Raw genomic sequence first — 57,671 nt, 5'->3', positions numbered from 1 at the left:
ACACAATACGATCGACCACACAAAAATATAGAATCTACAATATATATATAGTAGTTCTACTTTTAAAACTATATTTTCAAAAATATAGAAAGGAGATAATATATGTACCAACGCAATTGCTTTAGTTGTGACGGTAGACGCAACAGCGGTTCTATCGGCAGTACTGGACCTACTGGCGCTACTGGACCCACTGGTGCTACTGGACCTACTGGCAATGCCGGGTCCGGTTTGCAAAGTACTACCGCTTTTAGTCTAGCAGCCGCTCCTAACTATAAAACGGGACAAGTTGTCACTTACACGAGTAGCGGCTATGTTGTAAAAAAAGATGCACCTCAAGGATTTCCGAATGTGTCTCAAGATTATATCTTATTGGTAGAAGGTGGTCCTACCGGATCTACTGGCTCTACCGGGGCTACTGGCTCTACCGGACCTACTGGGTCTACCGGACCTACCGGGGCTACTGGCTCTACCGGGGCTACTGGGTCTACCGGACCTACCGGGGCTACTGGAGCTACTGGTCCTACTGGTCCTACTGGTCCTACTGGTTCTACCGGAAACACCGGTTCTACTGGTTCTACCGGAAACACCGGTTCTACTGGTTCTACCGGAGCTACTGGTCCTACTGGTCCTACTGGGTCTACTGGTCCTACTGGTCCTACTGGTCCTACTGGTCCTACTGGTCCTACTGGTCCTACTGGTTCTACCGGAAACACCGGTTCTACTGGTTCTACCGGAAACACCGGTTCTACTGGTTCTACCGGAAACACCGGTTCTACTGGTTCTACCGGAGCTACTGGTCCTACTGGTCCTACTGGTCCTACTGGTCCTACTGGTCCTACTGGGTCTACCGGAAACACCGGGCCTACTGGCAGCATTGGACCCACTGGTATTACTGGACCTACCGGAATCACTGGGCACACCGGTAGCAGTTCAGCAAAAAGCATCCTTTTCCAAGGAACTAACGCTGAGTTTCAACGTATAGCAGGTGCTCCAGCAGTTGATTCCAATATTATTCCTTATGTAATTGCTGGATCTGGAAATATAGCTGGTTTTTCTGCATCTATAAATGTAAATAATTTGCCTATAGAAGTTTATACAATTCAAATCTGCACTAATGTCCCAACAAACCTTTCCGCCCCTACCTCTGATCACGTTATATCTACTATTACTTTTACCACTACGGCTAAAATCACTGGAACAATCACATTTACTATTACTCCTTCAGACGTTGGATCACAGCTAGTTCAAGTGTATGACCCTACCCCTTTACCAGGACCTGCCACTGTTATTTGGACTAGTACAACAACTGGAAATCCAGTTTCAAGAGGAGACGCATTATGCCTTTATATTAGCCCTGGGATTACTGACAGTGCTATATACTCTATTTTTCTAATTACCTCTATTTAAACTGTACTCTATAGAAAAAGCTTTAATCAGTAGGGGGATCCCTTCCCTACTGATTATTGGTTGAACCAATTGGATCTTAACGCAAGATAAATTAAAAAACATCACTTTTGATTAAGTGATGTTTTCTATTTATCTCTTACACTATCATTAAATCGGCAACATAATCTCAACAGTTGTTCCAACTCCAACTTCACTTTCAAAGTTCAATTTACCGTGGTGATCTTTAATAATTTTTTCCGTAACTACTAATCCTAAGCCTGTTCCAGTTTCTTTCGTTGTGTAAAAGGCTTCATTTAGCTTCGGAATTTTATCTTTCGGAATGCCGCATCCCTCATCTATAATTTGAACAATGATCACATCTTCCACTATAACTTTTACAGTAATAGTTCCGCCAACTGACATTGCTTCAATCGCATTTTTTATTAAATTAAAAAATACTTGTTTCAATCGTTTTTCATCACATGTAATTGAAGGTATATCTTTACTATAAATAGCATGCATTTTTATCCCTTGTTCTAAAGCTGGCTTTTCCATAACCCTGATAACATAAGAGATGATTTCTTTAATATTATGCGTTTCAGATTCTACCGATTTAGATTTCTCAAACCCATTTAGTTCTGTAGCAATTGTATGAATTCGCTCTACTTCCTGTCTCATAATTTCACTATAAATTTTATCTTCTGGATATTTTTTCGCTTGCTTATTCACAAGTTTTTTCAATTTTTCTAACGGTCTTCTAATCTTATCGCCAATTACTGTCGCCATTTTCCCAACCATTGCTAATTTTTCTACATTTCGTATTTCTTTATCCATCATTTCAAGTGTACGAACGTAAGATTGGAATCTTAAAAATATAATCCAACATATAATAACAAACACGCTATATAATGCTATTGGGATAAGAACAATAAAGGATTGAACAACGAATCCCATAAGTGCATATTTCCCAACAATAGTTCCGGCAACTAACCAAAAGTACCTCTTATTCACAAATATCGGTGCAAATAAAATAAAGAATCCTTCTACTATATTCCCGCCATCAAATTCCGCATCGCTTCCGTAATAAATAATGAAGTTATTAATAAAATCCAATATATTATAGCCAATTAAAATAATATACTTCACAATATACGGATTTTTCCATTTCATAAAATAAAGTCCTATAAAGAATAATCCAACCATCAAACTATATAGCCATAAACCTAATCCTTCTTCAAAAGCATCTGCTAGTTTTTGATTTTTATCTGATAAAAGGACAATAGCTTTTTCAGCAAAATCATACGCAAAAAATATAACGAAGAATAAGCTTAAAAATATTATTAATGCCTTTATCTCTTCTTTTTCAAATATATTGCCTTTTTCCATATGATAACTCCTTTAACAACACCTCTTAATCTTGTGTCACATTGCGCTCACATTTTTTCGGGAGCAGTATTTCTACTCTCGTTCCTTTCTTTACTTCACTAGAAATGTGTAATTCTCCAAGATGCTCTGTCACAATTCGCTCTACTACCGTAAGACCTAATCCAATTCTATCTTGCTTCGTTGTATAAAAAGCATCCTTAACTCGTCCTAAATTATCCTTTTTTATCCCAAAACCACTATCTACTATACTTACTATTACATAATCTCTTTTTTTATTTTCAACTTGTATTTTTAATGTTCCGCCATGTTCCATTGCCTCTAAAGCATTTTTAATAACATACAAAAATACTCCTTTTAATTTGCGTTCATCACATTCAATTTCACTTCTATTTTGCTCTTCATTAAAGGTGCAATTTATATTTAACTCGTTCATTTTTCCGCGCATGTTTTCTACCGCTTGTACTAAAACATCACTTACAATGTGTTTTTCATAAACAGAAGGTTTACATGTAGCAACCTCCATTAATTCGCTAATCATATTATTCATATTTTCGATTTCAAGAATCATTTGTTCATATGTTGCATCTTTTTCGTGTTTCTCTTTTTGTAATTGCGTAAACCCTTTTAATGAAGCAAGTGGGTTTTTAATTTCATGTCCGACTGTCGCTGCCATTTTTCCGATAACCGCCAATTTTTGTGACTGACTTGCCTCTGCAATACGTCCCTTTACTGCTGAAAGATATTGTAAAAATCGATTTAAAATAATAAATGACACGAAAAGTAACACCATATTTATAACAAGAGACATAAACAGGTTAAGTTCTCCAAATACAAATAGGTATATCATATATTTCCCTATAAGGAATGGCGCTAGGACAAATAAATATCTTTTACTCAAAAAGATCGGTACGAAGAAAATGAAAATATATTCAATTACATTCCCTTCATCAAATGCTATTGTATTATGAAAAGCATACCATCCAATATTAAAAGTCTCTGCGATCATGTATGCAAATAAATATGTATATTTAACTAAATATGCTTTTTCTCTCTCAAATAAGTAAACACTAATACCTAATATAGCCATAATATATGCAAGCTTCCATATCCCTTTATGCCAATTTGCTAAAGGCATTGTATCTTCTAATATAATCGCGTATGCAACCTCGTATACAATTAAAATAACATGTATTACCCATAAGAAAATCTTAGCGTTTTTCTTTTCTTCTTTAGCTGATAGAAAACTCTCTTCCACTTCAACACCCCTTCAAAAGAATACCATTTATTATAATAAATGATTTTCATAGACAAACAAAGATAAATTGAACAAATGAGGAAAATCAATCCATAGATAATATACTTCCCCACACCATATGTAAGCATAAAAACCATGAACAATAATACGTATAATATGGGAGGTGCTTTATATGGACGGTCGTGAAAATAAGAAGATAGAACAGTTACAATCCTTTACGAAAAACAATGAAGGAAAAGAGATGACAACGAATACGGGTGTCAAAATTTCAAATGATGAAAACTCTTTAACCGCCGGCGATCGTGGTCCTACACTTTTAGAAGATTTCCTGATGCGAGAAAAACTCGCTCATTTTGACCGCGAACGAATTCCTGAAAGAGTCGTTCATGCCCGTGGTTACGGAGCACATGGTGTTTTTGAGCTATATGATTCTTTAGAAGACTTAACAATGGCTCATTTTTTACAAGACCCATCTAAAAAGACACCTATTTTTATTCGTTTTTCTGAAGTTGCTGGATCAAAAGGTGCAAATGAAACGAACCGAGATGTACGAGGATTCGCTGTTAAGTTTTATACAGAGGAAGGAAATTTCGATTTAGTGGGTAATAACATTCCGATTTTCTTCATTCAAGATGGTATTAAATTTCCGGATCTTATTCATGCCCTTAAACCAGAGCCACATAATGAGATTCCCCAAGGACAAACAGCACACGATACTTTTTGGGACTTTATCGCCAATAATCAAGAATCAGCTGCGATGATGATGTGGATTATGTCGGATCGCGCAATTCCGAGAAGTTTTCGAATGATGCAAGGGTTCGGCGTTCATACATTTCGTTTAGTTAATAAACACGGAAAGTCACGATTCGTAAAATTCCACTGGAAGCCAAAGCTTGGCGTTCACTCGTTAATTTGGGATGAAGCTCAAAAACTAGGCGGCGCTGATCCAGATTATCATCGCCGTGATTTATGGGAAAATATTAATGCTGGAAACTACCCTGAGTACGAACTTGGCGTTCAAATTTTAGAAGAAGAGGACGAATTTAAATACGATTTCGATATATTAGATGCAACGAAAATTTGGCCGGAAGAAGACTTCCCTGTTAAAATCATCGGAAAAATGACGTTAAATCGGAACGTTGATAACGTATTTGCGGAAACAGAACAAGTCGCACTGCACCCTGGAAGCATCGTCCGCGGTATCGATTTTACAAATGATCCTCTCTTACAAGGCAGACTATTTTCTTATACAGATACACAATTAGCACGCGTCGGTACAAACTATCAAGAGTTACCGATTAATCGTCCAGTATGTCCTTTTCATAACAATCAAAGAGATGGTGCGTCTAAATATATAATTGATAAAGGAAAAGTCGCTTACCATAATAACTCTTTAGCTAATAACTCTCCCTTTACTGTACCTGGTACGAAAGGCGGTTTCGTTACATATCCTTCTACTGTTTCTGGACATAAAACAAGAGAAACAGCCGCTAGTTTTAAAGACCATTTCTCACAAGCCCGTTTATTTTGGAATAGTATGAGCCACGTCGAAAAAATCCATATTATGCAGGCCTTTTCCTTTGAATTAGGAAAAGTAAAAAGTAAATCAGTTCGCCAACAAGTCGTAGGTATGATTAGTCATATAAGTACAGAATTAGCTACTTTAGTAGCTGAAGCAGTCGGGGCAACAGTGCCAAATGTTCAAGAATCAAATGTTACAAAATCCTCGCCAGCACTAAGTATGGAACATACAGCATTCAGCCCAAATACATTACGAGTAGGCGTCATTGTCGCAAACGGATATGACGATCAAAACGCAAAATATATTATAAATCAATTCAAACAAGCCGGTCTTCAGCCCGTTATTATTTCCGAACGATTAGGTTTTGTGCAAGGCTCTCAAAATGGACAGTGGGAAGTGAATGATACTTTCTTAACAGGATCACCGCTTCTTTATGATGGGCTACTTCTTATTGGCGGAAATATTAATGATCATTTTCTTAACAAGGCAAGTTCATTCGTCGTAGAATCGTATAATCACTTTAAGCCAATTGGCGCTTTCCAAAATGGAACTACTATTGTTCAATCTTTAAACATCGAAGGAAAACCTGGCGTTATAACAGAACAAAACCCTACCTTACTTGCAAATGAATTTATTCAGGCAATGACAAAACAGCGATTTTGGGAAAGAGCCTATTAAAATGTATGAGGAGGATACATCATGTTCGTTACAGTTGAAAAAGATGTACACATTTTTGTTGAGGATATTAACCCAGGCCCTGGAAGTAAACCTGTCTTCTTCATTCATGGCTGGCCTTTAAATCATCAAATGTACCAATATCAATTTAATATCTTACCACAACATGGTTTCCGCTGCATCGCCATGGATATACGAGGAAACGGACAGTCTGATAAACCATGGACTGGTTACACTTATGATCGTTTAGCTGATGATATCGCAATTGTATTAGAAGCACTTCAAATAGAAAATGCTACGTTAGTCGGCTTCTCAGTCGGTGGCGCTCTCTCTATTCGGTATATGTCACGATATGATGGGCGTCGTATTTCCAAACTTGCATTAGTGGATGCTGTCTCTCCTTCTTTCGTGAAAAACCAAGAATCCCCTTACGGCGTACCGAAAGAACAAGCAGATGCTCTTATTAATCAAATGTATGTAAATTTACCTAAGTTTCTAAGTGATGTATCTTTATCATTTTTTAATAGAAACTTAGGAGCGGCTACACTAGAATGGTTTTCTTATCTCGGTATGCAGTCCGCTTCTTATGCTCTCATCAAAATTTTGCAAGCAGCCGCGACCGAAGACGTAACGAAAGATTTAAGTAAAATTAACGTTCCAACAAAAATATTCCACGGTGTTCACGACCAACTCATCCCTTATAAAAGTGCTGAGCTAACAAAAGAGCGAATTAAAAATTCTGAACTATATCCTCTTACAAATAGTGGCCACGGCTCTCCAATCGATCAAGCGGATGAGTTAAATAAAGAACTGATAAAATTTTTAAATTCATAGTTCCTTTACGGCAAATTCTTTTTTCTTAACTACCTTTTGCACGAGCAAATTCCACATATGGCTTATTCTTCTCTTCCATTAAAAATAAAACGATAATGCGGAAAAAATGAAGAGTTGGAACAATCGTCATACAAAGAATCGGTAAGACATATGCACTTTCATCATTAAACGCATAAATGGTAACGAAGCGATATCCTGTCTGTTTATAAATCCATACAACAAATAATTGCAAACTAAAAATTAATAACAAATCTGGAACTGATTCTATTAAAATTAAACAAATTGTCCAATTATATACTAGATGAAAAATTCACACACTTCTCACAAATTAATTATTAAAACGACTCTATTTTAATTTATACTAAATGTACAAGTAATACTCCCTAAACCTAGCTTGTCTGGTTATCCCGTTAAATACTATGAAAAAAGAACTTGTATCGTATACAAGTTCTTTTTTGTCGCCTATTTAAATAATATATCCTTACTATATTGCTTTCCGATGAGTAAGTCATATTGAATAAACTCATATTGCTTTAACATTTCTTTTTGTTTTTCTGTTAAACTTTTTATTGCTTCTCCGTCTTTTCCTATCTTCAATTCATCACGAAGTACGGGAATTTCTCCATATAACTTCGATAAAAATTGATAGAACGGTACCTTATTTAATCCAGCATAATCAAAGACAAGATTTGAAAAATAGATTGGACTTACTAAACCTAAATTGTCATTTGGCATATCAAAATTTGCATACATTAATAACGGCGTTTGCGCCATCGCTAATCGTTCACTTGGCGTTTTTTCATTCGTTATATAACCAGTCTCTTTATAAAGAGATTTATTTGTTCCTAGTGATGGGAGATGGTCCCCAAAGAATACTAATAATGTAGGTCTATCTAAATTATCTAGCTCCTCTATTAAATATTGAAGAGCTTCATCTGAACGTCTTAAACCTTCTGTATAAGTCTCTAATTCAGCCTTCGATTCTTCATTCTCTAAACCACTAATCTCTATTTGATTTTCGCCAAATCTTCCTTCTGTAAATGGAAAATGATTTTGCATTGTAACCGCATGAATAAAAGTAGGTTTCTTTTGCTTCTCTAATTCAGCTATTATCTCTTTACTCATAGATAAATCGCTAATATAATCTCCATCAACTTCTACATTTTCCATCGTATCTTGTGCATTAAACTTATCAAACCCTAACACTTTATATACGTCATCCCGTTTAAAGAATGAGCGACCGAACGAATGAATTGCACTTGTATAATACCCTTCTTTTTTCAAAGCTCGAGGAATTGATGGAATTTCTTTCTTATTTGTAACAACTTGCTGATACGGTATAGATCCTGGTTTTAACAAACTCATTGAATAACTCGTTAATACCTCAAATTCAACGTTCGCAGTATTTCCTCCAAATGCAGGAGAAATAGTTTGTCCACCAGGAAAACTTTCTATATAATGATGCAAATTAGGTAAAGGATCTTCACTAAAGGACAGGTTCGTTAACTTCGTTGGATCCCAAAACGATTCACTCATTACAAAAATAATATTCGGTTTCTCTTTTTGCTTCTGCGTCCCTATATTGCTACTATATTGTTTCTTTATATCGTTTGCTATTTGAAGCATACTTTCTTTTGAATACTCTTTCGGCTTTTCAATAACTGTTGTATCTAGATTACTTATAAAGCCTAACACAAAACCGTTCGAAGCATAATTTTCATTTTGATTCCACAAAACGAACTCTATACCTGACTTTTGAAACCATTTATTCATAAACGTATTCGTAAAATTACCATACACATATAAAATAAAAACGGATCCTATTATAAATAGTACTCGTACGCCTGCATGAACTTTTACATTTTGAATATACTTCCTCACATACATACCCGCCAAAATACAGACAACAACACTTACAATAACGAGAAGAATATAACCCCAACTAAAATAATCCATCACCATTGGTATAACAGATTGCATATGTCCAATCTGTGTAAAATCAGAAGGATATAGTGGGTCTCCCCTAAAAACAATTTTGAAGTGATTTACAATAGCCAAAATGATTAGCAAAATGCTTGTCAAAATAGTACTCAAAAAAACTTTCCCAAGCACGTTATACACCAAAACATATATCGCATAAATTACAATTAAACTAAATATAAACTGTGCGTTATAATTGTAAATCCAATTCAGTGTATTTACGAGATTCATATTATTTTGCGTGAAAATAAAAAGCAAAGTAACCACATTCGCTACTAAAAACATTCTAATATAAATCCTAATAATACGTTTAAATTTATTAACAATATCTTTATTCAAATGCGCAACATACAATAGTACAATCCACATCAAAATTGTCATTATACTTAAGACAATTTTTTGATTTAACATATCTTTCATCGTATCTAAACTAAAATATTTTAAAATCAAGAAAAGTGTGGGTATTACATATAGGGTTACTAGGCCACTTAACATCGCTGAAATTAATATACTTCTTCTTGACTGATGAAATGAAAAATTACACCTCAATTCATTCCCTCTTTTCTGTTTATTAATTTCACCCCGCACCGTAATAAAATATTACTTATATAAACATAACATATTATGTACACAACGTCTTCTCATGTACACCCTCCGTATAATGTCATCTGTTACCTCTTGTACATACCGAATAGAAAAGAACCTGTCATGTGACAGGTTCTTCTCGTTATTTATTAGGATACGATGATTAGCATGTTTACTATACAAGAGGAAGCATCCATATTTTCCATATGATACTTACGATTACTATAAGTACAAAATCAAACAAATCTAATCTCGGACCCTTTTTCATAGTCATGTCTAGCCACATATGCATCCATTTCATTTCCTTATATTTATGAATATTTTTCTTTGCGAATCGGTAAGTGAGCACTTGCATGATGTAAATTCCAATTACGCAAATAAGCAATAAGATGAGAAATTCAAACACAAAATTCCTCCCTATTTTTGAAGCGTTCTTTCTACTATATGGTTCTTCAAAATCCATTCCTCAAACTGAGCACTTCCAAACTCCCAGCTCAAATCACGAGCATGTACAGAAAAAACGTAATAACCAGCATATTCGTCCATAAACCGACCTGTCTCTATCTCCTCTTTCTGAAGACCGTATACTCCAAAATTAAAATACACATCCCACACGTCTTCATGCTTCCTCTTATAAGCAATCGATTCCATATCACATTCAGTTCCGAAATAATCAAGATGTAAATGTACGCTATCATCGTATTCGTAATCCATTTTATCACCCCTTATATTTGTACTTCTTTACTACCCAAAAAATTCCTGCTATATATACTCACATATGGGCACTTACCTACATATTATGCTTGTAGATTGACTTCTAGGAGGTGTCATATAGTGAAAAAATTAATAACCGTTTTTTGCATCATGTTACTAGCTGTTTTCACATTCGCTGCTTGTAGTAGTACAAAGGAAAGTACGAAAGAACAAGCTCAAAAAATTCGCGTTGGCGAAGTTACACACTCTCTTTTCTACGCACCATTATATGTTGGAATGGAAAAAGGATTTTTTAAAGATGAAGGCTTAAATATTGACTTACAAACAACAGCTGGCGGAGATAAAACGATGACCACCCTTTTATCTGGCGGAATTGATATTGCTCTCGTTGGTTCAGAAACGTCTATTTATGTTCATCAACAAGGAGCAAAAGATCCTGTCATTAATTTTGCGCAGCTTACACAAACAGATGGCACATTTTTAGTTTCCCGTAAAAAATTAGACTCTTTTAATTGGAACGACGTAAAAGGCGTTACGTTTTTAGGACAGCGTAAAGGCGGCATGCCGCAAATGGTTGGTGAATACGTTTTAAAGAAAAATGGTATTGACCCTCGCAAAGATACGAACTTAATTCAAAATATCGAGTTTGCTAATATTGCAAATGCCTTTGCATCTGGTACGGGAGAATTTGTACAGCTCTTTGAACCGACTGCAAGTATACTTGAAAAAGAAGGAAAAGGTTATATCGTCGCGTCTTTCGGAGCTGAATCTGGTACTGTCCCTTATACAACGTTTATGGCAAAAGAAAGTTTCTTAAAGAAAGATAAAGCTGCTGCAGAAAAATTCACGCGCGCACTATATAAAGCGCAGCAATGGGTTGATACACATAGTCCAGAAGAGATTGCCGATGCCGTTTCACCACTATTTAAAGACACTTCAAAAGACATTTCAGTAAAAGTAATTGAACGCTACAAAAAACAACATTCATATGCGACAAATCCATTATTAGATGAGGCAGAATGGAAACAACTCCAAACGATTATGAAAGAATCTGGTGAATTACAAAAAGAAGTTCCACATGAAGCGCTCGTCAATACAAAAATTGCCGAAAGCGTTATTAAGAAATAGAGGCGAAGTGTATGAGCTTTTTACAAATACGTAACGTTTCTCACTGCTTTTTTGCAAAAGAAAATGCCAAACTTATTCTTGAAGATATGAGTTTGCAAGTAGACGAAGGCGAATTTATTTCAATCCTTGGTCCAAGTGGTTGCGGAAAAACAACGCTCCTCTCCATCATCGCAGGTCTACTCGATCCAATTGAAGGTATCGTATTTTTAGATGGTGAACCGATTACAACTAAGACCCCCTCTATGGGCTATATGCTCCAGCAAGATTACTTGTTTCCGTGGAAAACAATTGAAGAAAATATTATGCTCGGACTTCATATTCGGAAGGTTTATGATGAAAATACGAAAGAACATACATTAAAGCTTTTAAAACAAGTCGGCCTATATGATATAGAACAGCAATACCCTCGTGAACTATCCGGTGGTATGCGCCAACGTGCTGCACTCGTTCGAACATTAGCGACCGACCCAAAAATTTTATTGTTAGATGAACCATTTTCCGCTCTTGATTATCAAACAAAATTAAAACTAGAAGATCTCGTCTTCACATTACTACGTAACTATAAGAAAACATCCCTACTTGTGACACATGATATTGAAGAAGCAATTGCGATGAGTGATCGTATTTATTTGCTGCAGGCGAACCCTGGAAAAATTGCAAAAACATTCATCGTCCCAGAAAGTATCCGTTCCTTATCGCCGTTAGAAGCACGCCACCACCATGACTTCCCATCCCTCTTCCAAGAAATATGGAAGGAGCTGGAACGACTTGGATAATATAAAACAACTACATGAACAGTTTCGAAAAAAAGAAAGACAACATGCATGGTTAGCTCGCTCTTTACAACTTGTACTTCTTGTTCTTTTCTTTGCACTATGGGAAATAGCTAGTAAAAAAGAATGGATTGATCCTTTACTCTTTAGCTCTCCTTCAAGTATTTGGGATCTCTTTTTAACGAAATGGATTGACGGTTCACTTTGGGTCCACATATGGACGACATTACTTGAAACAGGAGTAGGCTTCATTCTCGGAACTATACTCGGAGCTATTATTGCTACTCTCCTTTGGTGGATGCCACTTTTGGCCCGCGTACTTGATCCTTATCTCGTCGTCCTAAATGCAATGCCAAAAGTTGCACTCGGTCCAATCATCATTGTTATTTTCGGTCCAAATATTTCATCCTCTATTGCAATGGGGGTAATCATCTCCATCATCATTACCATTCTCGTTATTTACAGCGCATTTCAAGAAGTCGATTCCAACTATATTAAGGTCATGGACACATTTGGCGCAAATAAATGGCAATGCTATAAGCACGTTATTCTCCCTTCATCTTTCCCTGCAATTATTTCAACGTTAAAAGTGAATGTTGGCTTATCATGGGTCGGTGTTATTTTCGGGGAACTCCTCGTTTCTAAACAAGGGCTTGGCTATTTAATTAGCTACGGATTCCAAGTCTTTAACTTCACACTCGTCTTACTCAGTGTATTGCTCACTTGTGTCCTCGCAACTCTTATGTATGTATTTGTCGAGGCATTTGAAAAACTCCTTATTGGAAAACGAAAAAAAAGCTGACTTAGGGCGATACGCTAGAGTCAGCTTCTTTCTTCTACCTTTTATCACACATTTTCGAATCATCTGTAACATTCCCATTAGCAACCGTAACTGTATGGAAACAATCTTTCACACGCACCGTAACGACATTATCTTTTCGATCAATAATATGATAATCATTAAACTCTTTATTTAATGCACTACGAATTTGCTCCCCTTCAAAAATCGGAAAACCGTGAGACATTACCCAAATGAGACCAGCAACAGCAAGAATCGTTTTCATACGTTTCATTACCTCCTCGAGAGTAAACTTATAGCCCCTATACTATGCGCATTATAATTGTGTCTAATTTGTGACGTTTTTATACTAATTCTATTTTAATGATTCAGTTCCTTCTTCTTTTTTAAAAAAAGACAGAATTTTCAATTTTATCAATATAAAGAAACGCAAAGAACTACAATTCTTCACGTTTTCCCTTGGCTAAAATATATCGAACACATAATTCGCATTAATGTCCACTTGGTTGTTCTATCGTTTTCGAAACATCATATAATCCAGCTAACACTTCCGCTCTCATTTTTACAAGCTCAGGGAATTGATAGAAGAAGGCAATTTTTTTATATTTTAATTCTGTTCCTTCTTTCACCTTTTTTGAATCTTGTAAAATAAACGCTGTAAATGTATCCGCAATATCCTCCGCTACATTTGTCGTTCCATACAGTGAAACAAACTCACCATGCTTTTCCTTAAAAAATTCAATTTGAGCTTCTTCGCTTTCTTCCACTTTCTTTTCTGTCCACTCCTGGTCAATTGGTTTCCAGAAAGAATTATAAAATTGATTTATATAAGAGCTCTCCTTCGCACATCCTTCTTGTAAGAAAAGAGATTTACATTTATTTTGGTATGATGAAATATCTTTATCTTCTTCAAAAGCCTTTAAGTACTTTTCATTTACTGGTATTTGTTTATGTCCCAGTGTCAATACGTGAGCCGTCTCATGTATTAATGTTTTCATCACTTGATCGATATTTACTGCAGAATCAAGCGTATCTAAACTAATGGTCCACTCTTTCGGATACTCCATACTCGGCATAACATGAGCCACAATTCCATCGTACCCATCTGTTACCATATCAAACTCTTTTATGTCAGTGCGATACTTAGCAGGAATAAGCGTGCTATACATCTCCCATAACGATTCATGATAATCCCTATCTTGACGTTGCTTTAATACTTCTTCTTTCGCGTCCTTATCCTCCGCAAAAGCCTTATTCAATCGTTTACGATCTAGTTTATCGAAATAAGGATCTACAATTTCATCACCATCAATATAATAAGAAGCTAAAAAGAAATAATTTTCATCATCCTTTTTTTTCATTTCTGCTTCTTTCATATCGTTACTTGAATGTCCTTCTAAATCATAATCCTCTAGTACTTCAAGTTCTGAAAGTCCATCTATCTTTTTATATACTTTTTGAAGTGTTTTATCACCTATTTGTGTGCATTCTTCTGTCGTTTCGCACACATCTTTTTTCTCTCTTTTCGAAGTTTGCTCCGACATATCACATCCAGCTACTAAGCCCGTTGAAATCATAAAACACACTAACTTGCCATAAAGTTTCTTCATACGCACCTCCATTATTCCATTCTACAAAAATATCATAATCATTTTTTAACGAATATGCGATAATTAATTATAAAAACTGTATGGAGGTTTCCCATGATTCGAGCAATCTTATTTGACTTAGATGGAACACTATTAGATCGTCGTCAATCTTTAGAGCAATTTATTCGTGATCAATATAATCGCTTCGCCTTTCATTTGATAAACATAGAAAAATTCGAGTATTGCTCTCGTTTTCTCGAACTCGACAATAATGGTTACACGTGGAAAGATAAGGTATATTCCACTCTCCTTTGCGAATACAACATTACCACTTTAACGCAAGAGCAACTGCTGCACGACTACATTACAAACTTCCAACATCATTGTATTTCTTTCCAAAACATGCATGAATTACTTCAACAACTAACTCAGCAAAACATTAAAATCGGTATTATTACAAACGGCTTTACTGATTTTCAAATGAACAACCTTCGAGCACTAAACATACATACGTATACAAACACGATTCTTGTTTCAGAAGCGGAAGGAATTAAAAAGCCTCACCCTGAGATTTTCGAACGTGCTTTACAAAAGCTAAACGTAAAAGCAGAAGAATGCCTTTACGTTGGAGACCATCCAGAAAATGATGTGCTTGGTTCTGAACAAGTAGGGATTCTTGGCGTTTGGAAGAGAGATTTATTTTGGGGTGACTTTGAACATCCACGTGTGGTGGATGATTTATTAGAGGTGCTTTCGTTTTTAGAGGTGGAAATAAAAAAAACATAAAGCAGTCCAAAGAACCACTCTACGGAAGAGAGGTTCTTTGGACTGCTTTACTCATAAACTGTAAACTGCGGTTTACTCGGATGATCTTTAACTAGCGCATCATCTGGAAACTTTGAAACTTTTTTATATAAAGCAATGTCACCGATACAACCTGCTGTTAGTAGAATCCCTAAAAATGAGAGTGGCTCCAGATTCATAGCTAATCCCAATACAATTGGTAAAATTCCAGTTGGTAAAAACGGAAGCATTAACACTGTCTTCATTTGCTTTACTGTAATCACCTGTTTAGAATGAGCATATGCAGCACCTAATTTCCAATTGACGCCCCATTTTAGTTCACTCCACGGAACACCTCCGATATAGCGAAATCCAATTAAATGTATTGCCTCATGAATACAAACGAGAATAATCATTCCAATAATCAAAAGAAACATAATCGGCAATGTAATTTCAATTTGAAACTCGCCTGAAAAAAGCGCATGTAAAAAACTAATTCCAAATGCCAAAACAAATATTATAAGAAATGCATAGAAATTTAATTTAACCATCGAAACCGCAACAGTCGTTTCTTTTCTTTTATCCATCTTTTCCCCTCCTAAAACGTAAATACACCTTTACAAAATTGTATAATATACCCAAAATAAATGTAAAGATATATTTACATTTATTTTGAACACAAAAAAAGAAACCGGCCACTTTACTTCGTAAAACAGCCGATTTCTTCTATATGTTTCATCGTACGCGCTAATACATCATCGCGCATAATAAAGCTAAATTTTCTATCAGTTTTAATATTATCAGGAATGTCTTTTAATAACACAGACCCTTTCGTTTCTTCGTAATGCGTATGTTGCTCTACCGCACTAATTGTTGCAAAATAAATGTTTTTAATGATTATTTTGTCTTTTCCGGATACTTTGTATTGCCCTAAGTAAGTTAAATCAGAAACTATGCCGCCGGTTTCCTCATGAACTTCTCGAACTGCCGCTTCTTCCGGTGTCTCCCCGAGTTCTACTTTACCACCTGGAAATTCAAGACCACGGCGTAAATGATGCGTTAATAACCATTGATCCCCGTACCGGCATACAACCCAAACATGCTTTGGCTCAGGAGAAAATGGGTAACGTTCAAACGATAATTGTACAGTGTTGTGGTAATAATCTTTAAATTTGTACATGCCATTACTCCCCTATTGATGATTACAAGTTTTTCCTACCACAAATTGTAGCATATTCTCGCTTTTCTGCATAATATTATCCAATTACAATCCATTGATTATTCCCATTTGCGCGACTAATTCTTTCGTTTCATGATTCCCTAAATCATAAATCATTTTATATGCTTTTTGTAGTTGTTCATCATATCGATCATTATTCGAATCGTGATGATACTCAACGAATGGAACGTGGGAGCGTACATACGAACCTAAGTCCTCTTCATACGCTTGATCAAAATACTCTCTTAACTCCGTAATCTCTTCGTCATTTGCATAAATTTCAAAATTATACGTATCCGCCGTCTTCACTTGCGAAATTTGACCATTTCCAACTGATATATAATATGTTTTTTTATTCTCCATGTAACACCCTTCTTTCATCCTTTTAATTTCTATTGTTTTCATCAATTACAAAATTATGTAAAATAAAGAAAAGGAGGGATTTCATGCTCAAAATATTAATTACCGGCATTATAATCGTACTGATCGTATTAGTACTCTCCGTCATGACGATTAATAAAGGCTACGCATATAAAGTGAAACTATAATCAGTGGGGGTTTTGTTCATCCCCCACTGATTATTAGCCTTCACCAATCGGGCGTTTACGGGCAGTTGATCTCCCACCTAACTTCTTTGCTCCATCCGAATTTTGAGGTGGGAGTTTTACTGCCCGTTAATGCGGGATAAACATTCTGTTGATAAGCCCGAAGATAACCCTTACCCGAAAAATAATAAGGAGGAATCATAGTATGCCTCGTATACTTCGCATCGCAATCGCACTCACTGTGATAATTATGTCAGCAATTGGGCTCTATACAGGTCAAAATAACTTTCTACCACTTTCACAATTTCTATTAGGCGCTTTAATGTTTCTCATCGCAATTGAGCAAATAAAAAAGAAGGATTCAGGAACCGGATTTATTTGCATTGTTGCTGGAGCTTTCATTTGGATTGTTCTTATCATTACCTACATAAAATAGAAGGAGGGTCCTTGATGTTAAAAGGAGTTCGAATTACTTTTTCACTTATCGCTTTATCTATAGCAATCTATAGTTTTATCAGCGGCAACAGAGACATTATGCCTTACATGTTCATTTCCTTAGGCTTGATGGCTTTCACTATGGGTCTAGAAGAAATAAAGAAACAGAGACAATCTAGTGGCACACTTGCTTTCATAGCTGGCGCTGCTGCTTTATTTCTTGGCTTCTCAGAAATATTTCGTTAAATAATCTGCTATCTTTTAAATGGAGGGTGATACAATGCTAAAACCATTTCGCATTATATCCGCTCTTATCGTCATCGCTCTCGCTCTATATGGAATGTTTGCAAATCCGCTTGTTACGATGCCCTATATGCTTATTGCCTTATCTATTATGACTTTCATCATTAGTGCAGAAGAAAAACAGAAACAAAATAAAGTAAATAGTACAATCTCTTTCTTTTCTGGCGTCTTTACTTTAATTATTGTCATTCTTATTCTTGTTTCTCGATAACAATACTTCTACTAAGGAGGATTTCATGTTAAAAAACTTTCGAATTATAATAGCTACTATCGCTCTCATTCTCGCTCTACTTAGCCTCTTTGCAAACTTCTCTATACTTTTACCATTCGTATTTATCCTTTTAAGTATTATGTTTATCCTTTTTGGAATTGATGAAATAAAAGAGCAGCAAAAAGCAAAAGCCTTTGTTTATTTTCTCGGTTCTGTCTTTATTTTATATGTTGGAGTGTCTAGTATACTTTCATAAAAAAAGAGCAAGTTTTCTCTTAACAAAATAAAAAAACTGCCCTTTCACAGGCAGTTTCACTTTATCCAAACACTTTCTCAAGTTCATCTTTATCTTGGCTTAACCAGAAGTTCATTAAGCGTTGTGCTCCTTCTAAGTCGTGAAGCTTCGCTTGGCCACATTGTGTTTCATTTGCAGCTGGAATTTCTGTAATTTGAACCGCATCTTTTAATGTTAGTTCTAATAAATCAATGATTTCTCGAACAGTCGGTGTTCCGCTTACTACAAGATAATATCCTGTTTGGCAACCCATTGGTGAAATATCGATAATATCAAAATGCGGATAACGATCAATATATTTACGTAAATTAAATGCTAATAAATGCTCTAACGTATGAATAACATCTGGTTTCATTGCTTGTTTATTTGGTTGGCAAAAACGAATATCAAATTTATTTACAATACCGTCACTACCTACATTGTGGACTCCGCAATGTCTTACATAAGGCGCCTTTACAATTGTATGATCTAATTCAAAGCTTTCTACTGATGGCATATAACATCTCTCCCGCTTTTAATTTAATTCCGTTATATCCAATATGATATAACGGAAATCGACATTAGTAAAGAATTATGTACGGTCGTGCTATAATACTTTAAGACTATGCTGAAAAGGAGACCATTATGAAACAGATTTTTATCGGTATTATACGCTTTTATCAAAAGTTCATTTCTCCGATGACACCGCCAACGTGCCGCTTTCATCCGACTTGCTCTCATTATGGATTAGAAGCGTTTCAAAAACACGGTGCCTTCAAAGGATTTTGGCTTACATGTAAGCGTATATTAAAATGTCACCCTTTCCATCCAGGAGGATTTGATCCTGTCCCAGATAAAAAGGATGACAAAGTAAATTCTTAATTTTCGTAACCATTTACAACTAAATCTAATTTTCCTGTGTCAGGATCTATAACAAGACCGTGAACAGGTACTTCTTCCGGAAGTAACGGATGGTTGCGAAGTATTGACACACTATGTTCTACACTTTCTTCTACACTAGAGAACCCTTGTAGGAATCTTTCTAAATCGATTCCAGAATAACGAAGTGTATCTAATTTCTCTTCTGTTACGCCGCGCTCTTTCATTTTCTCAATTGTACTGCTTGCTTGAATTTTTGCCATACCACAATCATGATGACCGACAACACATACTTCGTCAGCTCCAAGCTCATATACAGCGACTAAAATACTACGCATAATACTTCCAAACGGATGTGAAATAACAGCGCCTGCTACTTTAATAATTTTCACATCACCGTTACGCATATTCATTGCTTTCGGTAATAATTCAACAAGACGAGTATCCATACAAGAGATAATTACCATCTTTTTGTTTGGAAATTTCCCTGTTTCATACTCTTCGTATTTTTTCTCTTCAACAAATTTTTCATTGTATTGTAAAATCTCTTCTAATGACTTCATAGTAAAGAACCCTCTTTTCTCTCATTTACACTACATATATAGTGTACCAAAATTTGAAAAACTCAAAAAGGATATTGCTTTATAGTAAAAATAGGATATTTTCAGATAATCGACATAATTCTTTCAAAATATACACACACCTTTGTAACAAGTCTCACATACTTTAAACGTTTTTTCACTATAAACTGATTGTAGATAATGTAAAAAAGGAGTGAATATTTATTATGTCCGACGTTCTGTTACTAAGTCGTTTTCAATTTGCAATTACTATTTTTTATCACTTTTTATTTGTACCTTTGACAATCGGACTTGTTATTTTAGTAGCATGTATGGAAACTCAATACGCCCGCACATTGAATCCAACATACCGTAAAATGGCAAATTTCTGGGGAAAACTTTTTACAATTAACTTCGTAATGGGGATTATAACCGGAATTACGATGGAATTCCAATTTGGAACAAACTGGTCTGAGTACTCCAAATATATGGGGGATATTTTCGGATCACCTCTCGCAATCGAAGCACTCGTTGCCTTCTTCTTAGAATCTACTTTCATGGGAATATGGTTATTCGGTAAAGACAAAATCTCACCAAAGTTCCGTGCTTTCTGTATGTGGATGGTTGCACTTGGAACAAATATTTCTGCCCTTTGGATTATTACAGCCAACGGCTTTATGCAAAACCCCGTTGGCTATGTAGTACGTAATGGCCGCGCTGAATTAAATGACTTCTGGGCTCTTGTTACAAATCCATATGCATGGAATATGTTCTTCCATACTGTAATTGGTTGTTATATTGTCGGTGCTTTCTTCGTTATGGCAATTAGTGCATATCACTTACTACTTAAAAACGAAGTGGAATTCTTCAAAAAATCATTTAAATTTGGTTTAATGTTAGGTTTATTCGCCGCAACAATTACACCATTTATGGGCCATCAATCCGGTGTATCAGCTGCTAAATATCAACCAGCAAAAGGAGCTGCGATGGAAGCAGTTTGGGAAACTGGAAAAGGACAAGGCTTCTCAATCATTCAAATTCCTGATGTGAAAAATGAAAAGAACTTTGAATTCCTTACTATTCCAAAACTCGGAAGTTTCTTCTATACAAACTCATTTGATGGAGAAATTGTTGGTTTAAAAGATATTCCGAAAGAAGATCGTCCAAACGTTAACCTCGTGTACTATAGCTTCCGCTTAATGGTTGCACTTGGTATGTTCTTTATGGCATTAACTTGGTATGGATTCTATTTAAACCGAAAAGGAAAACTAGAAAACTCAAAACGTTATTTAAAAATTACAATGTGGTCTGTCTTACTTCCATACATTGCGATTAATGCTGGCTGGATTGTTGCTGAAGTAGGTCGTCAACCATGGACAGTTTATAAACTAATGCGTACAGCAGAATCCGTGTCACCTATATCAGTTCCACAAATTTGGTTCTCATTAATTAGTTTAATATTGTTCTACACTTTACTCTTAATTGCAGATGTATACTTAATGCTGAAGTTCGCGAAAAAAGGACCCGCTGCATTAGAAGAACCTGCTACTGAAGGAGGTACAGCTCATGTCTCATGATATGCTTGCAATTATCTGGTTCGGTTTATGGGGCGTAATTTGGACAGTTTACTTCATTCTTGATGGCTACGCACTCGGTAACGGGATGATTTTCCCATTCGTTGCGAAAGACCGACAAGAACGAAATCAATTACAAGAAGCAATTGGTCCATTCTGGGGTGGTAATGAAGTATGGTTAATTACAGCTGGTGGTGCAACATTTGCTGCCTTCCCAATCACGTATGCAAATATGTTTAGTTACCTATATACACCACTGTTTTTAGTATTACTTGCACTATTTGCTCGTGCCGCTGGACTTGAATTTATGCATAAAGACGATTCACCAATTTGGCAAAAAACTTGTAAATGGGCATTTACAAGTGGTAGTTTCCTAATCGCCTTCTTATTCGGCGTTACATTCGCTAACCTGTATTACGGGCTGCAAATCGGAAAAGATGGTTATGAAGGAACTTTACTTAGCTTACTAAACCATTATGGTATTTTAGGTGGTCTTTTCTTCACTGCTATATTCGTCGTATCTGGTGCCCTTTGGATTATGATTAAAACAACTGGCGAAGTATCTGATCGTGCTTATAAAATCGCAAGACCATTTTCAATGGCAGCTGCTATCATTTTAGCTATTTTCTATGTCGCAACTGCAAATCGTACAAATTTATTCCAAAACTTCACGGAATATCCTGTACTATTCATTCTTCCAGTACTTGCAATGTTAATGAGTGTACTCACACTTATTATGGTGTACAAACATAAAATCGGCCTTGCATTCACATTCGTTTGCTTAACAATCGCAATGTTTATGACAACTGGTTTTGCAGGTATGTTCCCGAGAATGTTACCATCACGTATTAACGACGCATACAGTACAACGTTATATAACGCAGCTGGTAGTCAATTAAACTTAAAAATTATGTTTTTCGTTGCAATCGTCATGGTACCAATCGTTATTGGATATCAGCTTTGGAGCTACAGCATATTTAAAAATAAAATTCATAAAGACTCTGCTAAAGGATATCACTAAAATAAAAAAGACACTTCGAGCGAAGTGTCTTTTTTATTTTACGTATGATTTTCGATAAGATGTTACATTTCTAATCTAACAACTATGATAAAGAAGAATCACTAACAGCTCACAACTAAATTGTATCACAGGGCAAGCACATCATTTTATGCAATTTTACATATAAAAATTATAACGTAGATTGAATTACTTGGTCATACACATCGTTATCCGTTACATCTGCCGTACTAATACCACTGAATGTCCTCACATTTAATCCGGTATTTGAAGATCCCGATCCATTATAAGCTTTCGTTTTTTCAATCGGATGCACATTATATTTATCACCTAAATTAATTGTTCCGTTACAGTTTTCAATAATAACACCTTCAACGACTGCCGGCATTTTTTCACCTACTTTCATTTCGTTACTTTTATTTTATGAACATCGCCTAAAAAAATAGCATGTTTCAATAAGAAAAAGCACTCAAATTGAGTGCTTTTTCTCTAAGCATTACTGGCAAGTTTGGAGACAGTTGACTTCTTCAAAATTTTATTAGGGGTAATATTTTGAAAAAGAAAGCCTTTCATATGTAGCTTAACACCACTGGAATATATAGTAAATTGATAATGTTTATACGGAATATTGCTAATGTTTAGTATAGATAGTTTGCACTACGTTAATAGTGGAAATTATCTATACTAAGAAACAAAAAGACGCCTTTCAAGAAGACGTCCTTTCCCCTGTTTATATATACCCCATCCCGCTTTTTGTAAACACACACTAGAAAACAGAATCATGAATTGTTACAAGATTGTTAGGTACAAAAAGAGTAGAGGTAAATATTAATATAAAATTCTGCTTTATAGCGTGTATCCACAACTTATATTTTAATCCTCTTCCCTTGAAAATAAACATAATATGCATAATTACATACCAAAAAGAAAAAGACACTCCACAGAGTGCCTCTTCAACCATTTTACTTTTAATATATCGCTTTGAATACATTTTACCATATTTAACTATATCGTTTGTTGAGAAAATTCGAAATCGTTATTTTTTTATCAACATCTTCAAAATCATGTAATATTAAGGATGCAATAAAACATTATACAAATTGAGGTGTACTATATTTATGTATTTCGGAATTATTCCTCTTATATTGTTTATTATTTTTCTTATTTCTTACTTAAAAGATCCACGGAAAATAATAAACGGTTTTTTATTCAATGCCTTTTTCTGTTCTTTCCTTATTTTTTGCACTATTACATCCTATGATTCAGGCAATAATACCCTGCATTCAATCATATTGCTACCTATTTTAGCACTTATCATTATGATTCCTTTTGGTATTATCGCTTTAATGTTTGGGTTATTTCTGAATGCTAGAATTTTAATGAAACGAGAAGGAAGACGTTTCACTAACTGTTTAACACTCATTGCTGCTTTAGGTATTTTATTCTTTATGTTACTCCCTATTATAAATCCAGCAAGTTTGTTCTCATCACATTTCCAGCCTATTTTTGCTGGTATTTCTCTTATAACTGTATATTTCTTTATACACTTATCTAACTTCTTAACTGCTTATTTTTTATACCAATTCAACAGACCAAGGCGTAATCAAGATTTCATCATCGTTCTTGGTAGTGGCTTAATTAATGACAAAGTGCCACCTTTACTTGCAAGTCGTATTAATAAAGCAATCGACTTTTACTGGAAACAAGCTGCTGTGAATACACCACCAACAATTATTTTCTCTGGTGGACAAGGTCCAGATGAAGGGCTTCCGGAAGCAGAAGCGATGCAAAAGTACGCTGTTGAAAAAGGAATTTCTCTTGAACATACAGTGCAAGAAAATCGCTCTGTAAACACATATCAAAATATGTTGTTCTCTAAAGAAATTATGGATTCTTTAAAGCCTGAAGGTAAATATAGAAGTATTTTTACAACGAACAATTTCCACCTTTTCCGCGCTGGTATATATGCAAGACAAGCTGGCCTTAATAGCCAAGGAATCGGATCAAAAACAGCCTTTTATTACTGGCCTAATGCAATGATTCGCGAATATGTCGCAATTGTCGTTATGGGGCGTAAGCGCCATATGAAAATATGTGGAACTATTTTAGGTTTCGCTTTATTCCTAACAGTCGTTAGTTTTATACTTTCTTAACAACATCCCATCCTTTAAAAGGATGGGATTTCTTATACGAATTTCAAAAATATTTTAATGGTAATATGGTGATAATATCCCCTGCATACATCCATTAAAGGAGAATTTTTTCAAATTAAATGTTAAAATGGAGTTTAGGTGTGAATTACGTAACAAATAAGAAACTAGTTTGAAACGAGGAAATTATATGAAAAAAATGATCAAGAGTAAGCCCAATAAGCTGAAAATTGCTTCAAAAGCTTTGATGATTATTATTGGGGCATTTATCACAGCGTACGGATTAGAAGCTGTCTTAATTCCAAATAACGTATCCGACGGTGGTGTGACTGGTTTAAGTATCGTTAGTTCAAGATTATTTGGATTGCCATTAGGAGCTCTAATCGCAGTTATTAACATTCCTTTCGTTTGGTTAGGATATAAACAAATCGGTAAAAGCTTTGCAATTTATTCCATCATCGGGATTGCTTCATTAGCAATAGGTACCGTTGTCATGCACGGAATACCAACTATTATTGAAGGCGATACACTACTCGTTACAGTTGTTGGTGGTATTATTATCGGTTTCGGTATGGGACTAGCCTTACGTAACGGCGGCGCATTAGATGGAATCGATATGCTAGCTGTATTACTTTCTCGTAAGTTACCTTTTGGAACAAGTGACCTTATTTTATTCTTAAATATGTTTGTCTTTATTTTTGTTTCAACAGTATTTGGTCTTCAAGGGGCTATCCTTTCGGCAATTGCTTACTTTATCGCTTCGAAAGTGATTCATATCGTTGAAGTTGGTTTAAGTGGTTCGAAAACATTTAAAATCATCACGAAAGAGCCTGAATTAATGGTAGAAACAATTCGCGATCGTTTAGGCCGAAGCGCAACGTATAACGAAGTATATGGTGGTTATTCAAGAGAGAAATTCAAAGAAATTTCTTGTGTAATTAACCGTTTAGAAGAAAGTAAAATGAAGGACCTGATTAATGAAATCGATCCTAATGCCTTTATTACAGTTTATGACGTAGCTGAAGTAAAAGGCGGTAACTTTAAGAAACGTGATATTCATTAATCATTATGAAAAAAGAGGGTGTGCCAAAATATTGGTGCAGCCTCTTTTTATTATGAAGTTGGTAAATCGATATTCCTTTTCGAATCGTTGATATATTTTGAGCTACGATAGATATAATCGAAAAACCGTTGATATATTTTACTCCCCCCATCTTCCCCCGCTTTTAATCCAATCGACGTACTTTTGAAAGGCGGGCACTTCATGCTGAAAGCGAAGCGGAACATATAGAAAGAGAGTACATGTACACAGTATCCATAGAATACCTACTATAAAGTGAAATTTCATCGTTGTGCTAATAAACAAACTGAGAAATAAGACGAGGAACATAATCAAACTAAACCTTTTATATATACTCATAATAATCTCCTCCTTATAACTTAATTGTACCAGCTATAAGGAATTAATTCCCATAATAAAAAGACCGAAAAGAAAATTCCACTTTTCGGTCTCTACACTATCTTCTCTTCATAATTTTCCCTGAACCGCCAACCCTTGTTTTCGGGGGCGACGTATTCTTTGGTGGGGTTTTAATGGATGATTTCGGCTTCACATCAGATCCACTCGAGCCACCCGGGTTTTTCGTAATTTTCCCTTTGCTTCCGGTAGAAGGCGGTGGCGTCGTTTTACTTCCTTTTTCCGTAATACTTCCTTTATCACCTACAGATGATTTCGGATCTACATTATCGCCTCGCTTAATAATAGATCCTTTCCCTTCCTTCGTAATTGGAGGCGGGGTTTTCTTTTCCTCTTTCGTAGGTGGTCTTTCCGGGATCACCGGTTTATGATTTTGTCTGTCATTATATCCGCGATAATCACCGTATGATGATTTGCGTGAACCGAATATATCGTTTAATATACTCCCCATTATATATCCTTGTAAGAAGGATGGTTGGTAATTTTGACGGACAAATTCTTCATTGCTTATTTCAATTAACGTATCAGATGGTTTCTCTTTATCCTTTTGTAAATTATACATTTTATCAGAATAAACGAGGAACATTTGATTTTCGTCTTCTTTAGATGCTTGCTTCGGTGTCCTTTCGGCTATAAGTTCCTTTGCAACTTCAGGAACTGACCGATTGGCGGCCCTATACACGTAAGATTCTTGTTTACCATCCTTTGCGACAGACTCTAGTGGGTAACGGTCCTGAATTGACTTCGCCTGACCACTTTGACAGCCCGATAAAGCATAACCGGCAATAACAAGTAATGTAACGATAGCAAGTATAGGGATCACGAACGATTTAATCATGGTAAACAATCGGTTTGACATGATTACGCCCCCCTTATGTTGCTCTTATGATTTGTACATCAGCAGGAATAATTACTTCTCCCTCATACATCATTGTGCGACCATTTTGCCATTCAACACGTAATAATTTGCGGTTATCAGATTGGAATTCCCATACGTACTGTTCTTCTGAAGCAGCGAATGGTGTTTTCCCCATAACAACAACACGTCCATTATATTGTTCTTCCATATGATACTCTATATCATCCATTTCAATCGTCGTCGGAATTTCATCGATTGAATCTAAACGACCATCAATCGGTGTATACAATTTGTAATACGTATTTTCACGGTCTTCAATTTTCAAATAACGAATATCTTTCCCGTCCTGCAAAGTTAAAACAATCTCTTTGCGAGAATGCATGCTCGTTTTCCCAGTTAATTCGTACATGACTAACGAGACTTCAATCATATCGCCAGGAGCCAACGTTAAAAGACTCTTTTCTGGCCTCGGCGGCTCTGGGCTTTTCATTATATTTTTAATACGTTTAAATAAGCTCACAATCTACCCCTCCTTTTCTCTTTATAAACAAGCACCTAAAATAAGTGCACCAACGATATGTAATGAACCAGCTAACAACGCATGTGCTACGCTGCCTTCTTTCGTTCCTTCTTCTAAATCTAAACCAGACATTTTCTTTAACACAAACTCAATGAACATTTCTACAATTAATAAAATAACGAATGAAACTGCTGAGGCAAGAAGCGCTTGCCATAAGTCATTCGCTTTCGTAATCGATTGTGACAAAATGTATCCTTGAGCGAATAATTTCATAACGAAACGCGTTGTCACTGCTGTATTTCCATTTTTCATCTCTTTTAAATCATTGTATTTTGTAAAAATCGAATCAACCCACATAATTGCAAATAAAAGTACTGCACTCGCCCCAGTCCATACAAGCATAGCTAAAACATTCATCCACGTCATTACAAAACCTCCTCTAAAAAAGTAATAGAAAACCGACATGAATTCTCTTCAGACATGTCGGTTTCTTTGTCTATTCTATATTATTTCTCATACTGCTTCATAATACGAGCTAATTCATCGTCAACAACAGAATTTTTGTTTAAGCTTGCGAATTCATCATCTAACGACTTTTCTTTCTTGTAAATTTCACCGCTTGCTTCTGCTTCAGCCTCTAATTGAAGTGCTTTCTCTTCCATACGGCTTAAACCAGCTTTTGCTGAATTTGAATCAAATCCAGACATCGCCTGATTAATATTCTTTTGTGCTTTCGCTGCATTTACACGTGCAACAAGTGTTTCACGTTTATTTTTCAGCTCTGTTAATTGCTTACGCATTTCTTCTAGCTTCAGACGAAGGTTATCAGCAGCTGCTTTGTTTTGCTCATAGCTCGCTTTATACTCATTCATCTTTTGCTCTGCATTTTGTTTTTCTTCAAGAGCACGACGCGCAAGGTCAAGATTGCTTGCTTGAACAGCCATATGAGCTTGCTCTTCACGTTTTTTCACAAGTGCTTCTTGCTCTTCAAATAATATTTTGAATTTCTTCTCAAGTGCAATTTGAGCTGCTACACTTTTCTCAGCTTCTTGTACATCCGCTTGCATATCGCGTAAATATTGATCCGTCATCTTAACTGGATCTTCCGCTTTTTCAATTAATGAATATACATTCGACATTGTTAAATCTCGTAATCGTTTAAATACAGACATTCTAATTCCTCCTATGACTTACCTCATATTTCAAATTCACTACTTGGAAAACTGAAAAATCTCCCTTAACAGTAAAGAATATTCATTTTTACAGCCTATGTGTTTATTATAACAAAACTAATATGTCCTTACATGTTATTTCCAAAATACAGCCAATATAATATGACATTCTAGATAAAACATTGTATTCCTAATATATTCTCATTAATCCTCTTCAGAATTGACATATTTTTATGCACTTTCACTAAATTACATTATTGTAATGTTACTGTAAGCTAACTCGATAGTTACGTTTCAATATTTCTTATACACTAATACCAGAAGCAACAAACAAGCTTCTCATAATTTCAGGACTAATACAAAAAATGTATTTACTATAAAACATATAAAAGGAGCAATCATCATGAAAAAATTAGTAGGAATCGGATTAGCAGCAGCAATTTCATTCGGAGCATTATCAGGTTGTTCTTTATTAGGAGAAAAAGCGAACGGCTTTGTACTATACGGAACAGATGAGCAAATTCAACAAGTTACAGATAAAAATAAAAAAGAAGTGAAAGAAAAAGACTTCTATAAAATGAAAATGACAACATTAGAGGGTAAAAAAGTTCTTGTAATGGATAAGAAAACTGGTGAAGAACTGGTGAAAAAAGAATTACTTAGCAAAGTTGATAAAAACGATGATACAAAACCACTTGATAAATTACCAGCTGTAACAACAGAAGAAGGCGTGTTATTTGCAAAAGAGAAAGTAGAAAATGCTACACTTGATGGGGCAAAATTAAAATACGAAGGCAACACAATTATCGGAAGTGGCCGTGCATATGCAGACATGTTCGCAATTGTTGACGATGCAACTTATGGAAATGTAAAAGGTGATGAAAAATCTGTTGGTGTATTAAAATTCGATAAAGACCCTAGTAAAGAATTCCCTGGTTACAACGGAGTAGAAGCTTCTCAGCTTGTAAAAATTAAAAAGTAAACAAAAAAGCTTTGCGAAATTCGCAAAGCTTTTTTCTATTTATGAGCAATTTGCTCCATATCTGGACTACAAGTTTGCGACTGACATGACTTACTTAAAGAGCATGCTGCGCATTTGCCTTTTTTACTTCTCTTTACAAAATTAACTAACGTATATGCTGCATAACCAAAAATGATAGCTCCAATTATAATATTGACCATCACCGCGATACATCTCCTTCTAGAATCCGAGTAAGGACCCAACTTGGTATATAATGAGCGTTAATACATAAGCAACAACGAGCGGATAAACGACAGAGAAAACTGTCCATTTCATCGATCCAGTTTCACGTTTAATAACAGCTACTGTCGCTAAGCACGGAACATATAATAAAATAAAGAACATAAATGCATAGGCTGATAGCGCAGTATAATGTGCTCCCATTACATTTCCTAGCACATCTTCTTTAACCGCATAAATAATTGCCATCGTAGAAACGACAACTTCTTTCGCTAAAAATCCTGTTAAAAGGGATGCCGCAGCTTGCCACGTTCCAAAACCGAGCGGTGCAAAAAGTGGTGCAATAAATCCACCAATCATCGCTAAGAAACTGTCTCCCATATCAACACCAAATCCTGATGGACCTGCATAGTTTAATAACCAAATGACAACAGAACCACCGAAGATGAATGTACCCGCTTTACGAACAAATCCTTTACCTTTCTCCCACGTGCTCAGCCATAACGTTTTCGCTTGCGGCACACGGTAAGGTGGTAGTTCAATTACAAAAATAGATTTTTCTGCTTTTAAAATAGTAAGAGACATAATTTTTGTAACGAGTAATGCAAGAACAATCCCTGCGATATATAAAGAGAACACAACAGTCGCCTGACTATGAGGGAAGAAAACTCCCGCAAATAGTGCATATACAGGTAAACGTGCCGAACAAGACATAAACGGTGTTACAAGAACTGTAAGTAACCTTTCTTTTTCTTGTTCAATCGTTCTCGCTGCCATAATACCTGGAACGTTACATCCAAAGCCGATAATCATCGGAATAAATGCTTTTCCGTTTAAACCGAAAAACTCCATAATTCTATCCATAACAACTGCAATTCGTGCCATATATCCTGAGTCTTCTAATAATGAAATGAAGAAGAATAGTGCAAAGATTTGTGGAACGAATACTAATACCGCACCAACACCAGCAATAATACCTTCTGTAACGAGTGCTTGAATAAAGTCAGAAGCACCAACACTTGTGAGCCCAGCTGTAACCCAATCAGTAAGTTGTCCGCCAAAAAATCCATCAAGCATATCCGATAAAGGTGTACCAATCCACGTAAACGTAACCTGAAAAATAAAAAACATAACTGCTAAAAAGATTGGAAGTCCTAAAATTTTATGTGTAATTAACCTATCAATTTTTTCTGAAAAAGGAATTTTCCCTTCTTTCTCATGTTGCATAACATTTGTTTTTAACTTTTCAATATACGCTTCACGAGTCTTGTAAATGTGCTCTTCCAACGTACAATCAAGTTTTCCATCTAAACGAGATCGAATGGCTATAAGTTCCTTATAAATTGGTAATGCTTTCATTTCTTTTTCTACTACTTCGTTATTGCTTAAAAATTGAAGGGCTAACCATCTCGGATGCTCATAATTCGCTGTCTCTAAAAGAGCGATTACCTCTCCAATTCCTTCATCCATTTGTACACCATATGAAATAATGAATGGCTTTTTCTCTTTTTGTTTCTCTTCATGAAGAGTAGTAAGTAATTCTTCACAGCCTTTTCCGGTTCTTGCGATGACAGGAACGACTGTTACACCTAATATTTCTGATAGCCGTTTTACATTAATAACAATTCCTCTTTGCTTTGCCACATCAATCATATTTAAACCAATTGAAACGGGCTTACCAAATTCAAGTAATTGCAATGTTAAATGCATATTTCGCTCAAATTGAGAAGAATCCACTATATTTAACATATGATGAAATTCATCTGTTAGTAGAAAATTCGTAACGACACCTTCATCACGTGAAACTGGATTCAAATCATAAACGCCTGGTAAATCAATTAATGTTCCTTGCTTATCTTTTAATTTACCAACCTTCTTTTCTACTGTTACACCACTCCAGTTTCCTACATATTCATAAGAACCGGTAAGTGCATTAAATAATGATGTTTTCCCTGTATTCGGATTCCCTAGCAAAGCAACCTTATTCACGCTAATTCCACCTTTATCATTTTCGCGTCACAATGACGAATACTAATTAACTGTCCACGACACTCCAATGTACAAGGACCTTTAAACATCGCTTTCTGTTTCAAGCGAAGTTCGCTTCCTTCCGCGAGACCGAAAGCAGCTAGTCTACGCTTTAATAACTGATCTAAAGACTGAATACTTTTTACTAACACTTTCTCGCCAATTTTAATATCTACTAAGCTCATAACCTTCCCCCTCAGAAGAGAATGATAATTATTTTCAAAAAAATTATATCATACTCTATTTCACTTGGACTATATCTTTTTGCTTCATATTTATTAACATTTCAATACAATTATATTTCAATAATTGTCATACAAAGTATGTTTGCCATTCTCATCCATTTCACTTACAATAAACAATAACAAAAGAATCTCGTTATCACAGGGGGAGCCTTACCGCTGAGAGGGAACAATTCGTTCCGACCCTTTGAACCTGTTAGTTAATGCTAACGCAGGAATTGTGCAAACGTCCGAAATACACACCTCTTTTTTTATTTACGTATTTCGTATCCTCCTATGATAATGTTCTTTTTTGTGAAACTTGGATTTAGGGGGAGACAACATGCGTAACACCAATTTACAAGCGATGATCGAATCTGCTATTCTTGCAGCCTTCGCCTTGATTATCGACATTCTACCATTATCAATTAAACTTCCAACAGGCGGTTCCATCTCATTTGCTATGATTCCTATTTTTATTATCGCATACCGCTGGGGCTTCAAAAGGGCTTTCTTAGGAGGCTTAATTTGGGGGCTTTTACAAATTGTCGTAGGCGATGCTTACATTCTAACACCAGTTCAAGCATTCATTGAGTACTTCATTGCCTTTGCCTTTATCGGCTTTGCTGGTTTATTCTATCGTCCAATTCAAAAAGCACTTGCCTCAGACAACAGTAATGCAGAGCATTCAAATTTTGGTAGTCGCAAAGATAAACCAAAACAAAACAAAGGAAAAAAAGCACTCGTTTACATTATCCTTGCCACATTTGTCGGCAGCTTTGCACGCTATTTCTGTCACTTTATTGCTGGTATTATTTTCTTTGGTCAATATGCACCTAAAGGACAATCAGCTGTGCTATATTCATTAATTGTAAACGGCAGTACCATGATCGGTTCTTTCATACTATGTACTGTATTACTAATTCTTTTATTTACAACTTCACCACGCTTATTCAAAAGCATCGGTGCTTATCAAATGAATACACAAAAAAAGGGCGCTTAATTAGCGCTCTTTTTTTATCAAAGCTCTCAATGAGTAATATCAATAATAAATACAATAAATGCACAAAGAAAAATAAATACCATCACGCCTAGTAAATCGCTATTCACGGCTAATCTACTCCTTACATAACCTCATTTTCTATCCAAATTATACTTCTTAAAAATAAAGATTAGGTAAAGATAATATGAAGTTAAATTAAAAAAACGTAGATTGTATTATCTACGCTTTTTTCGGTAAATAGAAGTAAAATAAAACACCATCTTCGGTATTCTTCACCCCATATTCAGCATTGTGCAGTTCTAAAATATTTTTTGAAATCGCAAGGCCAAGCCCTGTTCCACCTTGTGAACGTTTCCTTGCCGCATCCACGCGATAAAAACGATCCCAAATTTTATCTAATTGTTCTTCTTCAATGTGAGCACCTTTATTTTCAATACATACTTTTATATGATCCTTCCCGTCTATTGTGGAAATAATAATATCTTCTTTTTCTGGTGTATAACGTATTGCATTCGTAATAAAATTCACAATTACTTGTTCAATTCTATTTTGATTCCCAATCACTTCTGCTGGACATATATGTTTGTGCACACTCAGTTCTTTTTTCTCTATCTCCGCTGAAAGCTGTTCACATATTTCTTCAATCACTCCATCTATATAGAAAGAATCCATCTTCATGTTATATGTGCCAGACTCAAATTTAGCTAATTCAAGCATATCCAAAATTAGTATATCCATCTTGTCTACTTCTTTTTCCATCGCCTGAAAATAGTAGTCTTTCTTATGTTCAGCTACCCCATCTTTTAAAATGGAAATACAGCTTTTCATAATACTCAGCGGCGTTTTTAGTTCATGCGATACACCCGCAATAAATTCTTTCCTTGTGTTTTCTAACTTTCTTTCTTTTTCAATATCTTGTTCTAACTGTCCAATATGTGAATGTAGTTTATTAGATAATGTATTAATATTTTGCGATAAATCACCAATTTCATCTTTTGAAGTAATCGGAATTTTTTCTGTGAAATCCAAATGAGCTATTTTCTTCGTTGTATCATTTATTTTTAGTAACGGTTTTGCAATTTGTTTTGAGTAATAAAACGAAGCTAGAAAAATTAGAACGACTACAAATGCTACAATATAGATGTAATAATCTTGCACCATTTGTACAGCCTCATCTACAGGCTGTAAAGAAGCCATCGCATATATATATGTTACCGATCCGTCTTTTTCTTTTTTTGGTTTAATTAATAATTTATATTTTATATCATTTTTTTCATAGTCCATTATTTGTGTTGAATACTGTATATGATTATTCTCTTTTAATAATAACTCAGTTTGAAATTCCTTTATGCTATCTAAGAATAAACTATTTTTATAAATTGGATTCACAGGACCTTTTACATCGGGGAACTGTACTTTCGTAACACGTCCTACTATGAAAGCATCTAATTCCTGAGCAGCTTGCTCCTGAACGGCCGGCTTCTTTTCCTTAACAACTTGTTCCTCAGCTGCTTTCTTTTTCTCCTGATCTAATTTAATCATTTTCTCATTAAATGCTTTTTCTAACGGTTTATTAGATCCACTTAAATTTTGTTTACCTAACGAGAAAGAGAATGGAATAAAACTTTCTTCTTTTCTCACTCCAGAAAAATAAATTTCTTGTCCTAAAAACTTCTCTGATAATTTATTATCAATCTCCTCTATATTGACGAGATTACCTAAGGGAATCTTGAATATTTGTTGTCCAAAGCTCTTTTGTTGCCTACGGTCTATCGTTACTTCAAAATAAAAATCATCCACATGTTTTAAATTCCCATTCTGATCTAACGTCGTAATCCACGTATTATTTTCTCTTAAAAAATCTTGCTCCAGTTTCTGAACTTCTTCTGCACTTCCTGCATAATTCAAATAATTCTTCTCAAAGGAATTTAAATTCACTTTAATATCTTCTACTTTTCGGTTCGCATAATATTGTTTGAAAAATATTGTTTGCCCAATAAATATCGTCGCTAAAATCAACATACATAGGGCTGTTGTAAGTGTAAATAATTTAAGTACAATCCCATTTCTCATATGTTCCCCTCGAATTTATAACCGGTTCGCACTACAGTTGTAATGTGCTTTGATTTCTCTCCTAATTTATTTCGTAAATTACGAATATGGCTATTAACCGTTCGATCATCACCAGCAAACTCATATCCCCAAATTCTTGAAATTAATTGCTCTCTTGTTAGTACAATTCCTTGGTTTTTCATGAAATACACTAATATTTCAAATTCTGTATGTGTTAAAGTAATGTCTGCCTCATCAACAGTAACAGTACGTGACGGAAAATGGACGTGAATGCCATGAATTGATAACGTATCATCTTCATTTTCTAAAGGTTTCTTTGATGCTTGTCTACTTTCTAATAATCGTTTCGCTCTCGCTAATAAAATAGGCGGACTATACGGTTTCGCAACATAATCATCTGCCCCAAGCTCAAATCCAAGTAACGTATCATCTTCATCTACACGTGCCGTCAGCATAATAATTGGGACCCCGGACGTCTTACGGATCCTTCGGCAAACAGACCATCCATCTAGTTCTGGTAACATAATATCAAGTATAACTAAATCGACCTCTTCTTCTTCAAATAAAACTAAAGCCTCTTTCCCGTCTCTCGCTTCAAGCACTTTATATTGTTCACTCAAAAAGTAATCCTTTAATATTTCGCGTAAAATATCTTCATCTTCAACAATTAAAATGTTTTTTGACATAATCTATGTCTCCCCCTCTCATTTTAAGTAGCTAGCATTTTGTACTTGATAATTTTATTTTGAATTGCTCGTAATTAACTTTGCCTCGATAATATATCGATCCGGTGCATCCCCTATATAATCAAATGGATAGCAAGTCGTCAGTGTTAATGTCGGCTCTTCTTTTTTTACAATAACAGTGCGATCATCCGCATGTGTAATCCATGTCTTTTGAATTTCGTATGTGTAAATTTTATTATCATACTCCAAAATAAGGTTATCCTTTTCTTTTAACTCTCCTAAATCTGTAAATACAGTATCTCGATGCCCACTCAGTACAGTATGTCCTCCTCCAGATGGTGTTGTCGTTAAATCACTAACAAACATACCGACTCCTTTTTTCAATGTTGCATCATTTGCTCCCCAATATATAGAAAACTTCTTCTTTATTTTCGGTATATTTAACATTGCTACCTTTTCTCCTTCTTTATGATCGGTTTGAGAAGAAGGTACTTGGGAAGTTACAGGTGTTTCATGTGAAAGTTGATTATCTTGTATATTTTTAAGGCTCTTTATTTCTTCTTTCGTTAATTCTTGAGCAGAGCTTTTTCCTTTATACCATTCCACAGCGTAATACGATCCCATGAATAGCCCTATGGCCATCAATATGATACCGATATAATTGAGTAACTTCATGTTCCATCCCTCCATGCAAAAAATGGTAGGAATAACCTACCATTTTTAATATATGAAATTATCCCATTCTTTATAGAAAAATATTTTATTTACGCCTTAACTTTATTACGACGCTTCAAACCAAATAATGTCCCTATCCCTACAAGACATGCGCTTAGTGCCATCATTGCTACATTATTTGATGCTGTGTTTGGTAATTTTTCACCTTGTACAGCTGGCTTTGCTACTTCCTTTTTCGCTGCATCATTCTTTTGCCCGGCCTTAATTGCTTCTTCTTTTTTTGCAAGAGCTTCCTTTTCTTGAACTTGTGGTGTTACTTCTTTTTTCGCTGTATCATTCTTTTGCCCTGCTTTTATTGCTTCTTCTTTTTTAGCCATATCACTTTTTTCTTGTACTTGTGCTGCTTCTTTTTTCTCTACTTCGCTCTTTTGCTGTACCTTAATTGCTTCTTCTTTTTTAGCTGCATCTTGCTGCACTTGCGCCGCTTCTTCCTTTGTTAATGTTCCAGTATCCGCACTCGCTACTGAAGAATATCCTACTGTTAAAAGTGCCATCGCACAAATTGGTAATAGTTTTTTTTTCATTTTATTTCTCTCCTTTTATACTTTATTCTAGTAATACATTACGTCGCACCGGATGTATTACTAGAATAAACAAGAGATGTAAATATAAGATGCAGATGAAATGGAGTTCTTTTAAAGATTTCATTATAAAAAAAGGTTATCCAAAAATAATCTTTTGGATAACCTTTTTTTATTTAATCTACACTTAAAGCTTTCTTCCCCATTTGGTTATAAATACTTGCAAACCAACTCTTACTCACTTTCACATTTTTCGTTCCATAAAATGGATCATTATAATACACGTAATTATCATCGACACCTGTTAAAACGACCGCATGAGTATTCATTCGTCCATAAATTGTTTTTCCGCCTGGTGTTTTCCACGTTGTAATTGGTCTTGGATTATTTAGTGCTACAGTTACCCAAGTAACAACTGGTTTCCCATTTCGTACATAATCTTCTAGGGCTGAGAAATTATTTCCTGTTAAATTCGTTCCTCTTGCATATTTATCTAACAATCTTTTTAATGGTTCTGGATTAATAGAATATCCTGGCGTATTTCCTGTCACATCACCTACAAACCCTACATCTGGATCTCCCCAAATTTGTGATGATGTTTTATAGTTCTTTAATTTTGTTTGATCAAAAGGCATTTCAAACGCAAATGCTACTTTATTTAATGAACGACCAATTTGATGTTCCACAAGCATTTGTAAAGAAACTACTTCACAGCCATTGTGTAATTCTGGGAATTGGTAAATTGATGGTACGTTCAATATCACTTGACTACGATTAACATTGCCTTCATTCACCCATTTCAAACCATTATTAGTTTGTATTTGAATCCAACCGCCTGCTCTTTCGCCATACACTTCTACTGTTTGCGGAGAATATTTCCCTGATACGCGCGATACAAAACTAGGGCTGTCATATGCGAAAAATACTTTAGATAAATACTTTGTCTCCTTTTTCGTGTCCAACCATTGGTATCCTGCATATGTACTTATACGAAGCCACGTTCCTCTTTCTTCTACAACAGTTACTGTTTGTGGTCCATAATACGCTAAAACATTCGCAGACCGTGACGGAGCATCATAAGTAGTAAAGTCTCTATCAATCTGTACTTTCTTTTCAGTTAGACATACCCACTTATAGCCCACACTAGTATGAATTTTAATCCAATCGCCTTCTCTTTCTTCAACAACCGTCACTTCTTGCGGAGTATACTCGCCTGAAATACCAGATGATAATGACGATTCATTATATGTAACGAAGTTTTTCGTTATATTTACTTTCTTCTCAGTTAAGCACACCCACTTAAAACCCAAATCCGTATTAATTTTTATCCATCCACCATCTCTTTCTTCATATACCCTTACTTCTTGTGATGCATATTCATTTGAAATACCTGATGATAATGATGGACTATTATAAGTAAAGAAATTTTTCGTTATATTTACCTTTTTCACTTTTACTTCGCTATCTTTAGATTGATCTGTCACCGCAACAAGTCGAGCTGCCTCAGCACGTGATATCGATTTATCAGGTTGCCACTGTGTTCCATCAATACCACTTGATATACCTAATTCTACTAAAATATTAATGAATTTCTCGCCCCAATGATCTTTCACATCATTAAATAATGTCGGTAATTCTCCATTAACTTTCGAATCTAATTGATATGCTTGTACAAGCATTGTTGCCATTGCCGCTCTTGTCATTTGACCGTACGGATTAAATTTCCCGTTTCCTTCACCTTTAATAACGCCTGCTTTTTCCACCGCTGCAATGTAAGAAGATGCCCAATTATCTTTCGAATCTATAAAGGTCGGCTTGTCCCCTTCTTTAACTTCTAATCCTAAAACTTTAGCCATAATTGTAGCCGCTTCAGCCCTACTTAATACGCTATGCGGTGAAAATGTTCCATCCGGCATTCCTGTAATTACTTTTTTATTCACTAAATAAGTAACAGACTCTTCCGCCCACCCTGGAACATCAGGGAATGATTGTGGTGCTGCTTGTAAATTACTTACTGCCCTCTTTAATTCTACTTCTCTTTTTTCCTGTTCTTCCTTTTGCTTTAATTCAAGCTCTTGTTTTTCTTGCTCTTCTTTTTGCTTTAATTCAATTTCTTGTTTTGTTTGTTCTTCTTTTTGCTTTAATTCAAGCTCTTGTTTTTCTTGCTCTTCTTTTTGCTTTAATTCAATTTCTTGTTTTGTTTGTTCTTCTTTTTGCTTTAATTCAATTTCTTGTTTTGTTTGTTCTTCTTTTTGCTTTAATTCAATTTCTTGTTTTTCCTGCTCTTCTTTCTGCTTTAACTCTATTTGCTGCTTCTCCAATTGTTGCTGCTTTATTCGTAATTCTTCTTGCTGTTTCTTTAATTCTTCTCTCTTTTGCTTCTCTTTTAATTCATGATTTGTCCCTTCTTGTTTATTCTTTTCGTCTACTTCTAATCGATCCTTCTCTTCAAGCTCTTCCTTCTTTTTTTGTTCCTCTAATTCATTCAAGTTTGTTTCTTCTTGGTTATTCTTTTCATCAATCTTCTTTTCTTTTAGTTCTAACGGATTCTTCTTTTCAAGTTTTTCTTGTTGTTTCTTTAATTCATCTAATTTTTGCTGAACTTCTTCTAATTGTCCTTTATCTTCGCTACCTTGTTTCAGTAACTCTTCTTTTTTCTGTTTTAATTCGTCAACCTTAATAAATAACTCTGCCTGCTGTTTCAAAATATCTTTTCTTTTTTCTAATTCCATTTGTTGCTCTTGTATAACTTCCAATTGTTTTTGCAATTCACTTTGTCTATCACTATGTATACTCTGTAAAGCTTCTATATTATTTCTTGTTTTATTTTCAATTTCCGCTAGCGAACTAGAAGGAAATGTTAATAGATTTGTTGCCAATAAACTCGCTACTGCAATTACACTATATTTTTTCATCATACACACCTTTTCTAATTTTACTTCCATCATATTTCCTACCATATGCAAAATGTAAGATTCCTTTATAATCATAACAAATCTTTCATACACTAAGGGACTTTTTATGAACAGGAAAGAAGCACCGTATAAATACGATGCTTCTTTCGATGTGTCTCGATATTTATTTGTTACTTTCGCGTGATTGAGAAGTAGGAAGGGCCGGAGTGATAACTAATTGTCTCGGCTCAGTTTTCTTTAAGTGATTTTTGACGTTACACTTACGACGTTGAACAACCCACGCTTTAATAGGGTTTGTCAAAATAATCTTTTGCTCTTCATTAGGGGCCTCTTCTTCAAACCTACAACTCTCGCTCCATTTATTCCATTTCATTGTAAATTTAGAAGAAGAATGATCGTCTTCTCGATCAAACAAGTGCAAAAAATCCATTTCGCCAGCTAGCATTACGGTGTTGCTAGTTGCTAAAAAAGAAAAGGTCGTCCAACGTTTCTCCATGCCCTCCTACTCCTTCTTCACATATAGAGTGCCTAAAACTTAATTCACCTAAAATATGCTTGCCTTTTACCTTACACTTATAGTTTATCCAAAACACTATTATGCAACTATCGATTTGCCTTACAACTACCTTACATTTTTGTAAGAAACAAAAAACCTTCACTCTCTATACGTGAAGGTTTCTCATTTCTTATCTATATGATCTTTCATATGATCTACTCCAGCTTCTTGCAGCTGTGACATCATACCGTGGGAAATTGCGCCTAATACTAAAGTCATTCCAATTAGTGAAATGCGAATTGCAGGTACATCAATTATGTAAGCCAACATGCCAAGAACAATTGTTAAAAGCAATGCTTTTATAAATGTTACACTTGTATACTGTTTCTTTTTCATCATAATCACCCTTTTTGGAAGCGTTTTCTTAATATTATCAGTATATCATATCATCTGACTATTTTGTGGGGATTTCTGTAAAAACCTTATATCTTCTTTGACTTTTTTCTTTCTATCCTTTACAGTCGAAATGTTCACAAGTTTTACACTGTAGGAGGATTCAAATGAAAATTGAAATAAAAGACACTTTAATTTCTGAAGAGCAATTACAAGAAAAAGTAAAAGAGCTAGCGCTTCAAATCGAACGTGATTTTGAAGGAGAAGAAATCGTTGTAATCGCTGTATTAAAAGGATCTTTCGTATTCGCTGCTGATTTAATTCGTCATATTAAAAACGAAGTAACTATCGACTTTATCTCTGCATCTAGCTACGGAAATCAAACAGAAACAACTGGAAAAGTAAAACTATTAAAAGATATCGATGTAAACATTACTGGAAAAAACGTAATTGTCGTAGAAGACATTATCGATTCTGGTTTAACACTTCACTTCTTAAAAGATCACTTCTTCATGCATAAACCAAAAGCATTGAAATTCTGTACGTTACTTGATAAACCTGAACGCCGTAAAGTGGACTTAAAAGCTGAGTATGTTGGCTTCCAAATTCCAGACGAATTTATCGTTGGCTACGGTATCGACTGCGCAGAAAAATATCGTAACTTACCATTTATCGCTTCAGTTGTAACGGAATAATATAATAAAATGAAACCTTAATCATTGGGATTTTTGTCCATTCCCAATGATTATTGGCCCGCAAATAGCAGGATCAAATAAGCTTCCATGCATTATTGGTGGAAGTTTTATTTCTACCGTAATTTATAAAAACAAAGGGAGAGATGAAGAATGACAAAAACAAAATTTGAAAAAGTACTCCTCATCGTAAATCCGAAAGCAGGACAAGGCGATTTACATACGAACTTAACAAAAATCGTACCACCACTTGCCGCAGCTTTTCCTGACTTACATATCCTTCATACGAAAAAACAAGGTGATGCAACAAAATATTGTCAGGAGTTTGCTAGTAAAGTAGATTTAATTATCGTCTTTGGTGGTGATGGAACTGTATTTGAATGCACAAACGGCTTAGCCCCTCTTGAAACTAGACCTACACTTGCAATCATTCCAGGCGGAACTTGCAACGACTTCTCTCGCACACTTGGTGTTCCGCAAAATATTGCAGAAGCAGCGAAACTCATTACAAAAGAACATGTAAAACCAATTGATGTCGCAAAAGCAAACGGACAACACTTCTTAAACTTCTGGGGCATTGGACTCGTATCTGAAGTATCAAACAATATTGATGCAGAAGAGAAAGCAAAGCTTGGTAAAATCGGTTACTACTTAAGTACCATTCGAACTGTCAAAAACGCTGAAACATTCCCAGTAAAAATTACTTACGACGGACAAGTATATGAAGACGAAGCTGTCCTTGTTATGGTTGGAAACGGTGAATATCTTGGTGGTATCCCGTCCTTTATTCCGAACGTGAAATGCGATGACGGAACACTTGATATTTTCGTCGTAAAATCCACAGGCATCCAAGCATTTAAAGATTATATCGGAAAGAAATTATTTGAAGACACAAATGAAAATGATATCTTCCACGTAAAAGCAAAATCCATTCATATTGAAACAGAAGAAGAAAAAGAAGTAGATACAGATGGAGAAAGTTCGCTTCATACACCTTGTCATATTGAACTATTACAAGGGCACTTTACGATGATTTATAATCCTGCGGTTGTGTAATGCAAAAAGACGAGCTAAAGTTTCAACACTTTGGCTCGTCTTTTTTATTAGCAAGGCATTTTGATCTACTCTTTAATTTTTAATATAAATTTTCGTAATCAAACTCCACCCAATTTTTCCAGTGCGTATTAGCATCCTTGTCTACAATAACACTTGAATCTTGCTTCTCTATCGCTGCAGCTACTGATTGGAAGAATTCATTTTCACTTACTTTCTCTTCTTCAACATGTTGCCACTCTTCCGTTTCATAAGCTACTTCCCAATCACCTTTTAAACCCAACTCTTCTAAAATTTCTTCTTTATCCCACCATAATAACTTTCTAGCTTCTTCATTAGTAGCAAGCATACGCAGGAAATATGTTGGATAAGACTCTTTCGTTTTCACTTCTATTCCATTATTCGCATAATCTTCTTCTGTAAATTGATATTCAAAATGATGATCGCGAATTTTTAAACTACCGTTATGAATATCCGGTATAAATTCACCTTTATTATCAAATAATTCATAATCTCCATCTTTTACTTGCAAAATACCGTCATCACCAATTAAATGATTCATTCTATTGCCATATACTTGAATATCATTAAATACACCTAATGAACCTACACCGACAATTTGAAACACCATTAACCAATCCTTAGTATCTTTAAAGAAAAGAGAAAATTTCACTTGCGAAATATCCATATATTCATTATCAAAGGCAGGAAATTCATAGTTACTTTGCTTTCTATCTAATAGCTTCAAAATAGCAGAAGGGTCTGTTTGCATGGCCTAGTTCTTTTTAGGTACAATGAGGGAAAGAGGCAACCTGATATACAAGGGAGAGGAAAAGCTGTGTTCAACCAACAGTTAGTTAATTTACGCATTGATTTTGCATTTAAACAATTGTTTGGTACGAATGGTAGTGAAGATATTCTAATTGCATTTTTAAATGCCATGTTACAAGATTCTTTAGAATCACCCATCGCTTCTCTACAACTAGAAGATCCGCATTTACACCGGGAACACGCAAATGATAAATTATCAATTCTAGACATTTCAGCTACGTTAAACACAGGGACAAAAGTAAATGTCGAAATACAGCTCAATAATAATCACGATATGATGAAACGCAGTTTATATTATTGGGGAAAATTATACACATCTCAATTACAAAAAGGCATGCCATACAGTGCACTTCGTAAAACCATCACCATTAATTTATTGAACTTCATAATGTTTTTAGATCACAAAGAATTTCATACAATGGGCACATTATGGAATACACAACAACAGAAACTACTAAGTGATGACATAGAAATTCACATTGTAGAAATCCCAAAGTTAACAGAACAATGGCATGAAGAAAAAGTAAATCCATGGAAAGATCCATTTGTTCGTTGGCTTTTATTACTTTCAGCAAATGAGGATGAACACTTAACTAAAACATTGGAGGATATTGCTATGAACCAAGATCCTATTTTACAAAAAGCGATAAATAAATGGGAACGTATGAGTCAAGATTCTTCTTTCCGACAAGCCTATGAAGCGAGGGAAAAGGTTTTAATGGATGAGGCTGCAAAATTTGCCCACGCAGAGAAAGAAGGAATGAAAAGAGGCATAGAAAAGGGGATGGAAAAAGGGATTCAACAAGGAAAAATACAAATGATTAAAGGTATGTATGAACTTGGTATCCCTCTTGAAACGATTTCTCAAGCAAGCAAATTAAGTGTGCATGAGGTTGAGCATATTTTAGGACATAAATAGTAATAAAAAAGAGCTTGAATGGTTTCAAGCTCTTTTTTATTAACTTTCCTCTATTCTTTCAATCTTCCAAACTAAACTAGCTGGCTCGTTTTTCTCTAAAAAGGTTAACATCCATATAGTTTTCCCTTTGTCGTTCATCAACATCACTTTATGGTTTAACTTCCAAGCCACGTCACTAATATGATTAAACATTTTATACATATCTTCTTCTCTAATAAGCTTTTCCTTTTTGATTAATCGTCTCGTTCTATACCCCCTTATTTCTAAGTACATATCAGCATAAGCCACTTCATGCTGACAAATTATACTACATACATATTTTTTATTTGGACTACTCTTCTTTATATATGCAAGTTCATTTTTATAATCCAAATCCAGTATCTGATTGTATGCTTTTTCTAACGCCTCTATATCCCAATCATATTTCACAGCTAAATTCTTCATTTCAGAGTGTACAATACGAAGAGCTAATTCTTTTTTCTCTCGCTCTAATAAATACGAAAAATCCTTTTCACTCCCATACTCTACAAAAGCATTCATATATTCAGGAAAAATTCGATATTTCTTCTCCCACTGATTTAATAATGAAATATCATCCACACAGTAAATCAAAATACCTTTTTCATAGTCTGTTCTTAGCTTTGGCATATGTCGCTCGTATAAAGAAGTAATACAGCTCGTTTCTTGTAAAAAAGATATCTCTTCCTCATAATTGCTTGAGGATGTTAATTGTAATACTTCTAGGCTACTTATATTCTCTTTTCTTTTTAGAAAACTTAATTGGATATCTCTTATAATTGGCATTTACTCTCTCCTTCTTAACGCTACGACTATATAATTAATTCTCTAGTACCAACTAATTAATTTCAACCCAGCCCATTCCCATAGAGAGAAATAAAAGCCCCACTACAAAAAAGAGCGCACCAATTATAACACTCCATTTAAATACCATTGTCATACATACTTCATTTTAACTAATAAAAAAGCGAAAGAGAACATAATTCCCACTATGTTTTCCTTCGCTTCACGAGAAATTTCATCACTATTTTTATTCCCTAACAATCCGAAAATAAGAACGAACCATTAAGAAATAATAGCCAATATAAATAACGCTATACACACCAATACTTATTAATAATGGAACTGCAATTTCGATAAACCTTTTAGCGCAAATAAACTGTGTGAATTTCCAACTACTAAAAGATATACTCCTTAATTACTCATATTAAATTTATTTTAATTCAGTTCTCTTAATTTTTTTTGGGATAGTATACTCATTTACCTTTATAATTTTTTAGATTCCCCTGAATTAAAGCGCAAGAAGAAAAAGCCCCAATGCACAGTAGATTGGGACTCTTGAACTTTATATTCTCTTTTTGGGTAAGAAATAAAGGGTTTATTTCTCATCCTTTATTTTAATTTTTGCTTGTTTATAAAAATCTAATTTCTCTTTGTTATATTCTTGTGTATATCTATTAAATTTCTCTTTTTCTTGTTGAATGTCCTCATTCATTTGATTCACACCTTTAATCTTTTTACTAACCCTTTTTAAGTTCGTTTCTTTTTCACCTAAGCTTTTATATAATTCTCTTTCAGATTTCATTAATTTTTGATACGAATCATTTATCTTACTAAAAGATGCATAACGCTTTTTATAAATATCCTGTATGTTTTTCGCTTGTTTCTGAAGAGCTGCATCTTCCATTTTATCTATAGTTTTATGAACTGATTTTACTTCTTCTTGTGCTTTTCCAAAAGCTTCTTTTTCTTTGTTCCATACTTTTTCACGATCATCAATATTTTTTGTAGCTTGCTCTAACTTCGGCATAATTGCTTGGTTACTATCTTTACCATCATTTATAATTTGATTGTATAACTCTTGACCTTCTTTTTCTAAAACCTCTAGTTTTTTCACATCTTCAGAAACCGTCTTTTCTTGCTTCGTTGCATTTTCAAATGCAACGAACAATTCTGCTTCTGGCTTCGTACCAAAACACCCTGTTAATAAGCTTATGGATATAATTCCCGTAATCGTTAACGCTTTATAAGTCAATGTCAATTCCCCCTATGTTACATACGTTTATCATGCATAAAGTTCAATGTGAAATGATCATCTTCATGATATGCTTCAAATTCATACCCTTTTTCTTTTAAACCTTTAATAATAGCAGGTACTGCTGCAACGGACTGCGGATGAATGTCATGCATCAAAATCACTTCTTTTTGATCTGTCGCACCAGCCAGTACATTTTGAACAATTTTTGCTGTTGCCGTATTTATCGGCATCCCACTATATTCCCAATCTAATGAATCAATTGTCCAATCCCATACTTTAAGACCATTTTCTACAACTTTATTACGAAGCTCTTCGTGTAACCCAGGCTTCGAACCATATGGCGGACGTGTGAGTTTTGGTGCATGTCCAAGAATACTAGCAATTAAACTTTGATCCTCTTTCATTTCATCAACATAGCCACCCTGGGCATATAATTTCTTGTTATTGTGCGTCATACTATGCATTCCCACATAGTGTCCTTCTACTTCTTCTCGCTTTACTAAATCAGGATACGATTTTACATTTTGACCAATTAGAAAAAATGTTGCTTTCGCATCATTTTCCTTTAATATATCTAGCAACTGTGCCGTATACTTTCCTGGACCGTCATCAAAGGTAAGATAGGCAATTTTTCTAGTTTGACCATTAAATTGCGTTGGTGCTACCTTATTCATCTCCACTTTTATTTGTTCATTTGCATATTGAACTGGATTCTCTTGATTTGCTATCGCTTTTGCAGGTGAGGTTATCGATTGAAATACAAAAAAAGCTCCTCCCATTACAACTGTAGCTACTGTCATTACAACTATGTTTTTTACCTTTAACAAATTCCCCATTCTATTAATTCCTTTCTACATTCCTTACGTATTAATAAAACATTAATCTAGCTTTTCAAGTCTTCCTCTTTAACTATTTATCTTTCCTTTGGAAGAACAATCCTCTTATATAATTGTACAGTGATTAAATAGTAGACTATATAAATCCCCAGGAATATACTAATCGGCATCCAGATGTTCACATATGGATTCACAAAAAATTTAACAAATGTAAATATATTCATTCCTACCAAAACATGAATGAGACCCAATATTGCTGGAAATAGAAATACGATACCTAATTCTTTATACATAGATTTTATAAGTAATTCTTTACGCACCCCAATTTTCCGAAGCATCTCATACCGCCCTATATCTTTCGTAGCCCCAGAAAGGATTTTAAACATTAAACAACTTGCCATCATAGCTAAAAAAGCAAGACCTAAAAAGAATCCCATAAAGGAAGTTCCTTTTGAAAAGGCGAGCATAGATTCATAATCACCATAGTTCGTTGGTAAATATACGTCTTCCTTAGACCTATTAGTAGCAACAGCTATTTTTTCAATTTGACGATTATCCATCTCTTTTAACTCTGTTTTATACTGTAAAATATTATCTACTTTAGCAATAAAAAACGTATGCTCATTCCCTTGAATTGTTTCATAACGGTTTTTATCGACAATATAGACAGGCTTACGATCATATACAGTAATATTCGACCTAAAATCACTATCCACAATCTTGTCCCAGTTCATCGGTAACGTAGAACTAGATGGATCAACTTCCTCTCCCTTAAACATCCTATAGCTCGAAGATGGAAGTTGTTCAGAAATATGTGTTGTCTCTTTCTTTCTGAATAGAAGTGGAGGATTCTCTAATAATTCCTCTTTTAAATAGTAAACAGCCTCATTATCAACTTTATATTTATACTGTTTTTTATCTATAATTTTCATTTTTTCCATAGCTTTATAATCCGTTGCTTCTGGATCATGAATTGTAATATCATACCCTGGCATTTTTTCTGCTGTAAGGATTACATTTTTCTGTAAAGACATGCCACCGGCCATTGCCCCCACGCCTAGTCCAATTAGCATCGTTACCGTTCCTAATATTTTCGTCAAACTACTTACACGGAACTGCAATTGTGCAAATGTAAATGCATTTAATTTCTTTTCGTTTAAATAGCGCGTTTTTTTTAATCTATTAACAAACGTGGGTAAAAGAGAAATAAATATAAGGTATGTTCCCAATGTAATTGTGAATAATGGGAGTAAAATGGCGCCAGCACCTTTTATTCCTACAAAGATTACGAAATAATATCCTACACTTAGTCCTAATAAACTACATAAAGTTAACGCCATTGTGACAAGACCCTTTTTTCGTATCTGCTCCGCCTTTTGTTCTGTACGAATTAAATCTAATTCTGTTTTAAGTGTTATTCGAATTGCATTCACAACAGATGTAAGCAGAAACAATGCGCTGAAGAATATAAATGTTATTTTGAATGCAGGACCATAAAAAGCTTGATAACCTTCAGCTGATATTTCCAATTGTTTTGTTAAAAACCCACTTATGAAATTAGAAAGAATAGCTCCGAATATGCTACCTAATACTAGTGAAATCATTCCCATAGCTAACGTCTCAAAAAATAAGAGTTGGCTGATTTTACTCTTTTTTGCTCCTAATACAAGATACATGCCAAGTTCTTTCCGCCGGAGTGAGAGGAGAAATGAGTTTGCATAAAAAATATAAAAGAAGGTAATAAACGCCACCAAAATAGATCCTATTTGAAATACAAATACAATTGAACCAATAATGCTGTTATTCATTGTAAATTCTTTATTTAACGCAAGCGTTTGAAACATATAAAATATAGAAATTGAGATTACAAGACCTATTAGTAAAACGATGTAATCCTTTATCATTTTTTTCATACTGGAAATAGAAAGTTTTAATAACATACTCTATGCCCACGCTTCTCTACAGTATGGTGTACTACATTCACCTTTTTACTATGCACTTTTTGCACAACGTTCTCATCAAATATTAAATTTTTCATATTGCCTCCTGTCATATGGCCAGTGTTGCGATTATGCTATTTTTATAGACACTAACTATCATTTTATCTTTTCTTTACAAACAGCAATATTGATTCCCCTTACATTATCCTTACATTTTTGTAATGTATATTTCTAATGAAATTATAATATACGAATTAAATGTTTTATAACCCAATTCATATACCATTACTTTGTTCTCACGAAGATGGCGTCAATAACGTTTTCGAAGAGCCATTATTCTCGCGCTCAAATAATGCATTTACAAATATAAATTCGAAGGATATTGTATAGGTTTTCTAGCCTACTGGAGAGGTTATATAAATAATTAATATTAAAAATGGACAAAAAAAGACCCACTGTAATACTTAATAACTTTGCACTTATCATCAGTTTACCTCTTCATTATAATTGTCCGAGATAAAGATAAGATAAAGATAAAATAAAAACGATATAAAGATATAACTACATATTATTAAATTTAGTACCATTTTATTTTCCCTTATCCCTCTTACTCTTTACTTTACATTAATTCTCTTCGTTTCTAATTCACCTCTCATAGACACTATATAAAACTATTATTTAGGTTCTATTAAAATTACATCTTCTAAATCATATAGATTTGCCTTTGGTTTTGCATAAATAATATAAGCAAGACCATATTGATCTGGTTCTTGCTCTATCACCTCTGCTACTTCAAGACCGGGTGGTATTTTCTGACTTAATTCAGAGGTAATAACGCTATCACCTATTTTTATTTCTTTCGCTTTATCTGATGGAATATTATCAATTCGAAGGGCTTGTTTTTTCTTATCGTACCCTGTAACAAATCCTAAAATAGATGAATCATTTTGGAAGGTGATTGCTAAACGATTTGTTCGTTCATCTTTCGTAATTAATTTCACAACAGATGTATATTGATCTACACTCTCTACCTTTCCGATAAAACCGTTCACTGTAATAACAGCCATATCAGCCTTTACACCATGTTGTGAACCTCTATCGAGAGTAATTTCTCTATACCACTCTTCTGCTACACGGGTTACTACTGTAGCTTGAATGAAATTATATTTTCCCTGTTCCTTTAATTCTTTCGTTTTGTTGATAATTTTAGTAAGGCTTTCTTTCTCCTCACTTAACATTTGCACTTTACTCTTTAACGATTCTTGATGTTCAATTTTCCCTTTCAATACCTGATTCTCTTTATATACTTTATAGATGTCTTCTATATTATGAACAATATTTTGGACATGCTTATTATTTGTACATACATACACCATCAATAAAGCCAAAAGAATAATTGAAAGAAATAATAATATTTTCTTCTTAGAAACCTGCATAATTATCCTGCTACTCCTTACTATTTTTTATCTACATACTATAGAATACTAGTCATTGTACACAGAAGAAATGCAGTTTGGATAAAGTTCAGATAAACTTTATCTTCTTTATAAAAAATTTAGAAATTATCATATACTGCCACTATATTCGAAGCTTGATCGTTACTTTATCCATGGAATGCAACTTATAATTTCTATAACTAATTATGTTTTATTTGTACTTTCTCTTTTACTTTATTAGGTATTTCATCTACTTGTACTTCCTCCCATTTCATACCATAACTTCCTTTAGATCTAATCTTTAAATATGACCCTATTCTTAAATGTTTTGAAGCAGTCATCGCGATCTTTTGCTCTTGACCGGATTCATTATATCCTTTGAATTTATATTGCCATCTACCAAAACCATCTTTCTTAGCCTCAAATTTACCATCATTGTCTACAACAGCATAATAAACATCTTCTTTAATAAATGGATTGAGTTGATCTACAATCGGTCCACCTTTCCCGATAAGTAATGTAACTCCAACTATAATCAATACGATAAACACACTTATTTTTTTCATGAAACTTTCTATTCTCCTCTTCTCAGATACTTCCCCTTAAAGGACTTCCTCTAAATCAATCGCGGCGCTATTACTTATTAAAATGTAACCAAATTTCCTAATGCTCTTCTAATTAAATTGGCAATAAGATAATAAATTGAATAACCCCATTTTCATATTCTGCTCGAATTTCTCCTTTGTGCAATTCAACAATGCTTTTTGCAATTGCAAGCCCCAAACCTGAACCTTCTACAGCTCTACTTCTTGATTGATCTTTTTTATAAAAACGCTCAAACAAATTCTCTAATTCTTTTTTTGTAAATTCTTCACTATGATTCGCTATAGAAATTTTGATATGCTGTTCTTCTCTTTGAAGTAAAACTCGAATTTCTGCTTTATCTATACTGTATTTAATTGCATTTATTAAAAGATTTTCAAACACACGTACCATTTTTTCTGAGTCCACAACAGCATATATACGATCTTCCTGAAATTCTTTCACAAAAGAAAGATTATGCTCCTCCGCTTGTGGTACTAGCTCTTCTATTAACTGATCAAGTAGTTCATTCATACACACTTCTTGTGAATCTAACGCCTTATTTTCATCTGTTAGTTTTGTATACTCAAACAAATCCTCTATTAACATCTTCAACTGCTCTGATTTTGAGAAAGCAATTTTTATATACTCATCATGCTGTTCTTTATTTTCATATTTTGCATCACCTAGTAAACGTAAATACCCCATAATAGAAGTAAGTGGTGTTCTTAAATCATGTGATACATTTGTAATCAATTCACTTTTTTGTTTCTCTATTTGTTTTTCCTTTTCTATATTAGCCAAAAGCTTTTCTGCCATTTGATTAATATTTGAAGTTAATAACCCTATTTCATCTTGACCTGCCTGTTTGATTTTATATTGTAAGTTACCTTTCGAAAATTCCCTTACTCCTTCTGCCATCGCTTCAATCTGATTCATCTTCCTTTTCGTTATATAAAAGAAAGATAGTATAAACGTGATAAAACCTAGTAAAGATGGAAATGGGCTATTATCATTCACGATATACTTCACATTTCCTTGTGGTATACCACTTGCAATGATATACATATTTTTCGTATTAACAGTAACCGGATAAAAGGTTGTAAACTCCTTACGCTTTTGTTCAGTTCCATCTTGAATTAAATTTTGCGCCTCTACATATCGTACTTGATCCATTTTAAAATCCATCACATTACGCATCGTCTCATGAAGATTGATTTGTTCTTCCGGCGCTCCCTTTGTTTTATAAACGACTTTCCCATTCTCATCTATTATTAAAATTTTCAGTTGATTTTGATGATTCGATTGATCAAGCAGTTCTTGTATATTAATTTCCTTACCTTCCTCTGTTATACTTCCAACAAGCCATTGTGTCTGTCCATCAATGGCTTCCATACCTGATGCATAATCAATGATAGAAATTTTATTCGCATCCTCGAAAAAGGAAGATGAAGACCATCCTACTAATACACCGAGTAACGTACAGAAAGTAAATGTAGCAATTAGCTGTATCCGTATACTTTTTTCCAAATAACTCACTGTTTTACCTATCATTTTTTTAAAAATTTGATTCATCCATATTATCGGTTCAAATATCTTTCTCAATCTTGTAGCCAACTCCCCATACTGTTTTAATATAACGAGGCTTTCTTGGAATCGCCTCTATCTTTTCGCGTATTTTCCGAATATGTACCATCACGGTATTATCGGATTGGAAAGCTTGTTCTTTCCATACTCTTTCATAAATTTGCGCTGCATTTAATACCATTCCTTGATTTCGTGCGAACAATTCTAATACCTCAAACTCTCTCGGTGTCAATTTCACTTCTTCATTTGCAATAATGACCTGACGCGTTACTATATTTATCTTTATATCTCCAACTTCAAATACACTTTCATCTTTTACGCTTGTCCCGCTCATTTTCATATATCTCCGAAGTTGTGATTTAATCCGAGCAATGAGTTCCAGCGGATTAAATGGTTTTGCTACGTAATCATCTGCCCCAGTTGTTAACCCTAAAATCTTGTCCATATCTTGCGTTTTTGCCGACAGCATAATAATAGGCATTTCCGCTATTTCTCTCACTTTCATACACATATGAATGCCATCTATTTTCGGCATCATAATATCAAGTACAATTAGATGCACGTCTCTTTTCTTTACTATTTCTAACCCCTCTTCACCATCTACAGCTTGTAATACTTCGTATCCTTCATTCTTTAAATAGATAGCGATAAGTTTTCTAATTTCCTTCTCATCGTCCACGATTAGTATCGTTCCTTTACTCACAAAATCTCCTCCAGCATCATTTACCAAACTAAGAATGTTGCTTTATTTCACTCACTACTGCATTCTTCTTATGCATATACACATAAGAAATACTACAAACTACAATAACGATGCCACCAAAATATATACCGTACTCGGTCGCAAGGGTTACTATCACTTCTATATGCTTTCCAAATATAGAACCTAGTACAAAATAAACTAACGTCCAGACAAATCCTGTTACATATGAATAAATCGCATATGTCTTAAAAGACATGTTATTCATTCCTACTAAATACGGTACGATATGCCTCACAACAGGTATAAAATAACTTATAACTAATGCATAATGACCATATTTCCCTATCATCTCTTGCGATTTTAGAAGATACTTCATCTTTTTCTTTTTCATCAATTTATTAAGCACTTTTATGCCAAAGATTTTCCCGAGTATATACCCTAAAGAAAGGCCGGATACAACGCCTAAATACGTTAATAAAAAGGCGGGAATCAAATTCAATATACCCATCGATGATACAAATCCACCACTCATTACAATCATTTCATCTGGAATCGGCATACCGATAATACCAAGCCATAAACAAAAAAATAGTGCCCAATAACCATACTGCTCAATGTATGACATTAATTCATGTAGCTCCATTATGCATATGCTCCCCTTAGCTCTTTTTTACAGCTAAAGACGTAAGCTGGTGGGAAATTGAACCACACTTTTTCTAGTGTAATTTCAGGGAAGAAATGCTGTATAAATCCTTTTTTCACAAGTGAATATTGGAATGTAATAAATTCTCCATTCTCATGTATCGTTTCCATTACACTGTTTAAAATGCGCTTTGAAACCTCTTCTGGTAAAGAAGTGAAAGGCAATCCCGATAAGACGTAATCAATACATTCTATATTCAATTGTTCCATATACTTCTTTATATTTTCCGCTGAGCCGTGTATAACAATCACGTTCTGCTCATCTTTAAATTTTCTCTTTAACTCTTTGAAAAATACTTCATTAATTTCAATAAGAAGAAATATTGTCTCCTTCTTCTTTCTCTTTATAATTTCTTTCGTAAAGGCTCCTGTACCAGGCCCTAGCTCTACAATGCATTTCGCTCTATTAAAATCAATTACATCTACCATTTTCTTTGCTAATATCTTTGAACTTGGCGCAATCGCACCAGTATGTTTCGGATGTTTAATAAATTCATTTAAGAATGTTATGAGCTGCATATACTCTCTCTCCATTCGTTCAATAGTTTTTAACTTGTGTTTAAGTATAACTATCGTTTCTTAACAAATATTGAGGAGATTTCTTAAGATTTTATGAAGATGAAGGAAATCTTCATCTTTACTATAAACAAACATAAAAAATTGAATTCCAAAGATAAGCGAATCAAACATATACAAATAAGTCAGCTTGTTTATTTACCATGAATGATCATGTTCCTACTCCGATTTTGTATAGCGAAGTTACTATTTTTATGTTAGAATCCTCTAAGATATTTGAAATTAGTATAGAAATCATTTTTGGAGGCTTTATGAATAATCAAAACGATAATAAATCAAATGCATTATTTGCAGCTATACAAATAGTGCTACCACTTTTATTACCTATTCTTGTCCCTACATTTTTAATAGTGGGAATGAAAAAGTGGATGCCCGATGAAGTTAAGTATCCAAGCATAATATCATTGTTCGCATTATGTATGGGATTTTTCATAGTAGGAATTCTCTTCTCTATTGTTTTACGTTTATGTAAATTATCTGAGGAAAAATTAAAGGAATTAGGATTTTTAGGATTTACACTTTCGGCTGTTAGCACATTTCTAAGTTTTTATGTAGGTTACTTTTGGTTGGCAGACCTTAACTTCACATCAGTTGAATTATCACCTCATGCCGTATTAATTTTCGCTATTCTATGTACCTTGCTATTGGAAGGTATTTTTAAAGTAATGGACATGTTTGATAGTTCGGACGAAAATAAAGCTCACGTATAGACAAAAAAGCATTCGACTAACATGTTAGTCGGATGCTTTTTTACTAAGATAAAACAACTCTTTCATTACTTCGCGCTCACAATCTTATAATAAGAGCGAACTGTTAAGAAGTAATATCCGATATAAATAACGCTGTATACTCCGATACTAATTAGAAGCGGAATCATAATTTCAAATGGTAGTATGTTCCCTAAACCTTTTAATGCAAACAAACTGTGTAGAATTCCGATTACTAGTGGAATTGCAAAGATAAAGCTCACTTGTTTTGCAATAGCTTTTTTCATTTCTTGTTTCGTTACACCGACTTTATGAAGGACAACGTAACGCTCACGATCTGCACTTGCTTCTGTTAGCTGTTTGAAGTAAATAATAGAACCTGTTGCTAGTAAGAATACAAGTCCTAAGAACATTCCGATGAACATCATTAGTCCAGTTGCTTCAAGTCCCATATGGAAACCAGTATAGAAGTCTCTAAATGGTGGTGCCATTTCTGATTCACTAGCTGGCATCACTTTTGTTAATTTTTCTGTTAATACTTTACTGTTTCTTTCATCTTTTACATCAATATTTTTTACAACACGTGTTCCAAATGCTTGCTTCGCCTGTTCATACATTTCATCTGAAACGACAACAACTAATTCACCTAAGTTCGTAATTGCATTATTATTTGCACCTTGGATCGTCAATGTCTTCGTTTCATTTCCAATTTGGAATACCGCTTTATTTCCTTTATATTCAGGGCTAAACTCATACCCTTCAATATAAGAACTATCATATATAAATGCTTCGCCAGTAGCTATATTCACTGTTTCCGCATCGATTTTTTTCGCAAGTTTGTTGAATTCAGATTGAGATATAAATTGATATTTCTCTGAGATACTGTAGTTCATATTAAAGATGAAATCGACTTTAGCTCCTTCAAACTTTCCTTTTACAGGAACCATCTCAACTTCAAATTGATCTTTTACAGGGTGATTCTCTTTCTCTTCAGCAAAAATCGCATTTACTTTCTTATCTAGTTCTGCATCTTTCTTCTCATAAGAGTAGCTGTATGGTGCAACTGCTTTTGATTGTGTAAATGTGTTGTAATACATCGTAACTGACGTACCAACCGCCGTTAATGTTACTGCACTTAAAATAGAAATTGTCGCAAGTGACTTTGCATTTCCTTTAATACGATATAGTAACTGTGACGTCGTTATCATATTCATACCGTTATAAAACGATGATTTATTATTTCTTGCACGTTTCAATACGAATACTGTAAAGAACATAAATAGTAAATACGTACCTAATACTGTCGCAAGTAATATATAAAGTGCGACTGCCATAAAGTTTGCATACATAACTGCCTTCATAAACATTAACGCTAAGAAATAACCTGAGCCGATTAAGAAAACTGAAATTAACGCCATAATTACGGATCCTTTTGGCATTGCTTCTCCTTCACGCTCTGCGCGGAAAAGTTCAATTAACTTAAAGCGATAAATTAAACGATACCCTTGAAGTGATGTATATAAAATAATCACAAAGAAAATAATTGCTGTATCAATAATCGCAGCCATCGGTACTTCAAAATGAACATTTAAGTTTAATCCCATCATACTTACTAGTAGTTCAAGGAATAGTTTCGAAAGGACGCTACCGATCGCAATCCCGATAATTAAAGACATTAATCCCATTAACATATTTTCATAAAAGAGCATTTTACCGATCTGTCTTTTTCGGATACCAAGTAACGAATATAGCCCAACTTCTTTTTTACGTTTTCTTGTAAAGAAACCGTTCGAATATATAATAAACACTGCTACGAAAATGATTAGCATTACACTGGAAACTTGGAATGCACCGCTAATCTTTTTTGATGCTTCCGCTGCTTTTTCCATTTGTGAATTATATTGCAGTGCTTTAAATGTAAAGTAAATTACGATACTAAATATCATAGATGCAAAATATACAAAGTAGTCTTTAAAGTTCCGCTGTATGTTGCGGAGGGCAATGCTAGATAAGGTCATCAGCCATACCTCCAGAAATGGAAGACATTACGTCAACGACTTTTTGGAAGAACTGTTTACGTGTTAATTCACCACGGTGTAATTCTTTATATAACTCACCATCTTTAATGAAAATAACTCGTTTACAATAACTAGCCGCAAACGCATCATGCGTTA

64 protein-coding genes, 2 pseudogenes and 1 riboswitch (1 of these 67 only partly in view) are annotated in these 57,671 nt (G+C 34.6%); of the genes and pseudogenes, 23 read left to right on the top strand and 43 right to left on the bottom strand.

What is annotated here, in order from left to right:
- Positions 1-102: 102 nt before the first annotated feature.
- A complete protein-coding gene (locus ABH959_RS22710) occupies positions 103-1,407 on the top strand; it encodes a collagen-like domain-containing protein (RefSeq protein ID WP_404493189.1) in 1,305 nt (434 codons plus the stop codon).
- 147 nt (positions 1,408-1,554) lie between these two features.
- Here the strand turns inward: ABH959_RS22710 and ABH959_RS22705 are convergent, their stop codons facing one another.
- Both ABH959_RS22705 and ABH959_RS22700 read right to left on the bottom strand, forming a co-directional pair.
- Positions 1,555-2,772 (bottom strand): ATP-binding protein, encoded by a 1,218-nt coding sequence (locus tag ABH959_RS22705; RefSeq protein WP_113938154.1) that lies wholly within the window; start codon positions 2,770-2,772, stop codon positions 1,555-1,557.
- Positions 2,773-2,797: 25 nt separating this feature from the next.
- Entirely contained in the window at positions 2,798-4,027 is a 1,230-nt protein-coding gene (locus ABH959_RS22700) for an ATP-binding protein (RefSeq protein ID WP_113938155.1), read from the bottom strand.
- A 172-nt stretch (positions 4,028-4,199) separates the two neighbouring features.
- Between ABH959_RS22700 and ABH959_RS22695 the strand changes: the two genes are divergently transcribed.
- Positions 4,200-6,227, top strand: a complete 2,028-nt coding sequence (locus ABH959_RS22695; RefSeq protein WP_113938156.1) for a catalase — start codon at positions 4,200-4,202, stop codon at positions 6,225-6,227.
- Between the two features lie 21 nt (positions 6,228-6,248).
- Complete coding sequence (locus ABH959_RS22690) at positions 6,249-7,058, top strand: alpha/beta fold hydrolase (RefSeq protein ID WP_113938157.1); 810 nt, start codon at positions 6,249-6,251, stop codon at positions 7,056-7,058.
- A 25-nt stretch (positions 7,059-7,083) separates the two neighbouring features.
- Here the strand turns inward: ABH959_RS22690 and ABH959_RS22685 are convergent, their stop codons facing one another.
- The 4 genes from ABH959_RS22685 to ABH959_RS22670 form a co-directional block, all read right to left on the bottom strand.
- Positions 7,084-7,308: an ABC transporter permease family protein gene (locus tag ABH959_RS22685; protein WP_395923201.1), complete on the bottom strand. Its 225-nt coding sequence runs from the start codon at positions 7,306-7,308 to the stop codon at positions 7,084-7,086.
- A gap of 212 nt (positions 7,309-7,520) precedes the next feature.
- Positions 7,521-9,587 (bottom strand): LTA synthase family protein, encoded by a 2,067-nt coding sequence (locus ABH959_RS22680; RefSeq protein WP_113938159.1) that lies wholly within the window; start codon positions 9,585-9,587, stop codon positions 7,521-7,523.
- 211 nt (positions 9,588-9,798) lie between these two features.
- Complete coding sequence (locus ABH959_RS22675; protein WP_113938160.1) at positions 9,799-10,029, bottom strand: hypothetical protein; 231 nt, start codon at positions 10,027-10,029, stop codon at positions 9,799-9,801.
- An 11-nt stretch (positions 10,030-10,040) separates the two neighbouring features.
- Positions 10,041-10,337, bottom strand: coding sequence for a DUF3986 family protein (locus ABH959_RS22670; protein WP_113938161.1), 297 nt, complete (start codon positions 10,335-10,337; stop codon positions 10,041-10,043).
- Positions 10,338-10,457: 120 nt separating this feature from the next.
- Between ABH959_RS22670 and ABH959_RS22665 the strand changes: the two genes are divergently transcribed.
- Genes ABH959_RS22665 through ABH959_RS22655 form a run of 3 tightly spaced genes read left to right on the top strand, consistent with a single transcriptional unit; the run spans position 10,458 to position 13,040 of the window.
- Positions 10,458-11,465 (top strand): ABC transporter substrate-binding protein, encoded by a 1,008-nt coding sequence (locus tag ABH959_RS22665; protein ID WP_113938162.1) that lies wholly within the window; start codon positions 10,458-10,460, stop codon positions 11,463-11,465.
- A gap of 11 nt (positions 11,466-11,476) precedes the next feature.
- Positions 11,477-12,241, top strand: a complete 765-nt coding sequence (locus tag ABH959_RS22660; RefSeq protein WP_016102906.1) for an ABC transporter ATP-binding protein — start codon at positions 11,477-11,479, stop codon at positions 12,239-12,241.
- Positions 12,234-13,040 (top strand): ABC transporter permease, encoded by an 807-nt coding sequence (locus ABH959_RS22655; protein ID WP_002089141.1) that lies wholly within the window; start codon positions 12,234-12,236, stop codon positions 13,038-13,040. Before ABH959_RS22660 ends, ABH959_RS22655 begins: the two co-directional genes overlap by 8 nt.
- Positions 13,041-13,074: 34 nt before the next feature.
- Here the strand turns inward: ABH959_RS22655 and ABH959_RS22650 are convergent, their stop codons facing one another.
- Together ABH959_RS22650 and ABH959_RS22645 are read right to left on the bottom strand one after the other, a co-directional pair.
- Positions 13,075-13,302, bottom strand: a complete 228-nt coding sequence (locus ABH959_RS22650) for a hypothetical protein (protein WP_002089142.1) — start codon at positions 13,300-13,302, stop codon at positions 13,075-13,077.
- 226 nt (positions 13,303-13,528) lie between these two features.
- Positions 13,529-14,647, bottom strand: a complete 1,119-nt coding sequence (locus ABH959_RS22645) for a recombinase family protein (protein WP_113938163.1) — start codon at positions 14,645-14,647, stop codon at positions 13,529-13,531.
- Between the two features lie 93 nt (positions 14,648-14,740).
- On the opposite strand from ABH959_RS22645, the gene ABH959_RS22640 reads away from it, so the two are divergent.
- Positions 14,741-15,412 carry an HAD family hydrolase gene (locus tag ABH959_RS22640; protein WP_113938164.1) on the top strand — a complete coding sequence of 224 codons (672 nt, stop codon included), beginning with the start codon at positions 14,741-14,743 and terminating at the stop codon, positions 15,410-15,412.
- 47 nt (positions 15,413-15,459) lie between these two features.
- On the opposite strand, the gene ABH959_RS22635 is transcribed toward ABH959_RS22640, so the two are convergent.
- The 3 genes from ABH959_RS22635 to ABH959_RS22625 form a co-directional block, all read right to left on the bottom strand.
- Positions 15,460-15,996: a DUF3267 domain-containing protein gene (locus ABH959_RS22635; RefSeq protein ID WP_113938165.1), complete on the bottom strand. Its 537-nt coding sequence runs from the start codon at positions 15,994-15,996 to the stop codon at positions 15,460-15,462.
- Positions 15,997-16,109: 113 nt separating this feature from the next.
- Positions 16,110-16,589: an antimutator 8-oxo-(dGTP/GTP)ase gene (gene mutTA / locus ABH959_RS22630; protein WP_002015736.1), complete on the bottom strand. Its 480-nt coding sequence runs from the start codon at positions 16,587-16,589 to the stop codon at positions 16,110-16,112.
- An 84-nt stretch (positions 16,590-16,673) separates the two neighbouring features.
- Positions 16,674-16,991 carry a hypothetical protein gene (locus ABH959_RS22625; RefSeq protein WP_002089150.1) on the bottom strand — a complete coding sequence of 106 codons (318 nt, stop codon included), beginning with the start codon at positions 16,989-16,991 and terminating at the stop codon, positions 16,674-16,676.
- An 83-nt stretch (positions 16,992-17,074) separates the two neighbouring features.
- Here ABH959_RS22625 and ytzI point away from each other — a divergent pair.
- The 5 genes and pseudogenes from ytzI to ABH959_RS22600 form a co-directional block, all read left to right on the top strand.
- Positions 17,075-17,164: pseudogene (gene ytzI / locus ABH959_RS22620) on the top strand (YtzI protein); the annotation flags it as partial.
- 214 nt (positions 17,165-17,378) lie between these two features.
- The gene (locus ABH959_RS22615) at positions 17,379-17,609 is read left to right on the top strand and encodes a YczI family protein (RefSeq protein ID WP_113938167.1); all 231 of its coding nucleotides are present in this window, start codon (positions 17,379-17,381) and stop codon (positions 17,607-17,609) included.
- A gap of 14 nt (positions 17,610-17,623) precedes the next feature.
- Positions 17,624-17,854, top strand: a complete 231-nt coding sequence (locus ABH959_RS22610; protein ID WP_113938168.1) for a YczI family protein — start codon at positions 17,624-17,626, stop codon at positions 17,852-17,854.
- Between the two features lie 34 nt (positions 17,855-17,888).
- Positions 17,889-18,122, top strand: coding sequence for a hypothetical protein (locus ABH959_RS22605; RefSeq protein WP_113938169.1), 234 nt, complete (start codon positions 17,889-17,891; stop codon positions 18,120-18,122).
- Between the two features lie 25 nt (positions 18,123-18,147).
- Positions 18,148-18,378 carry a YczI family protein gene (locus ABH959_RS22600; protein ID WP_113938170.1) on the top strand — a complete coding sequence of 77 codons (231 nt, stop codon included), beginning with the start codon at positions 18,148-18,150 and terminating at the stop codon, positions 18,376-18,378.
- A 61-nt stretch (positions 18,379-18,439) separates the two neighbouring features.
- Here the strand turns inward: ABH959_RS22600 and luxS are convergent, their stop codons facing one another.
- Entirely contained in the window at positions 18,440-18,913 is a 474-nt protein-coding gene (gene luxS / locus ABH959_RS22595) for an S-ribosylhomocysteine lyase LuxS (protein WP_001141371.1), read from the bottom strand.
- 128 nt (positions 18,914-19,041) lie between these two features.
- On the opposite strand from luxS, the gene yidD reads away from it, so the two are divergent.
- Positions 19,042-19,278 carry a membrane protein insertion efficiency factor YidD gene (gene yidD, locus ABH959_RS22590; protein WP_002112460.1) on the top strand — a complete coding sequence of 79 codons (237 nt, stop codon included), beginning with the start codon at positions 19,042-19,044 and terminating at the stop codon, positions 19,276-19,278.
- Here the strand turns inward: yidD and ABH959_RS22585 are convergent.
- Positions 19,275-19,838: a beta-class carbonic anhydrase gene (locus tag ABH959_RS22585; protein WP_002089163.1), complete on the bottom strand. Its 564-nt coding sequence runs from the start codon at positions 19,836-19,838 to the stop codon at positions 19,275-19,277. The genes yidD and ABH959_RS22585 overlap by 4 nt on opposite strands.
- A 224-nt stretch (positions 19,839-20,062) precedes the next feature.
- On the opposite strand from ABH959_RS22585, the gene cydA reads away from it, so the two are divergent.
- Both cydA and cydB read left to right on the top strand, forming a co-directional pair.
- Positions 20,063-21,412: a cytochrome ubiquinol oxidase subunit I gene (cydA, locus tag ABH959_RS22580; RefSeq protein ID WP_404493187.1), complete on the top strand. Its 1,350-nt coding sequence runs from the start codon at positions 20,063-20,065 to the stop codon at positions 21,410-21,412.
- Positions 21,402-22,430, top strand: coding sequence for a cytochrome d ubiquinol oxidase subunit II (cydB, locus tag ABH959_RS22575; RefSeq protein ID WP_404493186.1), 1,029 nt, complete (start codon positions 21,402-21,404; stop codon positions 22,428-22,430). Before cydA ends, cydB begins: the two co-directional genes overlap by 11 nt.
- A gap of 169 nt (positions 22,431-22,599) precedes the next feature.
- Here cydB and ABH959_RS22570 read toward each other — a convergent pair whose 3' ends face one another.
- Positions 22,600-22,833, bottom strand: coding sequence for a spore germination protein (locus tag ABH959_RS22570; RefSeq protein ID WP_088040298.1), 234 nt, complete (start codon positions 22,831-22,833; stop codon positions 22,600-22,602).
- 712 nt (positions 22,834-23,545) lie between these two features.
- Between ABH959_RS22570 and ABH959_RS22565 the strand changes: the two genes are divergently transcribed.
- Complete coding sequence (locus ABH959_RS22565; protein ID WP_113938172.1) at positions 23,546-24,580, top strand: YdcF family protein; 1,035 nt, start codon at positions 23,546-23,548, stop codon at positions 24,578-24,580.
- 187 nt (positions 24,581-24,767) lie between these two features.
- The gene (locus ABH959_RS22560; RefSeq protein WP_000738210.1) at positions 24,768-25,640 is read left to right on the top strand and encodes a YitT family protein; all 873 of its coding nucleotides are present in this window, start codon (positions 24,768-24,770) and stop codon (positions 25,638-25,640) included.
- 138 nt (positions 25,641-25,778) lie between these two features.
- Here the strand turns inward: ABH959_RS22560 and ABH959_RS22555 are convergent, their stop codons facing one another.
- From ABH959_RS22555 to ABH959_RS22535, 5 genes are all read right to left on the bottom strand, one after another.
- Positions 25,779-25,997 (bottom strand): hypothetical protein, encoded by a 219-nt coding sequence (locus tag ABH959_RS22555; protein ID WP_002167505.1) that lies wholly within the window; start codon positions 25,995-25,997, stop codon positions 25,779-25,781.
- A gap of 97 nt (positions 25,998-26,094) precedes the next feature.
- Positions 26,095-26,913, bottom strand: coding sequence for a DUF4247 domain-containing protein (locus tag ABH959_RS22550; RefSeq protein ID WP_113938173.1), 819 nt, complete (start codon positions 26,911-26,913; stop codon positions 26,095-26,097).
- Positions 26,914-26,926: 13 nt separating this feature from the next.
- Entirely contained in the window at positions 26,927-27,433 is a 507-nt protein-coding gene (locus ABH959_RS22545) for a DUF4178 domain-containing protein (RefSeq protein WP_113938174.1), read from the bottom strand.
- A 21-nt stretch (positions 27,434-27,454) separates the two neighbouring features.
- On the bottom strand, positions 27,455-27,859 hold the full coding sequence (locus ABH959_RS22540; RefSeq protein WP_002089172.1) for a DUF350 domain-containing protein: 405 nt from the start codon (positions 27,857-27,859) through the stop codon (positions 27,455-27,457).
- 80 nt (positions 27,860-27,939) lie between these two features.
- Positions 27,940-28,605 carry a PspA/IM30 family protein gene (locus ABH959_RS22535; RefSeq protein WP_002015754.1) on the bottom strand — a complete coding sequence of 222 codons (666 nt, stop codon included), beginning with the start codon at positions 28,603-28,605 and terminating at the stop codon, positions 27,940-27,942.
- A gap of 403 nt (positions 28,606-29,008) precedes the next feature.
- On the opposite strand from ABH959_RS22535, the gene ABH959_RS22530 reads away from it, so the two are divergent.
- A complete protein-coding gene (locus tag ABH959_RS22530; protein WP_002129594.1) occupies positions 29,009-29,587 on the top strand; it encodes a lipoprotein BA_5634 family protein in 579 nt (192 codons plus the stop codon).
- 35 nt (positions 29,588-29,622) lie between these two features.
- On the opposite strand, the gene ABH959_RS22525 is transcribed toward ABH959_RS22530, so the two are convergent.
- The 3 genes from ABH959_RS22525 to ABH959_RS22515 are packed head-to-tail and all read right to left on the bottom strand — an operon-like array spanning position 29,623 to position 32,019.
- Positions 29,623-29,790, bottom strand: coding sequence for a FeoB-associated Cys-rich membrane protein (locus tag ABH959_RS22525; protein WP_000989601.1), 168 nt, complete (start codon positions 29,788-29,790; stop codon positions 29,623-29,625).
- 16 nt (positions 29,791-29,806) lie between these two features.
- Entirely contained in the window at positions 29,807-31,795 is a 1,989-nt protein-coding gene (gene feoB / locus ABH959_RS22520) for a ferrous iron transport protein B (RefSeq protein WP_002129597.1), read from the bottom strand.
- Positions 31,792-32,019, bottom strand: a complete 228-nt coding sequence (locus ABH959_RS22515; RefSeq protein WP_000060512.1) for a FeoA family protein — start codon at positions 32,017-32,019, stop codon at positions 31,792-31,794. Before ABH959_RS22515 ends, feoB begins: the two co-directional genes overlap by 4 nt.
- Positions 32,020-32,210: 191 nt before the next feature.
- A riboswitch (TPP riboswitch) is annotated at positions 32,211-32,312 on the top strand.
- Positions 32,313-32,398: 86 nt separating this feature from the next.
- Between ABH959_RS22515 and thiT the strand changes: the two genes are divergently transcribed.
- Positions 32,399-33,058 carry an energy-coupled thiamine transporter ThiT gene (thiT, locus tag ABH959_RS22510; RefSeq protein ID WP_113938175.1) on the top strand — a complete coding sequence of 220 codons (660 nt, stop codon included), beginning with the start codon at positions 32,399-32,401 and terminating at the stop codon, positions 33,056-33,058.
- A gap of 219 nt (positions 33,059-33,277) precedes the next feature.
- On the opposite strand, the gene ABH959_RS22505 is transcribed toward thiT, so the two are convergent.
- The 7 genes from ABH959_RS22505 to ABH959_RS22475 form a co-directional block, all read right to left on the bottom strand.
- On the bottom strand, positions 33,278-35,131 hold the full coding sequence (locus ABH959_RS22505) for a sensor histidine kinase (RefSeq protein ID WP_113938176.1): 1,854 nt from the start codon (positions 35,129-35,131) through the stop codon (positions 33,278-33,280).
- Positions 35,128-35,817 (bottom strand): response regulator transcription factor, encoded by a 690-nt coding sequence (locus ABH959_RS22500; RefSeq protein ID WP_113938177.1) that lies wholly within the window; start codon positions 35,815-35,817, stop codon positions 35,128-35,130. The genes ABH959_RS22505 and ABH959_RS22500 overlap by 4 nt, the downstream gene beginning before the upstream one ends.
- A gap of 54 nt (positions 35,818-35,871) precedes the next feature.
- Positions 35,872-36,492, bottom strand: coding sequence for a class D sortase (locus tag ABH959_RS22495; RefSeq protein WP_404493185.1), 621 nt, complete (start codon positions 36,490-36,492; stop codon positions 35,872-35,874).
- A gap of 89 nt (positions 36,493-36,581) precedes the next feature.
- On the bottom strand, positions 36,582-37,076 hold the full coding sequence (locus tag ABH959_RS22490) for an LPXTG cell wall anchor domain-containing protein (RefSeq protein ID WP_404493184.1): 495 nt from the start codon (positions 37,074-37,076) through the stop codon (positions 36,582-36,584).
- A 173-nt stretch (positions 37,077-37,249) separates the two neighbouring features.
- Entirely contained in the window at positions 37,250-39,991 is a 2,742-nt protein-coding gene (locus tag ABH959_RS22485; protein ID WP_404493206.1) for an S-layer homology domain-containing protein, read from the bottom strand.
- A 160-nt stretch (positions 39,992-40,151) separates the two neighbouring features.
- Complete coding sequence (locus tag ABH959_RS22480) at positions 40,152-40,484, bottom strand: hypothetical protein (protein WP_113938179.1); 333 nt, start codon at positions 40,482-40,484, stop codon at positions 40,152-40,154.
- Positions 40,485-40,667: 183 nt separating this feature from the next.
- Positions 40,668-40,883, bottom strand: coding sequence for a hypothetical protein (locus ABH959_RS22475; protein WP_113938180.1), 216 nt, complete (start codon positions 40,881-40,883; stop codon positions 40,668-40,670).
- 161 nt (positions 40,884-41,044) lie between these two features.
- On the opposite strand from ABH959_RS22475, the gene hpt reads away from it, so the two are divergent.
- Positions 41,045-41,572, top strand: coding sequence for a hypoxanthine phosphoribosyltransferase (gene hpt / locus ABH959_RS22470; protein WP_000687586.1), 528 nt, complete (start codon positions 41,045-41,047; stop codon positions 41,570-41,572).
- 150 nt (positions 41,573-41,722) lie between these two features.
- Positions 41,723-42,625, top strand: a complete 903-nt coding sequence (locus tag ABH959_RS22465) for a diacylglycerol/lipid kinase family protein (protein ID WP_404493182.1) — start codon at positions 41,723-41,725, stop codon at positions 42,623-42,625.
- Between the two features lie 79 nt (positions 42,626-42,704).
- On the opposite strand, the gene ABH959_RS22460 is transcribed toward ABH959_RS22465, so the two are convergent.
- Entirely contained in the window at positions 42,705-43,394 is a 690-nt protein-coding gene (locus ABH959_RS22460; RefSeq protein ID WP_404493181.1) for a DUF7003 family protein, read from the bottom strand.
- Positions 43,395-43,460: 66 nt separating this feature from the next.
- On the opposite strand from ABH959_RS22460, the gene ABH959_RS22455 reads away from it, so the two are divergent.
- Positions 43,461-44,372 carry an Rpn family recombination-promoting nuclease/putative transposase gene (locus ABH959_RS22455; RefSeq protein ID WP_404493179.1) on the top strand — a complete coding sequence of 304 codons (912 nt, stop codon included), beginning with the start codon at positions 43,461-43,463 and terminating at the stop codon, positions 44,370-44,372.
- Between the two features lie 39 nt (positions 44,373-44,411).
- Here the strand turns inward: ABH959_RS22455 and ABH959_RS22450 are convergent, their stop codons facing one another.
- From ABH959_RS22450 to ABH959_RS22400, 11 genes and pseudogenes are all read right to left on the bottom strand, one after another.
- The gene (locus tag ABH959_RS22450; RefSeq protein ID WP_404493178.1) at positions 44,412-45,176 is read right to left on the bottom strand and encodes a hypothetical protein; all 765 of its coding nucleotides are present in this window, start codon (positions 45,174-45,176) and stop codon (positions 44,412-44,414) included.
- 244 nt (positions 45,177-45,420) lie between these two features.
- A pseudogene (locus ABH959_RS22445) lies at positions 45,421-45,572 on the bottom strand (FtsX-like permease family protein); the annotation flags it as partial.
- Between the two features lie 196 nt (positions 45,573-45,768).
- Entirely contained in the window at positions 45,769-46,425 is a 657-nt protein-coding gene (locus tag ABH959_RS22440; protein WP_404493176.1) for a YkyA family protein, read from the bottom strand.
- Between the two features lie 17 nt (positions 46,426-46,442).
- A complete protein-coding gene (locus tag ABH959_RS22435) occupies positions 46,443-47,264 on the bottom strand; it encodes a peptidoglycan-N-acetylglucosamine deacetylase (protein ID WP_404493175.1) in 822 nt (273 codons plus the stop codon).
- A 77-nt stretch (positions 47,265-47,341) separates the two neighbouring features.
- Positions 47,342-49,204, bottom strand: a complete 1,863-nt coding sequence (locus tag ABH959_RS22430) for an FtsX-like permease family protein (protein WP_404493174.1) — start codon at positions 49,202-49,204, stop codon at positions 47,342-47,344.
- A gap of 674 nt (positions 49,205-49,878) precedes the next feature.
- On the bottom strand, positions 49,879-50,640 hold the full coding sequence (gene mreC, locus ABH959_RS22425; RefSeq protein WP_003192006.1) for a rod shape-determining protein MreC: 762 nt from the start codon (positions 50,638-50,640) through the stop codon (positions 49,879-49,881).
- A gap of 200 nt (positions 50,641-50,840) precedes the next feature.
- Positions 50,841-51,206, bottom strand: coding sequence for a YxeA family protein (locus ABH959_RS22420; protein ID WP_003192005.1), 366 nt, complete (start codon positions 51,204-51,206; stop codon positions 50,841-50,843).
- A gap of 112 nt (positions 51,207-51,318) precedes the next feature.
- Positions 51,319-52,827 (bottom strand): sensor histidine kinase, encoded by a 1,509-nt coding sequence (locus ABH959_RS22415; protein WP_113938188.1) that lies wholly within the window; start codon positions 52,825-52,827, stop codon positions 51,319-51,321.
- Positions 52,811-53,512 carry a response regulator transcription factor gene (locus tag ABH959_RS22410; RefSeq protein WP_113938189.1) on the bottom strand — a complete coding sequence of 234 codons (702 nt, stop codon included), beginning with the start codon at positions 53,510-53,512 and terminating at the stop codon, positions 52,811-52,813. Before ABH959_RS22410 ends, ABH959_RS22415 begins: the two co-directional genes overlap by 17 nt.
- Before the next feature lie 28 nt (positions 53,513-53,540).
- Entirely contained in the window at positions 53,541-54,155 is a 615-nt protein-coding gene (locus tag ABH959_RS22405; RefSeq protein ID WP_000418950.1) for a DedA family protein, read from the bottom strand.
- Positions 54,155-54,733, bottom strand: a complete 579-nt coding sequence (locus ABH959_RS22400; RefSeq protein WP_002129619.1) for a class I SAM-dependent methyltransferase — start codon at positions 54,731-54,733, stop codon at positions 54,155-54,157. The genes ABH959_RS22405 and ABH959_RS22400 overlap by 1 nt, the downstream gene beginning before the upstream one ends.
- A 308-nt stretch (positions 54,734-55,041) precedes the next feature.
- Here ABH959_RS22400 and ABH959_RS22395 point away from each other — a divergent pair, with 308 nt between their 5' ends.
- Positions 55,042-55,500 carry a hypothetical protein gene (locus ABH959_RS22395; protein ID WP_001064712.1) on the top strand — a complete coding sequence of 153 codons (459 nt, stop codon included), beginning with the start codon at positions 55,042-55,044 and terminating at the stop codon, positions 55,498-55,500.
- Between the two features lie 65 nt (positions 55,501-55,565).
- Here the strand turns inward: ABH959_RS22395 and ABH959_RS22390 are convergent, their stop codons facing one another.
- A complete protein-coding gene (locus ABH959_RS22390) occupies positions 55,566-57,515 on the bottom strand; it encodes an ABC transporter permease (RefSeq protein WP_000176129.1) in 1,950 nt (649 codons plus the stop codon).
- Positions 57,502-57,671, bottom strand: partial view of an ABC transporter ATP-binding protein gene (locus ABH959_RS22385; RefSeq protein ID WP_000859658.1) — the 3' portion only. Its footprint extends 601 nt past the window's final position; the window shows 170 of its 771 coding nt (coding positions 602-771); the start codon falls outside the window, past its right edge; its stop codon occupies positions 57,502-57,504. Before ABH959_RS22385 ends, ABH959_RS22390 begins: the two co-directional genes overlap by 14 nt.

The organism is Bacillus sp. RC51 (assembly GCF_044908115.1).
Classification (GTDB): domain Bacteria; phylum Bacillota; class Bacilli; order Bacillales; family Bacillaceae_G; genus Bacillus_A; species Bacillus_A mycoides.
Note: the sequence above shows the minus strand (reverse complement) of the source record. Positions and strands in the feature narration are given on the sequence as shown.

What these genes read in the sequence shown, in the direction of transcription:
- ABH959_RS22485 (WP_404493206.1), bottom strand. Translation starts at nt 39,991, where the DNA reads ATGATGAAAAAATATAGTGTAATTGCAGTAGCGAGTTTATTGGCAACA.
- ABH959_RS22450 (WP_404493178.1), bottom strand. Translation starts at nt 45,176, where the DNA reads ATGCCAATTATAAGAGATATCCAATTAAGTTTTCTAAAAAGAAAAGAG.
- ABH959_RS22400 (WP_002129619.1), bottom strand. Translation starts at nt 54,733, where the DNA reads ATGCAGCTCATAACATTCTTAAATGAATTTATTAAACATCCGAAACAT.
- ABH959_RS22460 (WP_404493181.1), bottom strand. Translation starts at nt 43,394, where the DNA reads ATGCAAACAGACCCTTCTGCTATTTTGAAGCTATTAGATAGAAAGCAA.
- ABH959_RS22560 (WP_000738210.1), top strand. Translation starts at nt 24,768, where the DNA reads ATGAAAAAAATGATCAAGAGTAAGCCCAATAAGCTGAAAATTGCTTCA.
- ABH959_RS22435 (WP_404493175.1), bottom strand. Translation starts at nt 47,264, where the DNA reads ATGGGGAATTTGTTAAAGGTAAAAAACATAGTTGTAATGACAGTAGCT.
- ABH959_RS22535 (WP_002015754.1), bottom strand. Translation starts at nt 28,605, where the DNA reads ATGTCTGTATTTAAACGATTACGAGATTTAACAATGTCGAATGTATAT.
- ABH959_RS22475 (WP_113938180.1), bottom strand. Translation starts at nt 40,883, where the DNA reads ATGATGAAAAAGAAACAGTATACAAGTGTAACATTTATAAAAGCATTG.
- cydB (WP_404493186.1), top strand. Translation starts at nt 21,402, where the DNA reads ATGTCTCATGATATGCTTGCAATTATCTGGTTCGGTTTATGGGGCGTA.
- thiT (WP_113938175.1), top strand. Translation starts at nt 32,399, where the DNA reads ATGCGTAACACCAATTTACAAGCGATGATCGAATCTGCTATTCTTGCA.
- mreC (WP_003192006.1), bottom strand. Translation starts at nt 50,640, where the DNA reads ATGCAGGTTTCTAAGAAGAAAATATTATTATTTCTTTCAATTATTCTT.
- ABH959_RS22495 (WP_404493185.1), bottom strand. Translation starts at nt 36,492, where the DNA reads ATGAAGTTACTCAATTATATCGGTATCATATTGATGGCCATAGGGCTA.
- ABH959_RS22710 (WP_404493189.1), top strand. Translation starts at nt 103, where the DNA reads ATGTACCAACGCAATTGCTTTAGTTGTGACGGTAGACGCAACAGCGGT.
- ABH959_RS22550 (WP_113938173.1), bottom strand. Translation starts at nt 26,913, where the DNA reads ATGTCAAACCGATTGTTTACCATGATTAAATCGTTCGTGATCCCTATA.
- ABH959_RS22615 (WP_113938167.1), top strand. Translation starts at nt 17,379, where the DNA reads ATGCCTCGTATACTTCGCATCGCAATCGCACTCACTGTGATAATTATG.
- ABH959_RS22585 (WP_002089163.1), bottom strand. Translation starts at nt 19,838, where the DNA reads ATGAAGTCATTAGAAGAGATTTTACAATACAATGAAAAATTTGTTGAA.
- ABH959_RS22500 (WP_113938177.1), bottom strand. Translation starts at nt 35,817, where the DNA reads ATGTCAAAAAACATTTTAATTGTTGAAGATGAAGATATTTTACGCGAA.
- luxS (WP_001141371.1), bottom strand. Translation starts at nt 18,913, where the DNA reads ATGCCATCAGTAGAAAGCTTTGAATTAGATCATACAATTGTAAAGGCG.
- ABH959_RS22390 (WP_000176129.1), bottom strand. Translation starts at nt 57,515, where the DNA reads ATGACCTTATCTAGCATTGCCCTCCGCAACATACAGCGGAACTTTAAA.
- ABH959_RS22705 (WP_113938154.1), bottom strand. Translation starts at nt 2,772, where the DNA reads ATGGAAAAAGGCAATATATTTGAAAAAGAAGAGATAAAGGCATTAATA.
- ABH959_RS22420 (WP_003192005.1), bottom strand. Translation starts at nt 51,206, where the DNA reads ATGAAAAAAATAAGTGTGTTTATCGTATTGATTATAGTTGGAGTTACA.
- ABH959_RS22515 (WP_000060512.1), bottom strand. Translation starts at nt 32,019, where the DNA reads ATGAGCTTAGTAGATATTAAAATTGGCGAGAAAGTGTTAGTAAAAAGT.
- ABH959_RS22430 (WP_404493174.1), bottom strand. Translation starts at nt 49,204, where the DNA reads ATGTTATTAAAACTTTCTATTTCCAGTATGAAAAAAATGATAAAGGAT.
- ABH959_RS22530 (WP_002129594.1), top strand. Translation starts at nt 29,009, where the DNA reads ATGAAAAAATTAGTAGGAATCGGATTAGCAGCAGCAATTTCATTCGGA.
- ABH959_RS22645 (WP_113938163.1), bottom strand. Translation starts at nt 14,647, where the DNA reads ATGAAGAAACTTTATGGCAAGTTAGTGTGTTTTATGATTTCAACGGGC.
- ABH959_RS22640 (WP_113938164.1), top strand. Translation starts at nt 14,741, where the DNA reads ATGATTCGAGCAATCTTATTTGACTTAGATGGAACACTATTAGATCGT.
- ABH959_RS22465 (WP_404493182.1), top strand. Translation starts at nt 41,723, where the DNA reads ATGACAAAAACAAAATTTGAAAAAGTACTCCTCATCGTAAATCCGAAA.
- ABH959_RS22660 (WP_016102906.1), top strand. Translation starts at nt 11,477, where the DNA reads ATGAGCTTTTTACAAATACGTAACGTTTCTCACTGCTTTTTTGCAAAA.
- ABH959_RS22570 (WP_088040298.1), bottom strand. Translation starts at nt 22,833, where the DNA reads ATGAAAGTAGGTGAAAAAATGCCGGCAGTCGTTGAAGGTGTTATTATT.
- ABH959_RS22565 (WP_113938172.1), top strand. Translation starts at nt 23,546, where the DNA reads ATGTATTTCGGAATTATTCCTCTTATATTGTTTATTATTTTTCTTATT.
- ABH959_RS22505 (WP_113938176.1), bottom strand. Translation starts at nt 35,131, where the DNA reads ATGAGAAATGGGATTGTACTTAAATTATTTACACTTACAACAGCCCTA.
- ABH959_RS22690 (WP_113938157.1), top strand. Translation starts at nt 6,249, where the DNA reads ATGTTCGTTACAGTTGAAAAAGATGTACACATTTTTGTTGAGGATATT.
- ABH959_RS22605 (WP_113938169.1), top strand. Translation starts at nt 17,889, where the DNA reads ATGCTAAAACCATTTCGCATTATATCCGCTCTTATCGTCATCGCTCTC.
- ABH959_RS22555 (WP_002167505.1), bottom strand. Translation starts at nt 25,997, where the DNA reads ATGAGTATATATAAAAGGTTTAGTTTGATTATGTTCCTCGTCTTATTT.
- mutTA (WP_002015736.1), bottom strand. Translation starts at nt 16,589, where the DNA reads ATGTACAAATTTAAAGATTATTACCACAACACTGTACAATTATCGTTT.
- hpt (WP_000687586.1), top strand. Translation starts at nt 41,045, where the DNA reads ATGAAAATTGAAATAAAAGACACTTTAATTTCTGAAGAGCAATTACAA.
- cydA (WP_404493187.1), top strand. Translation starts at nt 20,063, where the DNA reads ATGTCCGACGTTCTGTTACTAAGTCGTTTTCAATTTGCAATTACTATT.
- ABH959_RS22395 (WP_001064712.1), top strand. Translation starts at nt 55,042, where the DNA reads ATGAATAATCAAAACGATAATAAATCAAATGCATTATTTGCAGCTATA.
- ABH959_RS22540 (WP_002089172.1), bottom strand. Translation starts at nt 27,859, where the DNA reads ATGACGTGGATGAATGTTTTAGCTATGCTTGTATGGACTGGGGCGAGT.
- yidD (WP_002112460.1), top strand. Translation starts at nt 19,042, where the DNA reads ATGAAACAGATTTTTATCGGTATTATACGCTTTTATCAAAAGTTCATT.
- ABH959_RS22610 (WP_113938168.1), top strand. Translation starts at nt 17,624, where the DNA reads ATGTTAAAAGGAGTTCGAATTACTTTTTCACTTATCGCTTTATCTATA.
- ABH959_RS22600 (WP_113938170.1), top strand. Translation starts at nt 18,148, where the DNA reads ATGTTAAAAAACTTTCGAATTATAATAGCTACTATCGCTCTCATTCTC.
- ABH959_RS22405 (WP_000418950.1), bottom strand. Translation starts at nt 54,155, where the DNA reads ATGGAGCTACATGAATTAATGTCATACATTGAGCAGTATGGTTATTGG.
- ABH959_RS22650 (WP_002089142.1), bottom strand. Translation starts at nt 13,302, where the DNA reads ATGAAAACGATTCTTGCTGTTGCTGGTCTCATTTGGGTAATGTCTCAC.
- ABH959_RS22625 (WP_002089150.1), bottom strand. Translation starts at nt 16,991, where the DNA reads ATGGAGAATAAAAAAACATATTATATATCAGTTGGAAATGGTCAAATT.
- ABH959_RS22490 (WP_404493184.1), bottom strand. Translation starts at nt 37,076, where the DNA reads ATGAAAAAAAAACTATTACCAATTTGTGCGATGGCACTTTTAACAGTA.
- ABH959_RS22695 (WP_113938156.1), top strand. Translation starts at nt 4,200, where the DNA reads ATGGACGGTCGTGAAAATAAGAAGATAGAACAGTTACAATCCTTTACG.
- ABH959_RS22480 (WP_113938179.1), bottom strand. Translation starts at nt 40,484, where the DNA reads ATGGAGAAACGTTGGACGACCTTTTCTTTTTTAGCAACTAGCAACACC.
- ABH959_RS22635 (WP_113938165.1), bottom strand. Translation starts at nt 15,996, where the DNA reads ATGGATAAAAGAAAAGAAACGACTGTTGCGGTTTCGATGGTTAAATTA.
- ABH959_RS22670 (WP_113938161.1), bottom strand. Translation starts at nt 10,337, where the DNA reads ATGGATTACGAATACGATGATAGCGTACATTTACATCTTGATTATTTC.